Source organism: Pseudodesulfovibrio sp. JC047 (assembly GCF_010468615.1).
GTDB lineage: Bacteria > Desulfobacterota > Desulfovibrionia > Desulfovibrionales > Desulfovibrionaceae > Pseudodesulfovibrio.
In genome coordinates this window covers 1-57,671 of sequence record NZ_WUEH01000024.1, presented here as the reverse complement: position 1 = coordinate 57,671, position 57,671 = coordinate 1, and the positions used below count along the sequence as shown (strand labels likewise).

Sequence of the window (57,671 nt, the reverse complement as noted above, 5' to 3'; positions counted from 1 at the left end):
CCAGAACCGTTGGGTCCGAACAGAATAAACGTTTCCCCGGCATTTATCTGGAGATTGATCCCCTTGAGGACCTCTTTATCGCCGATGTTGACATGCAAGTCTTCTATGGTCAGCATCTGTTTCCTCACTTTAAGTCATTGTGCAACAGGCTCATTACTTAACGGAGCCTAGGAAGTCCAGTGAATCGTGTTTCAGGCACGCGACAGCACTCTTTTACTTGCCCCGGGCAAGCAATCCGATATACTCGTTTCGACCGAAGGAAGGATAAACAATGGGAAAGAAGCGTATAAACAACCTTGGCGATCTCAAGCAGATCAAATTCGAGAAGGAAAAAGACGATGTCTATTCCCTTCCGTATCATAAAAATGAGCCTCAAAAAGAAAATGTCAACCCACAAAATGAGCCACCGGACGAAGAAGTCTTTATGGCCGCCATGCGTGGGGTAAAAAAAATGAACGAAGCAAGTGGCAGACAGGTCACTCTCCAATCGGAACCCACATCATTTCAAACGGTTTCACTAGAAGATGAAGCCCAAAAAAAGCTGCAACAATTCACGCCGGGTGATATCGAATTCGAACTCGAATACACCGAAAAATTTATGTACGGATATGTTCGAGGGCTGGATATCAAAATCTTCCAGCGACTCAAGGCTGGGGCACTCAGTGTATCCTCACATCTTGACCTCCACGGCATGACTTCGGATCAGGCTCAAGACAGCCTGCTCTTCTTTATCAGGGAAAGCTACCTGCAAGGACATCGATGCGTTCTGGTGGTCACAGGCAGGGGCAAGAATTCGCCTGGTGGTCAATCCATTCTGCGGACTGGCATCGAGGCATGGCTGACCAAAGAGCCGCTCAGACGCGTGGTCCTGGCCTTCTGTACGGCCCAACCCAAGGATGGTGGGGCCGGGGCCGTGTATGTCCTGCTCCGAAAACAGAAAAAGACTGAAGGCAAGGTGCAATGGGATACCATGGTCAATTGGGATCACATCAGCTAAAAATTTAAACCAACCGACAAAAAAAGCGTCCCAAAGGCTCATGCCCCCGGGACGCTTTTTTCGTACTGAAAGACTCTACTACACCGATATGGTGGCTACAGCTTCTTCAGCCGGCATTTGATCGGCACCACTTCCGGCCAGACTCTTGGCAATGGACAATTCTTCCGCCGAGAATATCTTGTTGATATCAATGATGATGATAAACTGCCCATTCTGGCGTCCCATACCCTTGATATATTCGGCGTTGATAGCCGCCCCCATCTTGGGTGCAGGCTCGATGGTGTCCGGTGTCATCTCAAACACTTCTCGGACCGAATCAACGAGGGCACCCATAACGGTAAATTCACCTTCAAATTCGATTTCAACGATAATGATACACGTATCAACCGTATCTTCACCCTGTGACATACCGAGTTTCAAACGCATATCGACCACCGGAACCGCATGGCCACGGAGATTGATAACACCGCGCATGAATTCGGGTGTTCTCGGAATCTTGGTAATGGACGTCAACTCCAAAACTTCCCGAACAGTGCCAATATCCAATGCAAAAATCTCTTTGCCCAAAGTGAAGGTCAAAAACTGATTGATATCTTTCAATGTTTCATCAACCATGACAACCCCCTGCTGAATCGCTGTTAAATTTCATGTATTCTCCGCAATGAACCGATCATACTTTTTTCAGGAAGAGACCGCGTCCTTGTCATTTAGTCAATCAATATGTGGGGAATACCCCATATTTATACGAATAATCCATTATAAATCTGCGTGAATGGATGAGTGTATAGGGTCTCCCCCCATTCAATCAAGCGTATTCTCAAAAAAACCACCGTGTTGGCTTTTTTTTCAAAAAAAAAGATTGACACAAAGCTCGGTCACGGATAGTAACTCACTTCGCGTCGGGATGTAGCGCAGCCTGGTAGCGCACTTGACTGGGGGTCAAGGGGCCGAAGGTTCAAATCCTTTCATCCCGACCAAATGATGAATTCCCCCGTCGGGTCGAATCAATTCGATCCGACGATTCATCAAAAACAGCTCAAAAGCTGACGTAGCTCAATCGGTAGAGCGCGTCCTTGGTAAGGACGAGGTAGGCAGTTCAATCCTGCTCGTCAGCTCCATATATCGAAACCGCCATTTCTACTCGAAATGGCGGTTTTCTTTTTTGCCTCTTCCATCCAAAAAACCGTTAATTTTTCCCTGCCTGTCAAGTGTTTATTTCATCCTATACACTGTTTTTCCTCTACATTCTTTCACAAAACCAGGATTTGCCAAAAACTGGGGATACACTAGTTCGGATTCCCAAAGATACCCTTTGGAAACGAAACGAACGAGGTGGAAATGCAAACTCCTTATTTTTATCAACTGAAACACGACCCAAATGGCCGAATCATTGAAAAACAAGAAGCCGTTGAGGACAGCCACGTCATATGGGAATACTCCTACGACAAGAAAGGTCGCCTTTCAAAGGCACTCCTGAATGGCAGGCTCATCTGTCAATGCGAATACGATAAACATGGTCGCCGCATCCGCGACTTTTTGCCCGCAACTGCTGGCCCGAACTTTCGCAATTATACATACACCATGGATAACCGCCTTCTCCGTGCCGGTGACAACACATTCACACACGACGACAACGGGTTTCGTTCCATCTGGTCAAACAAGGGAACGTACTATTTGTATGGTTACGCACCGGACTACCGACTGCTTTCAATGGAAATTGAGGACAAAGACTGCGTGTACACCTACCATCACGACAAAAATGGCCAGCGAAAAGCAAAATACCTCAACGGGCATCTCGTCGAGGCATACCAATGGCTCGACTTCATTCGCCTTAAGGCCTTCCAAGATGGGCGCATGTGGTATGAATTCAAATACAACGATGACGAAAGGCTGCCTTCTACAATGGTCCGTGAAGACGGTGCCCTCTTTTCCTTGTATTACGACCAAATCGGCTCACTTCGCGTTGTTGCGAATCAACACGGCAATGTGATACAAGAAATCTTATATGAGCCTTTTGGCGGAATCATGAAAAAGACCAATCCGAATTTTCGCATCCCCATCGGCTATGCAGGTGGCCTGCACGACCAGAATTTAGATTTCGTCCGCTTCGGCTGGCGGGATTATGACACAAACACCAGCCGATGGACCGCCCCTGATCCACTTGGGGACAAAGGCGGCGATCCAGACTGGTATGGCTATTGTCTGGATGACCCGGTGAACGGTGTGGACCCTCTGGGGCTGTTCCGATTTGGGAAAAGACTTCTCTCCTTTTTACCCAAAGGTGCTCATTGGATTGGAACAAATGGGTCCACTGCTGATCAAAGAAATTATGAATTAAAACATGAACACGGTTTTTTTGAAGATGGTTCCAAAAAGAATCTCGGATTTTACAAATCAGGTGTGCAATGGGACACCGAAAACATCAAAGACTTTACACTTGAAGCCAAACATTACGACGACAAACGCATGCGCCGAACAATAAAAAGCATTGATCCCGGGAAATACAAATTAATCAAAGGCAGCACGGGCAAATCGAAGAACTGCCAAGATTATGCGGATGCATTACGCCATCAATATACTTTATTTGCCCGAGGAGATAAACAACGCTAACCCATACCCTGTCAGGCGGATAAATATCCGCCTGACAATACTGAAAATGAAAAAAATAATTTGGTTATTCTTTTTCGCGCTTCTCATTGGATGTTGGTTGATTTGGCGATCAACCTACTTTGCAGCGAATTTCAGAACAGAAACATTTTATACACCTATTTTCACATCTGATTTCAATGTACTAAAAAAAGGAACAACCATCAGAGGCGTGCTCAAAAAACAATTTGACGTGCCCCACGCTTTCTTTCTGGTTATCCCATGTGAAAATCCTGCCATCACCCCATTTATTCATCTTGATGGTCAGATACGATATTCGATCACATCCAATGGAGAATCTACAGACTCAAAAGTCGTCCCCGTCCAACTTCAACCGGGGTTTGGTTACAGCAAAGGGATCTGCAAAATCCCTATATTTTATATGAAAGTACCGAATACCTTCTTTGGAGATACAACGACTCTTGAGGTCACAATCCTCTCACCAATCACGACGCTGAAAAAATATGACGGCACCATCCGTGCTATTGTCGCTCCAGCGGTTTGGCCCAAATAAAAACAAACAACCAGCAAGAAATGAATAGCCCCCGATTATCGCATTTCCTGTTCATCAAGCATAAGAATTGAAGACATTGTCGGCCTGCCGGTTGGCCTTTTAAAAGAAATCATTCAAAAAATTAAAAAGCACTGACAACAACGATACACATGAATCAATCCGTGAAAGCAAAAAACAAAGGGACTTCCGCTCATCATTGTTGCCATATGTATGGCCGTTATCGACTGGTTAACAAGAATGGCAGAGGCTTTACTCGAGGATTAATGGTGTTCTTTTTCCCAACAATTTATTGGGGAATCCGTTTATACAACTCATCTGAGAATTAAATTCCTTGGACAAAAAACAATCTTGGCATTGAACAAGAGACACCCTTCTTTTCTTTTTCTCACGATTCTCCCCCCTTTCAACTGACCCGGATCAAAAGATTTTTTAACAAAATACAAATCAACTGTTGACACGCGGCGGCGGCGCATATAGTAACTCACCTCGCGTCGGGATGTAGCGCAGTCTGGTAGCGCACTTGACTGGGGGTCAAGGGGCCGGAGGTTCAAATCCTCTCATCCCGACCAAACGATGAATTCCCCCGTTGGATCAATATCAATTTGACCCGATGATTCATCGAAAACAGTGCAAATGCTGACGTAGCTCAATCGGTAGAGCGCGTCCTTGGTAAGGACGAGGTAGGCAGTTCAATCCTGCTCGTCAGCTCCATATATCGAAAACCGCTGATCGCACGATCAGCGGTTTTCTCACATGCGCTTCCCTTTCTCCCTCAAAAACACTGCGCTCGGTACTTTTTTAGATCGCACCACTCTCTGAAACGACATCAGTCTGTTTTCACTGACACACGAAGGCCATATCCGTACACCGCAAAAGCGGCCCCCCCCTTTTTCCCCTGAATAAATTCGCCGACTCTTCTTGTAAGCACGCAAACATTGCGGTATATCAATCAATATATATCACAATCATGAGGCTGACAAAAACACATCCTTTTATTGCTAATGGCTCAACTTCGCAATAACGGCATGAACGGTCGTCTGTATCAGCATTAAGAATGCCACACTCTCAAACTCGGGCTGTCAAACGGAGGCCCCGCAACAATGATATCGATGATGTCTCTCAAAAAAATCAGTATATTCTTCATTTGCATAGGCATTCTCGCTTCCCTGCTCTTCGGGTGTTCTGCGCCAAAAGGTGAAGCGATCAACCTCATGCCCGCCCCTGCCATCTATTCCGATCTGGTAAATCCATTTGAAAAGGAAATTCCGCCGCCAGGAAAAATCTTTTATGCCACCAACCGCGCACCAGCCAAAGACGGTGATCTTGCCTACAGCTCCGAACGGGGAGGCGTCATTCGACTCGGTGAAGCTTCAATAAAATTCGGTGAAGAAGATTTCAGTTGGGAAGAGGCAAAGCGTATATCACTCCTCAAGAACCGGACGGATCAATATCCCCTCAAGGTCCAAAAAGTGACTGAATACGGGAGTCTCGGATCAAGTCTCAACCCCTTCATCGCCAATGGGTATGATGGCATTGAGGCCGAAACAACCGGCCAGGAATTTGCTCGACAAATAGACCAGCAGTTGGCCACATCAGTACAAAAAGATATCTTCATTTATGTGCATGGGTACAAGGTCGATTTTAATAATCCCATCCTTGTCACGGCGGAACTCTGGCATTTTCTCGGATACGACGGAGCTTTCATCGCGTATTCCTGGCCAGCAACACCTCGGACGCTAGCGTATTTATCCGACCTTGAAACCGCAGAGCTTTCCTCATATCAATTCCGCGCCTTCCTCAAATACCTGGCACAGCACACCGCTGCCGAACGCATCCACATCATTGGATATAGTGCCGGTACTCGCGTCGTTGACAAGGCTCTTTTTCAACTGACACTGGAAACTCAAAATGCTCCGGAAGGGGAAAAAGCCGACTTGAAAATCGGCCATGTCATGCTTATTGGCAGCGACATGGACAGTGCGCTTTTTGCCTCGAATATCCGGAAGGTATGCTGGATATCGTTGATAATCTCTCAGTCTATGTTTCCGACTCGGACAGTGCTGTCAGTGCGGCAGAATGGATTTTCGATTGGGGACGCTTGGGACAAGTCCGACGGGAAATGTCCCCGGCAGTCCGCTATTTCCTTGAGAAGAATCCCAAGCTCAACCTCATTGACGTAACCAATGCGGCCCATGCCGATTCAGGGAATGGACACAGCTATTTTCGCGAAAGCCCATGGGTGAGCAGTGATGTGCTCATGACATTAATGTACAAACTCTCCCCAAAGGACAGAGGGCTGCAACGAAGCGGCACCATGCCCATTTGGGAATTCCCCTCGAACTATCAGGAACGACTTTTTGACAATTTGCAAAAAAAATTCAACGGTCAAAAATAATTCTATCGCTAAAAAGTAAAAAGGCCGACATCATGTCGGCCTTTTCCATAGAAACACAGTAGAACTTTTATTGAACAAATTCAGCCATCTTTGAAATAACTTCATGGCCATGATCGTGACGTTCGACCCCAAGAACGTCTTCAAGCTTGTCCACCTGCTTAATCATCTGATCCAGACGGCTGTCCGCATCGACAAGCAGCCAGATTGTACTTCTTTTCCCGCCGTTCACCGGCATACAGGCAATTCCTTCAACATTGTAGGCCCTCCGGGCAAACAGACCACAAATATGCGACATCACGCCTGGGTGGTTATTCACTGACAATTCGAGCACGGTATGTTTACACATGTTTTTCACCTCCGATCATTTCGGAATTTGCGGCCCCTGGAGGCACCATTGGGTAGACAGGATCATCAGGACTGAGCGGCACATGAATCAGAGACGGTCCCGGTTCTGACAACGCAATTTTCAAGGTCTCGGCCGGGTCTTCACTCGTTCCCAAATCGTGAGCCTTGATGCCAAAACCCTCTGCAATCTTGATAAAATCAACGCTCCGGGAATAATCGGATGCAAAATACCGCTTACCGTAAAACAAATCCTGCTGTTGCCGCACCAGACCGAGCGCATTATTGTTGGTCAAAATAATCTTGATGGGGATGTCATATTCCATGGCTGTCGCAAGATCCTGAATATTCATCATGATGGACCCATCTCCACTGAAACAAATCACCGGACGATCCGGGGCAGCCAACGCGGCCCCAATGGAGGCAGGCATTCCAAACCCCATGGTGCCAAGCCCTCCTGACGTCAGCCATTGGCGAGGATGCTTGAAAGGATAGACTTGGGCCGTCCGCATCTGGTGCTGACCGACATCTGTACAAACGATCGCTTGTTCACCGGCCAATTCAGCCGCCTTCAGCACGACACCATACGCAGACGTCGGGTCATCGGCATCGGCAATGAGCATGGGATGCTCTTTTTTCAACGTCTGAACTCGCGAAATCCACGAAGCACGCGCATTCTCATCAATGAGCGGAATCAAAGCCGTCAGGATTTCAGCAACATCGCCTGTGACGGACGCGGTTGACCGTTTGATCTTGTCCAATTCGCTGGGATCGATATCCATGTGAATGACTTTGGCATTGGGACAAAATTCAGGCACCTTGCCTGTCGCCCTGTCGTCAAATCGAACCCCAACGGCAACAAGCAGGTCACACTCTTCAAGCACCATATTCGTATATCGGGCAGCGTGCATTCCCAACATCCCCAAACACAACGGGTTGTCCGTCGGAATAACGCCCAACCCCATCAGCGTTACCACGGACGGGATGCTTGCTTTCTCAGCCAAGGCCAAAGCTTCGTCTGCCGAATCGGACTGGATAACCCCGCCCCCCAGATACAAAACAGGCTTTTTCGCCGAATTAATCATACTTGCCGCCCGTCGAATTTCAGCGGGAATCAACCCCTCGGACGGTTCCCGTTCACCGGGTTCTGGCCAGGTCTCAAATTCATGAAATGCCGCCTGTACATCCTTGGGAACATCAATCACTACAGGACCAGGACGGCCACTTGCAGCGATGCGAAATGCCGCCGGGATAATCCACAACAAATCTTCTACAGACCGAACAAGGAAGTTGTGTTTGGTGATCGGCACACTCAAACCGTAGGTATCAACTTCCTGAAACGCATCGGTCCCGATCATGGAGAGTGGCACCTGTCCAGTAATGCAAATGATGGGGATGGAATCCAATTTGGCATCCGCAATGGCCGTCAGGGTGTTTGTCGCGCCCGGGCCTGATGTGGCGAAAAAGACCGCCGGTTTTCCACTCACCCGAGCCATACCTTGGGCAATAAAACCCGCTCCCTGTTCATGCCGAGTCAAAATGTGCCGGATAGACTCACTTTTTCCCAGGGCATCGTACATTGGAAGGTTCGCCCCTCCGGGAATTCCGGCAATGGTGTCAATTCCCTGCCGTTCCAACAATTTGATAATAATTTCCGCTCCACTCAATCGCATTGAAAATCCTCCTGTGTTCCCCGAAGCCGCAACGGGAATAAAAAAACCCCCGTCGGTACGCACCGACGGGGGTTGAAAATTCGTTCAAAGATTCCCGCTATGGCGCGTCCCTATCGACACCACATACTACTACGTCTACTACGACGTATACGCTGGCTACGACTAGGCTAGCGGAGATGGCAGAAATGGTATTCAGGTCAAACGACATGTGAAGTAATCCTTTGTGTTTCTAAAAAAGACAAATAGTCCTGTCTGTTGGCAAGGTCAAGCGGTTTTTCAAAAAAGACGTGTCTCTCTATGCCAAAACGCATCCAATCCGAGATGGAAAGCGCCAAAACGCGGAGAGCTACAGTCTATCCACAACAACCCAAAAGGCCACTGCACCAACAAACAGGCGCACGACATGACCAATATGGAAATGGTATCCCCAATCAAGACTGAACATGGCAATAACAGCCGCAATGAATCCGATGAGGATACATTTTCTCCATATATTCAATCGTAACAAATTCATACGACACCATCCTCTCTCTTTGGTGGGTTCGAACCACCCATAATGCACTTACAATCGACGGAAAAGGTTTGAAACCGCCAAGATGACAAATCCGGTTGCAACGAGCCAAAATGGTCGCACCAAATTTTCCAGGGCCGGAACAGACATGACGTCAATTTGAATGAATATACCGAGAAGGCCTATGAGGACTCCGATGATCCAGGTGATCAACTGCGGGGCACTGAGGTTCATGGACACAGCTCCAATTGCTTTCTACTTTGTGAATTATTCAGAATTTTTGATAAAATTTTCGGCATCCGCTTGGCAAAGCGGCTTCGAATACAAATATCCCTGACCGTAATCGCATTGCAATGAATAAAGCAAGTCTCTTTGCCTTTCAGTTTCAATGCCCTCGGCCACAACACGAAGACGCAAACTATGCGCCATATTGACGATCGCACGAATAATCTCGATATTTTCCGGTGCTGATTCCATCCGCTGGACAAAACTCAAATCCACCTTCAATTGATCTGTCGGAAACTTCTGTAAATAGTTCATGGACGAATAGCCAGTCCCAAAATCATCAATGGACAATAATATTCCGAGTTTTTTCAAAAGATTGAGTTGATTGACCGACTTCATGGCATCCAGCATGACAACGGTTTCCGTGATTTCCAGCTTCAGGCACTCCGGCGGCAAACCGGAGCGTTCCAGAATCTGTGCCACATCAACGGCAAGAGACGACTCATTGAATTGTTTGGCCGATATATTCACGGCAATGTTCAATTCGGCGGCAATACGGTACTGCTGCCGCCACGCATTCATGGCCGTACATGCCTGCTCAAGTACCTGCTTTCCAAGATCAACGATAATGCCTGTTTCCTCGGCAACCGGAATAAACTCTCCCGGATTGACCAATCCCCGTTCCGGATGATTCCATCGGACAAGCGCTTCAAATCCATACAGACGACCATCGGCCAAATTCACAATTGGCTGATAGTACGCTTCAAACTCTCGGGCCGTGAGCGCACGCTTCAGTTCATTCTCAAGGGCCAGGATATTAATCACCCCTTCGCGCATACTCTTGTGGTACGCCACGAATCGATTCTTGCCACTTTCCTTGGCCTTGTTCATGGCGACCTGTGCATTGTGTACAAGCTCTTCCAACTCCACATATGCCCCCGACGCGATATCGTAGCCCACACTGGCGGACACATTGAATTTGACACCATCAATGACAATAGCCTGTTTAAAAGAATCATGAATTGTCTGAATCATGGACGCGACAGCGTCAATCGAATCCATCTCATGAATCAATATGCCAAATTCATCTCCACCAAATCGGGCAACCGTATCAAGAGGACGGACAAGTCCGAGCAATTTTTCACCAATGGAGACCATCAGTGTATCGCCCACCGTATGCCCGTAATGATCATTGACCGCTTGAAATCTATCCAAATTAATAAATAAAACAGCATAGAAATCATTTCCTTCGACAGATCGATCAGCAGCACGCCCGAGTCGATCCAGAAACAACACCCGATTGGGCAATCCAGTCAACATGTCATGGAGCGCACTGTGTTTGAGTTGCTCTTCCATCCGTTTTCGACTGGTCACATCCCGCATACTGATACGGATTCCGAGATCAGTCCCTTCTTCGGTCCGTATGGCGTGTTTGATAAGACTCAACCAGCGCACCTTGACGTTGGCATCATATATCCTGAAGTCCAGGTTGGCTTCACCACCAACAGCCGAATCCGTCATAAAGTTGAGCCACCGGACACGATCATCAGGATGAACGATGCGTTCAAGCAATTCGGGATCATCCGCAAACAATTCTGGAGCATACCCACTGATACGTTCACACGACGGAGAAATATACCGGATATCCCCTTCCGGCCCTATCCAACACTCCCAGTCGTAATTGTAATCCGCGACAAGACGATACCGTTGTTCCGATTTTTCCAATGCCATTCTGGAGGCTTCTAACGCCTCGACAGTGGCCTCCAGGCGTGAAGTGGTTTCCTCAAGGTACCGTTTTTTCCGATGCAGATCAGCGAAAATGTTGATCTTGCTGCGAAGAACTTCTGGCTCCACGGGCTTGAACAAATAATCAACGGCACCAAGTTCATATCCACGAAAGACATGTCGCTGATCCTTGCTGATCGCCGTAATGAAGATAATGGGAATATGATAAAAGGATTCGGTGCTGCGAAGCTGTTCGGCCAATTCAAAACCATCCATGCCCGGCATCATCACATCGAGCAAAGCCACGGCAAAATCGTATTCAGAAAGACATTCAAGCGCTTGGGAACCAGAAGAGACCATGACCAAATTCAGGTCATGACCCTTGAGTATACCCTCAACCAACTTGAGATTGATTCGTTCGTCGTCCACGACCAGTACATCAACAATTTCACTCATTTTCCCTCATTCGTCGCCAGCATTGCAACTTTGAATATCCGAAGACTGATTTTACCGTATTCAAACCAGAAAAAAAATGATGTTATAAATCAAGAGAAGTTGTATCATGTTTCAGATAAAAATTCATATCATACTGTGTCAATCCTCACTTTTTGACAGTCCGAATCAAAATAATATAAACCGCTGGCATCAAACAGTCCGAGGAGACACACATGACAAAAAGAGAACAATTCAAACAAGCGCTGGACGGGCACCATGAATGGCCCTGTCCATATATCCATAAATTCATCGTTCCAGCAGACAACTTCGAACAATTCAAGACGTTATTTTCTAAAGAAAAGCTGGAAACAAAGCAATCCAAGACCGGCAAATATATCAGCATCACCATGGTCTCCACCATGTGTTCAGCCGACCATGTCATGGATGTATACGAAAAAGCAGCCGAGGTGCCTGGACTTATCTCTCTGTGATTGACCTTTGCCGATGAATGATTATCACTGTCTGACAACAAACTTTCAGCACAAATACGGAGACGCTCATGTGGGAATATACAGACAAGGTAAAAGACCATTTTCTCAACCCTCGCAACGTCGGCATATTGGAAGACGCTGACGGTGTGGGAGAAGTCGGTTCTCTGGCCTGCGGAGATGCCCTGACACTCTATATTAAAGTTCATGACAATATTATCACGGATGCAAAATTTCAGACTTTCGGCTGTGCCAGTGCCATTGCCTCCAGTTCGGCTCTCACAGAGCTTCTGATCGGCAAACCTGTTGAAGAAGCCGAAAAACTGACCAACAAGGATATCGCCGAATACCTCGGCGGATTGCCCAGAGAAAAAATGCACTGTTCCGTCATGGGGCAGGAAGCGCTCGAACAGGCATTCAAAAACATGCGTGGAGAAGCACCACCGCAGGCTGAACACTCACACGAAGGCGAGCTGATCTGCGAATGTTTCGGCATATTCGACGAAGAAATATTACGGGCCATCAAAGAAAACAACCTTCAGACGGTCGAAGACATCACAAACTTCACCAAGGCTGGCGGCGGATGCGGCAAGTGTATCGAAGACCTGGAAAAACTCCTGGCACAGGCCAAAGGAGAATCCGTCTGTGAAACGCCCTCCTCTGAACCGGCCTTCCCGGCACAGGGCATGACGAACATCCAACGAATGCACCTTATCGAGTCTGTCATTGACAACGATGTTCGTCCGCCTCTGCAAGCCGACGGTGGCGACATCAAACTGGTGGACATCGACGGAAACGAGGTCGTGGTCCAATTTCTCGGTATGTGTTCCGGTTGTCCATCCAGCCAGGCAACACTCCACAATCTGGTGGCAACCAAGCTCAACGAAAAAGTCGATCCCGATTTGATTGTGCGGGAGGTATAAACATGAAGACCATCTATCTCGACAACAACGCCACCACGCAGGTTGACCCGGCTGTTTTCGACGCCATCAAACCGTATTTTACCGAACTGTACGGCAACCCTTCCTCCATGCATCGCTTCGGAGGCCAGGTAGGAGTGGAGATCAAAAAAGCTCGGGCCGCAGTCGCCAGCTTGCTCAACTGCCTGCCTGAAGAAATCCTGTTCACATCCTGTGGATCGGAATCCGACAACACGGCCATCCGATCCGCCCTGACCGCCTTTCCCGAAAAACGACACATCATCACCACTGCCGTTGAGCATCCGGCTGTCCTGAGTTTCTGTAAATTCCTGGAGAAAAAGGACGGATACGAAGTCACTTATCTGGGCACGGACGAACATGGAAGACTGGATATGGAGGAATACAAAGCCGCCATTCGCCCGGATACAGCCATTGTGTCCATCATGTGGGCCAACAATGAAACAGGCAATATCTACCCAATCAAGGAAATGGCGCAAATCGCCAAAGACCATGACGTGCTTTTTCATACCGATGCGGTCCAGGCTGTGGGGAAAGTCCCTATCGACTTGAAAGACGTTCCGGTGGACATGCTGGCGTTGTCCGGCCACAAATTGCATGCGCCCAAAGGGGTTGGAGCCTTGTATGTCCGCAAAAGGACCCCCTTCCGCCCATTCCTCATCGGAGGCCATCAGGAAGGAAGCCGCCGAGCCGGAACGGAAAACACCACGGGTATCATCGCTCTTGGCACGGCCTGTGAGTTGGCACAAAAAAATATGAATGAAGAAAATACCCGGGTCCGTGCTTTGCGTGACAAGTTGGAAAACGGCTTGCTTTCGGCTGTACCCAATTCGATCCTCAATGGCGACAAGGAAAATCGATTGCCCAACACGGCGAACATTTCCTTTGGCTATGTGGAAGGCGAGGCCATCCTTCTGATGATCGATCAGGTTGGCATTGCCGCCAGCTCCGGGTCAGCCTGTACTTCAGGAAGCCTGGAACCATCGCATGTTCTTCGAGCCATGGACGTCCCTTTCACGTTTGCCCACGGCTCCATCCGTTTCAGCCTGAGCCGATTCAACACGGAAGAAGAAATCGACTTCGTGCTCGAGACACTACCACCCATCATCAAGAACTTACGAAAACTTTCGCCTTTCTCCCCAGAGAAACAAGGGCTTGGTTTATAAAACCCGCAAAGGAGTCAACCATGAAAATCGCCCGGGACATGACAGAACTTGTTGGCAACACACCGCTGGTTCGGCTCAACCGCCTTACAGACGGATTGAAAGCATCAGTCCTCGCCAAACTTGAATTCAACAATCCTTGTGCGTCGATCAAAGATCGTATTGCCAAGAACATGATTGAAGCCGCCCTTGAAAATGGCACGATCTCCATGGACACCACACTCGTCGAACCAACCAGTGGCAACACCGGTGTCGGCCTTGCCTTTGTCTGCGCAGTCAAAGGGATGCGGCTGGTCCTGACCATGCCCGAAAGCATGAGTATCGAACGCCGAAAACTCCTCCGGGGGTTCGGAGCGGAACTTGTTCTGACACCAGCCAGCAAGGGAATGCAGGGCGCAATAGACCGTGCCCATGAACTGGTTCAGGAAACAGACAACGCCTTCATGCTGCAACAGTTTGAGAACGCGGACAATCCGGCCATGCATAGATGCACAACGGCAACGGAAATATGGGAAGATACTGACGGCACTGTCGATATTTTCGTTGCAGGCGTCGGAACCGGCGGAACAATCACCGGCGTCGGAGAAATGCTCAAGCAAAAAAAACCATCCGTCAAGGCCGTCGCGGTTGAACCGCAAACTTCCTCGGTTCTTTCGGGAGGCACACCCGGTCCGCATATGATTCAGGGAATCGGAGCAGGATTCATTCCAAGTATCCTGAACACGACGGTCATTGACGAAATCATTCAAATCGACAACGACACCGCACTGGAAACAGCCAAACAACTCATCATGCAGGAAGGCATACTGTGCGGAATTTCATCTGGAGCAAACTGCGCTGCGGCCATTGAGTTGGCAAAACGCCCTGAAAACGAAGGAAAAACCATTGTTTTCATTGTGTGTGACACTGGCGAACGATACCTCAGCACACCGCTTTTCGAATAGGATACTCCATGGAAATACCATCATATTCTCTCGCTGATGTTGTTGCCCTGCTTGTCGAATCCGGCAGCGATGGGTCTGCATCACATCGATACACGGAAGACGCGCCAATGCCGTCTGTCGAGGTGCTGTCCCAAATTGTCGAGGACCTTCGCTCCGTGCTCTTTCCCGGATACTACGGCCCGTCCGAAATCACACCTGACACTATGCCGTACTACATCGGTTCGACACTCGATCAACTTGTCCGAACGTTGGCCGACCAAATCAACCGAGGCTACTGTTTTGTGTGTGATTCAACCGAAAAACACACATGTGCCGATTGCGAAATCCGGGCAAAAAAAACAGCCCAGGAATTCATCACCAAACTCCCCTCTATTAGAAAAGCCCTTCTGACTGATGTGGCAGCAGCCTATGATGGAGACCCGGCAGCCAAAACGCACGGAGAAACCATCTTCTGCTATCCGTCTATCCGGGCCTTGACAAACCATCGGATTGCCCATGAACTATACCTTTTAGGTGTGGATATAATCCCTCGAATTATTGGAGAAATGGCACATTCGAACACTGGCATCGACATTCACCCCGGAGCGACCATCGGCAAAAGCTTTTTCATCGATCATGGCACAGGCACGGTAATCGGCGAAACAACGGTGATCGGCGACAATGTCCGCATTTATCAGGGAGTCACTCTCGGTGCAAAAAGTTTTCCCAAAGGGGAAGATGAACGGCTCATCAAAGGACTTCCTCGACATCCCATTGTTGAAGACGACGTGATTGTCTACGCTGGCTCCACCATCCTCGGACGGGTAACTATCGGGGCAGGCGCGGTCATTGGCGGAAACATCTGGATTACACGCGATGTCCCGCCAGGCTCACAGATCGTCCAATCCAGAGCCACCCAACAATCCTTTGAAAACGGTGGCGGCATCTGACCGCTTCCCTTCTTAAAACCACCAAAAAAGGAAGGACGATCTCTCGTCCTTCCTTTTTTTCGTTCGCAAATTCCGCGTTATTTTTCCAACTTTGCAACCATGGCGGCCAGACTCTCTCCAGAAGGCGTTTTTGCCTTCGGATTAATGACCAAGACTTCTTTCCAAATTTTAATTGCCGATGGCGCATCATTAAGATCGTGCATATACACAATCCCCATATTGAACCGGGATGTTACATGCTTCGGATCAAGAGACGCGGCATGGGCAAATGCGTCCACAGCCTCCTTGAAACGACTCGTCCGACGATACATGACGCCCAAATCAGACCAGACCCCAACTTTCATTGGTGCCAATTCCAACGCCCGCTCATAAGCGACAACCGCCTGAGCTGACAGGTTGTGGTCAAAACAAAAATTCCCAAGTGCAATCCATTTGTCCGCGTTAGTCGGATCAGCTTCAGCCGCTTTTTCCAAATCAGCCAAAGCAGCCGGGTTTGCCTCATGGTCATTGGTATTCTGAGTCTGTTGAGGCGAACTGACTCCTGTCCGGGCCTGCTGTTGTCCCATGTATAATGATGTAATAGTATTCCCAATAAATACACCAATAAGCAAGGTAACAGCCGCCAAGAATATGGCAGACGATTTCTTCATGTACTGCGTCTTCAATGTTTCCATCTCTCGTTTTTTTGTATGCACACCCATATTTTCTCCGGTTTCTCGTTTTTTATTTCATACCGATTTAGTCCATTTATCACAAAACATGTTTTTGCGATCATGTAAACAATGTGCAATCCCCCGCAAAAGCGGTGCAAGACTTGACTTACGGTCCGGCTTATACCAATCTACGCCGACTTATTTGAACACAGACTTTCATCTATAGAAATATACGGTTCCTGGAGGAAACATACCATGAGCGATTATAAAAAGACCCTGCTCCTGCCCAAAACCAAATTTCCCATGAAGGCCAATCTCAAACAGCGCGAACCTGAGATGCTGAAATTCTGGGAACAGAACAAATCATACGACCGCATGGTCGAAGCCGGTGATCCGGACAAAGAATATGTGCTGCACGATGGCCCCCCATACGCCAACGGCCATATTCACATGGGCACGGCCCTGAACAAGGTGCTCAAGGACATCGTGGTCAAATCGCGAAACATGCAGGGACAGCAAGCCCAATACGTTCCCGGCTGGGACTGTCATGGCCTGCCTATCGAACACAAGGTCGAGCAGGAACTCAAAAAAAAGAAAAAAGAACTCGACACCCTGACCATCCGCAAGATCTGCCGGAGCTACGCAGCCAAATGGCTGGACACCCAACGCAAGGAATTCAAACGCCTTGGCGTTCTCGGTGCCTGGGATGATCCCTACATGACCATGAAACCCGAATATGAAGCAGCCACGGCCAGAGAGCTTGGCAAATTCATGGAGCGCGACGGTGTTGTTCGCGGGAAAAAACCGATCTACTGGTGCTGCGACTGCCGCACCGCCCTGGCCGAGGCCGAGGTGGAATATGAGGATCACACATCCCCATCCATCTATGTCCGCTTCCCCATGGCCGATGAAAATTTCAAGAAAATTGCTGACGTCGACATCAACAAGCTGTTCATCCTGATCTGGACGACCACTCCGTGGACCATTCCCGACAACATGGGCGTGGCTGTGCATCCCAACTTTGACTACGCAGTGGTTGAAGTCGGCGGCGACTTTTATGTACTGGCCGAAGGATTGCTCGAAGAATGCACCGAAAAGTTCGGCTGGGACACTCCCAAGGTGCTCACAACCGTTCGCGGAGCCGATTTGGAAGGACTTCAGGCCAAACACCCCATTTACGACCGCCCTTCTCAGGTCGTGCTGGCCGATTATGTCACGTTGGAAACCGGCACCGGCTGTGTTCACACGGCTCCCGGTCATGGCCGGGAAGACTTCGAGACCGGCATCAAATACGGTCTTGAAGTTTACTCCCCCATGAATGATCGTGGTGAATTCCTGAGTGAAGTCGAACACTTTGCCGGGTTGAACGTGTGGGAAGCCAATCCCAAGGTCATCGAAAAACTGACCGAGCTTGGCAACCTCATGGCCAAAGAAGATATCACCCACTCCTACCCGCATTGCTGGCGGTGCAAGAAACCGGTCATCTTCCGAGCGACCACGCAATGGTTCATCGGCATGGACGAAAACAACCTGCGTACCAATGCTCTGGACGCTATCCGAAACGATGTCCAATGGGTGCCGTCCTGGGGTGAAGAACGAATTTACAACATGGTCGAAAACAGACCGGACTGGTGCATTTCCCGTCAACGCAACTGGGGTGTGCCCATCTCTGCGCTGATCTGTGAAGACTGCGATGAGACCTGGTTTGACGCTCAGTGGGTCTATGACATCTGCGACAAATATGCGCAGCACGAAACAGGCTGTGACTACTGGTTTGAAGCCCCGCTGGAAGAGATTGTTCCCGAAGGACTGACCTGTCCCAAATGTGGTGGCAAGCACTGGAAACGAGAAACCGACATCCTGGACGTCTGGTTCGACTCAGGAACCAGCTTTGCCGCGGTCGTCGAACAGCGCAAGGAAACCCGCTTCCCCGCCGACCTCTATCTTGAAGGCTCGGATCAGCACCGGGGCTGGTTCCACAGCTCCCTGCTCGCTTCCATGGGCACCCGTGAAGTCCCACCGTACAAGACCGTTCTGACCCACGGCTACGTCGTTGATTCCGAAGGTCGCAAGATGTCAAAATCCATCGGAAACGTCCTAGCTCCACAGGAAATCATCGATAAATATGGTGCGGAAATCCTGCGCATGTGGGTTTCAGCTTCCAACTATCAGGAAGACATTCGCATTTCGGATGAAACACTGAACAGACTGGTGGATGCCTATCGTCGAATTCGCAACACTTGCCGGTATCTGTTGTCCAACTTGAATGATTTTGATCCGGCTGACAAAGTGGCTCCTTCAGAGATGGTCCCCTTGGATCGATATGCTCTGGACATGGTCTCACGGCATCACGAAACCATCAAGGAAGCCTACAGAAACTTTGAATTCCACAAGGTCTACCACACTCTGCACAACCTGTGCGTCGTGGATCTGTCCGCATTCTATCTGGATATTATCAAGGACCGTCTGTACGTCGAAGAGGAACATGGCCTCAAACGCCGTTCCGCCCAGACTGTGCTCTGGCAAATCCTGCTGATGTTGCTCGAAGACATGGCCCCGGTCCTGTCATTCACGGCGGAAGAGGCCTTCCAGAACCTGCCGGAAGCAATCAAGAACAATCTGTCGCAAGACAAGACTGTCTTTGCTCTCCGATTCATCCCGGAAGACGCACAGATGACCGATGCGGAACGCACTAAATGGGAAACGCTGGTTCAGGTCCGTGCCGAAGTCAACAAGGCCATTGAACCCAAGCGCAAAGACGGTGTCATCGGCAAATCGCTTGATGCGCAGGTCACGGTCTATGCCAATGAGGATATTCGAAATTTGGTGGATTCCAAAGACATTGATCCCCGAGAATTCTTTATTGTTTCAAAATTGATACTTGCGGCCAATGACACTATCCCCGCCGACGCGTATCAAAGTGAAGAGATGGAAGGCCTTGCCGTAACGGTCGAAGCCGCCGTAGGCACCAAATGCGAACGGTGCTGGCGTATCAGTGAAGATCTGGGAACCGATGCAGCATATCCCGACGTGTGTCCCCGCTGCACCGATGTCCTGAAAAAACTCGCGTAAAAAAAGACTATGAACAGGTATACCTTGGCGGCCATATGGGCCACGACGACAGTCGTGCTTGACCAGATCACCAAATTGTGGGTGCTCAACACCATTGAACCGTGGACCGGCTTCAAGGTTATACCGGGTTTTTTCAACCTTGTTCACGTGCTGAACAAGGGCGCGGCCTGGGGTTTTTTGGACGACGAAACCATAGATTGGCAACGACCGATGTTCATCGCAATATCGGTCGTTGCCGTTTTTGCCATCGGTTTCATGCTCAAATCCACCAAAAGAACAGACACCTGGATGATATCCGGTCTTGGTATGATTGCCGGCGGAGCCATTGGCAACGCCATTGATCGACTCTGGCTCGGATCCGTCATTGATTTTCTTGATTTTTATATCGGTACCGCACATTGGCCCGCCTTCAATATCGCAGACAGTGCCTTGACTGTCGGTGCCGGCTGCATCATCGTGTCAATATTCCTTGAACGACACGCACAACAGGATTAATCCCAGCCTTCAAAGGAGACCCTCCATGCTTGCGGACTTTTCAGCACTGACAATGACACAATGGATCATTGTCTCTCTTTCTGTTTTTATCTGCTTTTCCTTCAGCATCTGGGCCATTCTGGACGTCTGGAAACACAATTTCGGCTCCTCCAATGAAAAAGCCCTCTGGATGCAAATCTGTATTTTTATTCCCATTTTGGGAGCTCTGGCGTATCTTTTCCTTGGGAAAAAAAGAGGGAGTTTGATCCAATGATAAAAATCGCAAAGAATTTCACTGTGCTCCTCTTGGTCCTCTCCATGTTTTCACTCATCGGGTGTGCCAGTAAAACCGATGTAGAGGCGTTGCAGGGCGACCGACAGCAGGACTTGAACAGAATGAGACAGTTGGAAAGCGAGCTTGAAGAATCGCGTCAACTGCTCAAGAATGAAATCGAAAAATCCAACTCTCCCATTCGGGAACGGTCCGCGGACATGTGGGCCGAAATTCAATCCCTGCGAGCCGATTTTGCCAAACTTCGTGGTGAAATGGACGAAGTCACCATCCGCATGAATCGACAGGTCGGTACTGCGGATTCCCCCACCACCATGGACGGATTGGCCGAACGGTTGGCTGAAATCGAATTCGCACTGGAAAATCAATTGCAGGTCAATCTGCCTAAAATCCGTGAGGAGCGCGCTGCGACACTCGCCGCTTCAACAGTCACTCCGAATGACGGTACACCTCCTGCGGAAGGCGGCACGACTGTTTCTCCCGAAACGCCATCAAAACAGCAGGCCAGCGCACAGAAACCGTCCAATACTGATCCGGCAAAGGCTTTGTATGACAAAGCGTATGCCCTGTACAAAGACAACAAATTCGAAAAAGCCCGTTCCTACTGGGCTGAATTTACCGATACATTCAAAAAACACGCATACACTCCAAGTGCGGTTTATTGGCAGGGCCAATGCTATTTCAAACTGAAAGACTATGCCCGGGCTGTGATCCTTTTTGAAGACGTCATTGAAAAATACAAAAAAAGCTCGAAATACAAATCCGCTTTGCTCAAAGCAGGCTACTCGTGGAATTATCTCGGTAAACCGGAACTTGCAAAGATGCGGTATGAAGAAATTGTCAAAAAATATCCGAAATCCGTTGAAGCGACACAGGCAAAACGTTCCTTGGGAAAAATGAAATAATTGCTGCCATCAATTGAGATGTGCCATATTCACACCATGCAGGATAAATCTATGAAAGAAATCATCAAAGGATTCCGAAAAATTGTCTACCTGTCCTTTCCACCGACTGTTTCCGGTCGCCCGGTGGTCTGCAATCTGCTGCGCAATTTTGATCTGAGTTTCAATATTCTCAAGGCAGACATCAGCCCTCGCCATGAAGGGACAATGACATTGGAAGTTTCAGGGATGGAAGAAGATTTCCACAAGGGCATTGGATACCTCAAGGAAAACGGCGTTCGCATCACGCCGGTTGCTCACAAAATTTTTCGCGACGAGGAATCCTGCATCCACTGTGGCGTCTGTACCGCCATGTGTCCAACTGATGCCCTGATTTTGGACAAAGCCAACAGGACCATCATCTTTGACGTCGAGAAATGTTCTGCCTGCGGTATGTGTACACGAGTCTGCCCCGTCAAGGCCATGACCCTCGATCTGGACGAGAACTCCAGACAATAACAGCTCCAGGAGGCTAGCATGGATGAAGAAAAACGCACTTTTTCGCGCATACCGGTTCGATTGAAGGGACACATTCGTCCCATGCGGTCCATTGATTCCCCTCAACGTTTTTCCGGCGATTCCGGATTTCAGGAGTCATCTGGTACAGCCTTGTTCAAAGGCAGCCAGCTCCCTGAAGAATTGACGCGCTTCCTTTCGGAGGTAGACAGGAAACTCGATCAGATTATCGGCATGTTAAGCAAGGAAACCGTGCGTTCCGACTTTCCTGTTGATATCGAAATCATGGAAATATCTGGAGCGGGAGTCAAGTTCCGTTCCAGCCATCAATTCGAACCCAATGCCCCCTTGGAAATGGTCATGGTTCTCAACCAGCTGCCAGTCCAACTCGCAAGTTCTAAAGGTCGTATACTCAAAAAGGAACCAGACACGGAACTCTATCGATTCGAATTCGTTGATATGCGGGGTTCGGATATGGAAACCATCGTTCAATTCGTCTTCAAACAGCAGCGCGAACTCATCAGAAATTCCAAAATGTAGCCTCTCTTCAGGAGTTGAACATGTCCAATAATGATGCATTGGTCAAAGACCTGATGGAGCAGATGACCGACCAGCTTGTCGATGATCTGAAAGAAACCATCAGGGCTTCCGTTGAACGGGAAATCGCAACCAGCTTTTCCAAAGCCCTTCTAGAAGGCGAATTCTACCGCCGGGTCAACAAGGACCTTCAGGAAGGCCTCAAACAAATTTACCAGGAAGTTAAAATTGCCCGTGGCGGCGATGAAATCAAATGCATCACGGCAGACATTGATCCAGAAGAGTTTTTTTCAGAGGCATCCGACCAACTGGATGCCGTCATGCAATCCACAGAAAAAGCCGCTGTCGAAATTATTGATATCGTCGAGAAGCTCCAAGAACTTCAAGGTTCTGTAGCAACGATTGTCAAAGGATTCGAGTCCGGTGGTGTGACAAAAACCAACCGTAAAAAACTGCAAACAATCAATCAAACACTGGGCACGGATTTATCAAATATCATGGTGTCGCTAAGTTTTCAGGATTTGACCGGCCAACGAATCAAGAAAATCATCAATTCAATCCGACAAATCGAACAAATTGTCAGAGAAGTCATGCTCTCAACCGGGCTGATGATTCAGCAACGGGAAAAAGAACCGAATTCGGATATCGAGTCCCTCTCTGAAACCGCCAAGAACCAGGCGACGTCCAAACTGCTTGGTCCAACCAAGGACACCAATCAGGAAGAGGTGGACGACCTTCTCGCCTCGCTCGGACTGGACTGAATGACCGCAATCAAAAAGCCCGCATTCCTCAAAGAATGCGGGCTTTTTTTATAAATATTTTGAATTATTTCTTACAACAGCATGACACCGGCCAGTCCGAGAAAGCACCAGAAACCAATGGCATCGGTAATCGTTGTCAGAAAAATGGATGATGCCTGAGCAGGATCACGTCCGATCTCTTTGAGAATCAACGGAATAGACGCACCAGACAAGGCTCCCACCAGCATATCAATAATAAGCGCAGCCCCCATACAGGCCCCAAGCATATAATCCCCTGTAAAAAGGACAATAAACACAAAGACCAAGAGAGAAATCAGGACGCTATTGACCACGCCAATCTTGAGTTCTCGAAAAACGGCGAACCATGCTTTTTTACGGTCAAATTTTTCCATGGCCAACTGCCGAATCATGACAGCCAAAGCCTGCTGGCCGGTATTTCCCGCCTGATTGGAGACAACGTGCATCAGTGCCGCAAGAATAGCCATGGCACCGATGGTCGCATCGAAAAGATGAATGACATACGCAGCAAGGGCCGAGTTCACGACATTGATGACAAGCCAAGGGAATCGTTTCTTGACTGAAAAAACCACCGGAGATTCCGTGGTTTCATCTGCGCCGGCACCAACCATGGTCTGCATGTCTTCACTGGCTTCTTCGTGGATAATGTCAATGACGTCATCGACCGTGACCACACCGAGTAACCGATTGCCAAAATCAACAACCGGCAAAGCCAAAAGATTATAGTGAGCAATGAGATGCGCGACCTCTTCCTTGTCAATATTGTACCCGACCGTAATCAGGCTCTGCGTCTTGACCAATTCCTTGAGAATCACACCGCGTTTGGCGAGTAGAAGGTCCCGCAACGAAACAACGCCTACCAAACGGTCTTTTTTATCCGTCAAATAGGCGTAATAAGGAATTTCCTTGTCTTCGACTTCTTCGCGAATCTTGGCAACAGCATCGTCCGCGTTCAAGTCCTGATCCAAAATGACTGCCTCGGTGTTCATGACACCACCGGCAGTATCCGGATCAAATGTGAGGAGGGTTTTGAGTTCCGCCCTATCCTCTGCCGTCACCATGCTCAACAAGGCTCTCCGCTGCTCCTCTTCAAGCCCCTCAAGCAGATCCGTGGCGTCATCAGGAGCCATCTGCTCCAGAATTCGAGCGGCCAACCCCTTGTTCAGATTGACAATGAGTGCCTGCTGATCCGGAGAATCCATCTCTGCAATAGAATCAGCGGCATCCTTCACAGGAAGTTGTTTGATAAACTTCACCTGATCCGTCATGTCCAGCCCTTCAATAGTATCAGCCGCATCCGCTGGATGCTGAGCCTCTATCTCGGCAGCCGTCAAAGCATCGGAATTCTCTTCCTGCACTCGTACCCTTTTCTTCTCTACACTCATGGAGAATTGAACTAGCTCAATTCACCTCCAAGGTCAAAGAAATACACCAGACTTCACCCTTCAAGAATTGTGAAATTTTTCATCAACTTTCGCTCCCCTTGACGAAACACCGTCTGTGCCTTAATTGCGTTGATCTACACTATTACATTGGATTACACATCATGCCGACCAATATTTTCGACAATTTTTTTCAAGCTGAAGCCAAAATGTTCCTGCTGGCAACGATCCGCATCGCTCTAGCCGAGGATGCCTCGGACCTGACCAGCATGGGACTTTTCACGGAAAACGACACGGCACAGGCCCTGATCGTTGCTAAACAGGATACGATTGTTGCCGGACTTCCGATCATTCCCATGGTCCTCGAATTCGGCGGTGACACCTGTCAGGCCCATCTCAATGTTGATGATGGCGACAGAGTTTCCGAAGGGACCATGGTTGCCGCCCTTCAAGGCCCAGCCCTGCATCTGCTCAAGGCGGAACGGGTCATCATGAATTTCCTGTGTCACCTGTCAGGCGTTGCCAACCTGACCGCACAGTATGTCGAAGCACTCAAGGGAACGAAAACACAACTTCTTGATACACGAAAAACACTTCCGGGGCTGCGCTTCCCCGAAAAATACGCCGTTCTTGCTGGCGGCGGCAAAAACCACCGCCTCACCCTGGCCGATATGCTCATGTTGAAAGACAACCATATTGACCGCGCCGGGTCCATTGCAGAAGCCGTCACGCAGTTGCATAATGCGCACACTCCCTGCCCCCCCATTGAAGTGGAATGTCGGACTCTTGAAGAAGTGGAAGAAGCCAGCCAGTGCGACATTAAACGAATCATGCTCGACAACATGGATAAAGAAACCGCAAAAACGGCTTTGGAAATTATTCCGAAATCCATTGAGACCGAAATCAGCGGCAATATTTCTCTAGAAAATATTCGAGAAGTCGCCGAACTCGGACCGGATTTCATCTCTGTCGGCAAACTGACCCACTCGGCACCATCATCTGATTTTAGTATGCAATTCATCCCTTTAAACTAAAGAGGAACATTGTGGAAAACCCCAAGGACACCATCAATACGATACGGGAGACCATGGGCGAATCACTGTCCATTCTCGGTCATCATTATCAATCAGATGACGTCATTGCCTTGACCGACGTTCGTGGCGATTCTCTCGAATTAGCCAGAAAGATTCAAAGCCTCAAAGCAAAGCATATTGTTTTTTGCGGTGTCTTTTTCATGGCGGAATCCGCAGCCGTCTTGTGCCGCCCCGACCAGAAGATTCACATTCCCGACCTCTCCGCGACCTGCCCCATGGCAGACATGGCTGAAGCAAATCGGGTCAGACTGGTCCTTGAAATTCTGCAAAAAAACGGACGGAAGATCACACCGTTGACCTATGTCAATTCCTCTGCCGCGGTCAAAGCGGTCGTGGGAGAATACGGTGGGTCCGTGTGTACTTCGGCCAATGCGCAAACCATGCTTGCCTGGGCCATGAAACAGGGCGACGGCGTGCTGTTCCTGCCAGACAAACATCTCGCCAATAATAGTGCCAACGCGCTGGGCATCCCGGAAGACCAACGTCTGCTCCTGCCGACCGATGTCATTGACGGCGACCCGAACCTCCATGTCACTCCGGCCATGACTGAAGACAAACAATTCATTATCTGGCCAGGATACTGTCCGATCCATGAAGAATTTTCACTTGATACCATAAAAACCATTCGAGCTGCCGAACCGAATGCCCACATCGTGGTGCATCCTGAATGTGCCCCAGCCCTTGTTGAGGCAGCCGACGGCAATGGCTCAACGACCTATCTCATTAAATACGCTGAAACCGCTCCCAAAGGAGCGACAATTTATATCGGGACCGAGGAAAACCTCGTCAACCGATTGGCCGACCAGTACAAAGGCGAAAAGACCATCAAGCCACTCATTGCAAGCCAATGTGACGACATGGCCAAGATTACTGTGCCCAAGCTGGCCCATACGCTTGTTAACCTTGAAACCGCCACGCCTGTTACTGTCAGCGACGCCGTCAAGGAACCAGCCAAACTGGCTCTTGAGCGTATGCTCGAAGTTTGCTCCTAGACCGGCAGACGTGCTAAGGCCCTCGTCATGAACAATTTCCGATTGCAAAGCGACGCTCTCATTATCGGATCTGGTATTGCCGGATCCATGGCAGCCCTCACCCTGGCCGATCAGGGGGGAGACGTCATCCTCATCACAGCCGGAGAAGATCTCAAAAGCGGGAACACTTCCCTGGCACAGGGCGGCATCGTCTACCGCAACGAAAACGACGATCCAAAGTTTTTGGAAAAGGATATCCTCACAGCCGGGTGGAAGCACAACTTTACCCGCGCCGTGCGATATCTTGCTCGCAAAGGCCCTGAAGTCCTTCAGGAAACCTTTCTCGAAAAGTACAAAATCCCTTTCAACCAACGGAAGCCCAACGACTGGTACCTGACTCGCGAAGGTGGCCACGGTTTGCCAAGAATTCTGTACTGTGACGACCATACTGGCCGAAACATCATGGAAGTTCTCAGCGAAGCGGTTGAAGCCCATGAAAACATTCGTGTCCTGACACGCCGCACCGCCATTGATCTGCTGACGACACAGCACCATGCCAAGCACTTGGATTTCAAATACAATTTGTCAAACCAGTGCATCGGCGCCTATGTCTTCAACGAGAATTTAGGCAAAGTGGAAACCATTCTGTCCAAATTCACCTTGTTGGCGACCGGCGGTATCGGACAAGTATTCTTACATACCACGAATACCACCGGATCTATCGGCTCAGGGCTGGCCATGGCCCACAGGGCCGGTGCACGGCTCATGAACTGCGAATACGTGCAGTTCCACCCCACAGCCCTCTATGGAGGGAATAAACGTGGAGAACGGCGTTTCCTGGTTTCTGAGGCGGTCCGAGGTGAAGGAGCTGTCCTTGTCAACGCACAAGGCGAGCAGTTCATGCCACGATACGACACACGCGCAGACCTCGCCCCTCGCGACATCGTAACCCGGGCTATCATGGATGAAATGCTGCATTCCGATGCTGATTGTGTCTACCTTGACACCTCCGGCATCAAATCGGATGTCAAAAAACGTTTCCCGACCATTTCGGACACTTGTCAAAAAATGGGTGTCGATATGGGCACGGATCTGGTCCCCGTGGTCCCGGCCGCACACTATTTCTGTGGCGGCATTCTGGTGGACAACAGAGGTCGTTCCACTCTGGAAAAACTTTACGCCGCCGGCGAATGTAGTTGTACTGGCGTTCATGGTGCCAACCGTCTGGCCAGCACCTCACTTCTTGAAGGAATGCTCTGGGGATACAGTGTCGGCCACGACATGGCCTCCCGCATGACCCGTTCCGCCGCACTGAGCCGCAAGCTCAACGACTCGATCCCGGACTGGGTCAGCATCGGGCACGAGCACGACGAGGACCCCGCACTGATTGCGCAGGACTGGTCAAATATTCGAAATACCATGTGGAATTATGTGGGTATTGCCCGGACAAGCAATCGATTGAACCGGGCCTTTTCCGACATGCGCAAATTGACCAAAAATTTGCAGGACTTCTATCGTCAGACAGAAATCAGCAAAAACATCATCGACCTGTTCCACGGTTCGCAAACTGCCTACATCGTGACGCTGGCTGCCCTTCGCAATACCGAAACAAAGGGCTGTCACTACCGTATCGACTAGATACAACCACCCAAAGACACTTAAAAAGGGAAATCGTTTGCATACGGTTTCCCTTTTTTGCTGCCAAATGATTCCATGTCTCTTTCCGATTCAAAACACAGGGAAACAAGGCCAATTCAACGGCATTAAACTGCCTAGAAAAAGCAACGAGACCGACAGTCTATTCCTATCGGCCTCGTTTTTTTATACTCGATATATTTGATTACTTGCGCCAGAATTCCGGGACAAAGAGAATGATAACCGTATAGATTTCAAGCCGTCCGAGGACCATGCAAAAGGTCAGCACCCATTTAGCGATATCCGGAAGCCATGCAAAATTGTCGGTCGGGCCGACGCCCCCGATACCAGGACCAATATTACCGATACAGGCAAGAGCAGCGGCAAAGGATGTGACCACATCCACACCGGTGGACGCAACGACAAACGCGGCAAGCACCAACAGGCCAAGCCACAGAATGAAGAATCCCCAGACACCGCTGATAACGTCATCCTTGACCACGGTCCGCCCCATCTTCACATGACTGACCGAACGGGGGTGAATGAGTCTGAACAATTCCTGGTAGGACTGCTTGAACAACAGCATGATCCGCATGACCTTCATCCCGCCCCCAGTGGACCCGGCACAGCCTCCCACAAACATGCAAAAAAGGAGAATGGCCTGTGTCACGCCGGGCCACAATTCATAATCCGCCGTGGCAAACCCGGTAGTGGTCAGGATGGAAGCGACTTGAAACGACGTATATCGTATTGAATCCGCGACCGTTGTATAGTTGCCTTGCGTATACACAAAGACCGTAACAATCACCACAAAAGCAAGAAACATGAACGCAAAGACACGGAATTCTGGGTCCTTCACAAAGACCTTGAATCGCCCTTTGAGCAACAGATAATGCAGGGAGAAATTCACACCGGCAATAAGCATGAACACGGTAATGACATAATCGATATATGCACTGTCAAACGCAGCAACAGAAGTATTCTTGGTTGAAAATCCTCCTGTCGCCATGGTGCCAAAGGTGTGACACAACGCGTCAAACAAATCCATGCCGCCAAACAAGAGCAAAACCGTCTCAATAGCACTGAACAACACATAGACCTTCCACAAGGTCATGGCCGTGTCTTTGATTCGAGGTTTGAGTTTGTCGGGAGACGGACCAGGGACCTCCGCCTTGTACAGCTGCATTCCACCGATGCCCAAAAACGGCAAAATAGCGAGCGAAAGAACAATGATCCCCATGCCACCAAGCCAATGTGTCAGGCTCCGCCAAAACAACAGGCCACGGGGCACGCTTTCAATGTCAACCAACACTGACGATCCGGTTGTACTAAAGCCTGACAGGGACTCGAAGACACAGTCCACCACGGAATCAAAAGTTCCGCCGAGATAAAATGGCAAACCACCAAAAACACCAGCGGCAAACCAGCCCAATGCGACAATGGCCATGCCCTCACGATGGGTCATGACCGAGGATTTCTTGAATGTCACGGGATCTCGAAAAAAGACAAAAGTCAATCCGCCGACAACCAGCGTGATACCCATGGCCAACCCGATAGGGTACGCCGTTCCATCGCCGTAATACAGTCCCCATGCCCACGGGAAAATCATGGTCAACCCGACACAGGCAACCAACGCACCGATGATGTGAAGCACATATTTCCAGCGCATTTAGAAGAACTCCACCTTGGTGGTCAGCACCTTTTCCACTTTGGGAATATTCTGTCTGGTGGAAATGATAATCAGCCGATCATTGGGCATGACAACAGTATCACCACGCGGAATCACGACCTCATCCTCCCGCTGGAAACAAAGCACGAGACACCCTCTGGGGAATCCAAGATCCTTGACCTCCTTGCCCACGATGGGGGAATCCTCCTGAGCCACGGCCTCCAAGGCCTCCGCAGCCTCCCCCTTGATGGAGACCGAAGAAATGATTTTTCCACGGCGGATGAAATGCAGCAACGTATTAATGGCCGACTGACGAGGGCAGACCACATAATCGATTCCGATCGGTTCGATCAACGGCATATACCCGAAATTATTCACACGAGTGACCGTACTTTTGGCCCCAAGGCTCTTTGCAAGCAGACAGGACAAAATATTGGTTTCTTCATCGCCAGTCACGGCAATGACCATGTCCATGTCCTGAATATTCTCCTCGCGAAGAATTTCCTGATCCGTGGAATCGCCCATGAGCACAATGGGCCGATCCAAATGTTCGGAAAGATATTCGCACCGTTTTTGCCGATTTTCGAGCAAACGGGTATGATAATATTTGTTATCCAAGGCCTTGGCGAGACGAAATCCGATGTTGCCGCCGCCAATAATCATGACCTTGCGAACAGGTTCGGCAAAAATCCCGAGCTTGCGCATGATTTCATCCTGGTCCCTGATATCACACACAAAATAGACCAGATCATCTTTTTGAATGACATCGAGTCCACTGGGAATAATCAGCTCGTCTCCCCTGACCAGAGCGGCGATGACAATGCCAAGCTCTTCACCAATTTTCTCTCGCAGGTTGAACAACTTGCTCCCAATCAGGGGATTCCCCTCGGGCAAATTGACACCGATCAAACGTATTTTCCCATTGGCGAATTCATTGATCTCCACGGCGCCGGGCACACTCATGAGCCGTAAAACCGAGTTCACAACTTCTTCGTCAGGATTGATGATCTTGGTGATCTCAGCCCCTCGCTCAGTGAGCAAGTGCTTGTAATCGGTATACATTTCACCACGAACACGAGCCAATTTGGTCACATTCGGATTCAAAAGATTGGCAAAGGAACACGCCAACAAATTGATTTCATCAGAATCCGTAACCGCCAAAAGGATATCGGCCTTGTCAACACCAGCCTCTTCAAGAATCTTCGGACTACTGCCCGATCCCTTGATCGTCTGTACATCAGACGTTTCAGCGATTTTCCGTAATGCCTCATCGCTCTTGTCAACGACAATGACTTCCTTGTTTTCCACCGCCAACCGCTGAGAGATATGAAAACCGACTTCGCCGGCCCCAATGATGATAACCCTCAAGAGACTACTCCTGTATGAATACGAGTGAAAACCCCATTCTTACTACGCCTGTTTCTCAGCCAGTGCAACATCGTGAGAAACTCGACGACCCAATAATATTCACCCATTAGAAACAACAACGGCCCTGATTACTCAGAGCCGTATTCACTGTGTATACTGAAACTATACTATGGCTTTCTTGACTGCGTCAATACCAACTTTTTGGAGTAACCGCGCGGAACGACTTCGTTTTCCGGCATTGTCCCGATAATAATCAAGAAACCTGCCCACCAATTCAACCGCATCCTGCCGCGTCAACCCTTCAGCCAAGACGTCCGCAATGCGGGGACGGCCCGAAGCATTGCCGCCAACGACCATGGTCCAGCCTTTAGGCTTGCCAATCAAACCGACATCTCGCACGTAACTTTCGGCGCAACACATGGGACACCCAGACACCCCGACCTTGAGTTTCGCAGGCAATTCTCGGCCCACAAACATCTCCTCAAGTTCCTTGCCCAATCCCAAAGAATCTCGCACTCCGAGCTTACAGACAGAGGTTCCCGGACACGCCTGTACATAATGCACGCACAGCCCCACAGCCGGACCAATGTCCATTTTCAGATCCTCCCAGACCTGATCGACTTGTTCCTCTTCCAGCCCGACAAGGGCAATACGCTGACCCGAGGTTATCTTCATGATCGGAATTTCGAACTTCCGACCGACTCGAGCCAAAGCTTCAAGCACGCCCGGCGTGACCAGGCCGACAGGCGTCCGAGGCACAATGGCATACGTCTGCTTGTCACGCTGAAGGATAGCACCTTTTGGTGTCTCTTTTTTAGCCATGGGTCTCACTCCAATTACACACGGTTATTCGCCAAAAACGGCACGTTTGATCGCATCGACTCCCACTCGTTCCACAAAACGCGCGGTCCGTTCCTTGGGCTTAGCGTTTTTCGCATAAAAATCAAGCGCCTTGCCGATGATCTCAAAGGCTTCGGCCTCGGGAATATCCTTGGCCAACACATCTCCCTGCCGCACCCGTTTGCCACCATTGCCGCCAAAAGACACGATCCAACCAGATTTTCTTCCGATCAAACCGATATCGCGAATCATGGACTCAGCACAGCACATGGAACACCCGGACACACTGGATTTCAACTTCGTCGGCAGGGAATAATTTTTCAAAAACTCTTCCAACCGTTCGGCCAAGCCCATGGAATCCTGCATGGCAAGTTTGCACCCGGTCGTCCCCAGACAGGAATGGACCTTATATGGAAACACATCTCCAACCGGACCAACCTTCTCCACGACATCCTGAAGAATTGAAGCAGAAATCCCGTCGATCATGATACGCTGCCCTGCTGTCACACGGATTCCGGACAATCCGTATTCCTCGACCACGTTTTGAATGTCGGCCAGTTGTTGAGCAGAAATCTGCCCCTGACTCATTCGGGGGACCACAGTAAACGAGCCGTCACCTCTGGGTTTGACGGCTCGCATAGGGAGTTTTTCTATATATTCTTTCATTTTCATCTTAAATTGGTGGGGCTATGGTTACAAGCACACGCATATCGGTCAACGCCTTTACCCCATGAGGTTCGGCAATCTCCGACACCAGCACGTCGCCGGTATGGGCAGGCATGGACGCGCCATCCGCTGCAAGGAATTCACCTTCACCCTCAAGAATGGTCAATGTCAACTCTCCTTCCAGTTCATGCGAATGGACCGGGAGCTGCTGACCAGCCCGAAAGTTGAAATTGATGACCTTCATGAACTCGGACTCGTGTACCAAGTAGTTGGAAAACGTCAAGTCCTTGAAACCATGCTCATCGAACAACGCTGTCTTCTTCATGCGATACACTCCTTGTTAAAATTCCAAGGGAACCGTTTCCAAAACAGTCCCGTTTCTCCCAATTGTCAGTCGGACCGTCTCAACACGCTTCCCGGCCCGCTTGACCGCTTCCCGCAAAATAGTTGACATGGACGAACAACAGGGAACCTCCATTTCCAAAACCGTGATGGACTTCAACTCGTTTTCCGTCAGAATGGCAGCCAACTTTTCGACATATTCCATCTGATTATCAAACTTAGGACATCCAAGAACAACCACACGTCCGGCAACATACCGACTGTGGTACGTTGGCATGGCCACCGGCACACAGTCTGCTGTCAACAGCAGGTCTGCCCCTTGCAAAAAAGGCGCGGTCGGTGGAACCAGTCGCAATTGCACGGGCCAATGGGACAAAGCCGACCCTCCGGCCGGAGCCGCCACCGGGATATTTGCCTGTTCACACGGTGTCATGGTCTGCAAGGCCGCTCCAGGGCACCCTCCCATCGGCTTTGAAGACCCGGCAGGGCCATCCAGACGCAAACTCTCCGGCGAGGGCATATGTGAGGGGATATCCCGGCCCTGCGTCGTCAAATGGTCTTTCACGGCTTCCGGATCAAAATCCTCAGCCTCTCGAACTTCTACCTTGAGCGCACCGGTCGGACAATCGCCCAGGCAGGCTCCCAGTCCATCACAATATATTTCCTTGACCAGCTTGGCCTTGCCGTCAACGATAGCTAAAGCACCCTCTTCACAGGACGGTACACATTCACCACACCCGTTGCAGAGCTCTTCATCAATAGTAATCATTTTTCTCGTACTTAGCATACTCATATCCTCATTTCTTTTTCATGTATTCAAATTCGTGCCACGCCAAGAAAGATGGCGTGGAGTGTGACAACCAGAACAATAAAAAGCGTTCTGGCATTTTCGCCGGACAACCCTGGGAAACTGTATCCTATCTGTTTATGAGCACAGGCCGACACACAATCACCACACAAGGTGCAGGAAAGAGCCGGACGCCCCAATGTCACCCTGCTTTCATCCAACGCATTATATCGACACCGGGTGTAACAGGCTCCACATCGGGTACAATCCGATCCGATACGAATCCGCCACGGTGAAATTTTCCCTAAAATATTGGCAACCAGCCCCATGGGACAAAAAGTCGTGCAGTGCGTCATCATCCCCATTTTCCGAGAGACAAAGGCCATGATCCCCACTCCGAGCAATCCAAAGAACATGGCAAAGACAATCGCAGATGATCCCGGTATTCCCATGGACCGCAAAACAACAGCGGTCATGATGGTCAAAACCAACGTTGCCCCCCGGCCCCACAGACTCAGCCGCCGCAAACCCTCTTTTGGAGCGGGACGCGGCCCCAGCCGACTCAGGCTGTCATCCCAGGCTCCGATATAACATAAATGACTGCACCAGGCCGGACCAACCAGAAAAATGGTGACGGAAAACAGGATGAGCATGAAAAATCCGGTTCCTCGAAAAACCGGTCCTCCAAAAATCAAGGCAGGAACAGGCAGGTGTAACGTCCCTGTCATGAGCATCTGTTCCATCCCCAACAAACCCAACGCCAATTGCAGGAAAAAGACGGCGGAAAACAACGCCCAGATCCGAGGACGCACCATACGATGTCCCCGAGGCTTCATCATGCGACCACCAATCCATTGCGCATACAGTCCAAGTGCAAAAATCTCGGCCCATCCCCAACCTGGCAAATATCTATCCGCCAACAAAATAGGAAACGGCACCTTGGCCCGCGCCAACGCCAACCCCATAATCGTCAACACGAAAATGGCCGTGCGCCCCAGCGATGAATCCCGAGCGACTGAAAAAAAGGATGAAGCTCGCTGACTCAACAAGGCCATGACGGCGAATCCGTTGAAAACGATCAACCCCGTCATAATCACGGCCAACCGTCTCCATGGCAGATCAAACGCCTGTCGGAAATGTACCAGGTGCACGGTGGTATCAGCCCAAATAAATCCGCCCCAGACAAGCGCGGCCACCATGCCCCAACGAACCCAGGCCTGCCGTGTCGTCATCAGTCCTGCCAAGGCAAGAAAGGCGGTCATCAGGCCAAAGTCGCCCTGTCTCAGCAAATGGGCTGCCAAGAAAGACATCGAAAGCAAAGGGGGTATCCAAAAAAACTTTTTCACTGTTTCATTCTCCGTGCCCCGACAGTGGACTTTTTTTTTGACGGGAACCATGACTTAGGTCAAATTACCGTATCACACAGAGAAATGGAGCAAATTATTACATGGACAAACTCGCAGCCGTCACAAAAATAGCCTTCTTCAAAGGGCTTCCCGACGAAAAATACACCAAACTTGCTGATATTGCCGTCATCAAAAAATTCAGAAAGGGAGAAACGCTGTTTCTAGGGGATACGCCAGCGCACGGTTTTTTCGCGCCGATCAATGGAAGAGTGAAAATTTTTCGGACATCCCCGGCGGGAAAAGAACAAATTCTCCATATTTTCGGCCCGGGGGAAGCCGTTGGAGAAGTGCCGGTTTTTCAAGGTGGGACATTCCCGGCGCATGGTCAGGCATTGGAAAAACTGGAAACATTGTTTTTTCCACGGCAAGATTTTGAACGGATTATTCGAGAAGACCCGGATCTGGCCATGAAAATGATGGCCATGTTGTCGCAACGGCTTCGTATTCTGGTGAATAAAATCGACGATCTGAGTCTCAAGGAAACACCCGCCCGAGTAGCGTCCTATCTACTGCTGCTCCGATCGTCACAGGATGCGGACACGTTCACACTGGATCTTCCCAAGGGCCAGATTGCCCATTACCTCGGCACCATCCAGGAAACGCTTTCCCGTATTTTCAAACGATTTGCCAAGGATGCACTCATTCAGGTCAATGGAAAAGATATTACCATCCTTGACACAAAGGCCCTTCAGGACATCGCGAACCAAAGGCGATAACCCCTGACCGCCAAACTCCAACCGCAAAAAGCCCGCTGTACAAATGTACAGCGGGCTACTTTCATAGCAGCAAATAAACGGCTATTCAGCGATCTTGTTGATTGCCACCTGAAGGCGAGCAATACGACGCTGGGCCTGACGCTGGTGGATGACCTTCTTGCGAGCAGCTCTATCCAGAAGGGACGTAGCGTCCTTCAATGCTTCCAGAGCCTTAGCAACATCCTTTTCCTCAATAGCCATACGAACAGTCTTGACGGTGTTCTTGATACGGGTTTTGGAAATGCGGTTACGGGCGCGACGCTTCAAGCTCTGACGATGCCTCTTCAAGGCGGACTTGTGATTAGCCAAGGTAATTTCTCCTGATCAATTTATTTCGAGTAAAATGCTCTTGCTTGGTATTATTCCCAAAGGGAGAGCCTTTTATATGGACTCTCACTCTGATGTCAAGTTTTTTCTTGGTGGAAACTAAACTTGCAATGCGTTAAAATCAGCCAAGCGACTCAAACGGTCAACCAATGCCTTCAACAGATTCAAACGATTCAGGCGGATGTCCGTATCATCGCACATCACCATGACATTGTCGAAAAATCCGTCCACGGCAGGACGTAACTCTCCGAGAAGGCCAAATAATCCACCAAAATCTCCATGTTCCCACAGATCATCGAAACGAGGGGCAATTGTTTCCAACTGACTCCCGAACGTTTTTTCATGTGCATCCTCAAACAGGTCGGCATCATACAGACCAGTCAAAGCCTGTCCTGCCTGATCGCCCTGCTTGCGAATAATGTTTGCCGCACGTTTAAATGTCAACACGGCCTGTTCGAAATCAGCATCCTTGCTGAATTCACTCAACGCTTTCAAACGGGCTTTCAAAGTCCGAATGTCACTGAAACCAGCTCCCAAAGCGGCATCGACCACACGGGTCTTGAAACCGTGACCGGTGAACAATGCACGAAGACGCTGGCCAAAGAATTCCTTAAGCTTGTCCAAGGCGTCAGCCGGTTCGACTTTCCATTTCACATCAACATATGCGGCCTGAGCCTCACGCAAAAGCGTATCAAGGTCCACATCCAGTTCATGTTCCATGATAATCCGTGAAATACCAAGGGCGCACCGTCGAAGCGCATACGGATCATTTGCTCCGGTCGGGACTTTGCCCAGTCCGAAACATCCGGCCATGGTATCCACTTTGTCAGCCATGGAGACCAGAGCGCCTGCCAGACTGGAAGGAACCGGAGAATCAGGACCAGCCGGGAGATATTGTTCATATATCCCCTTGGAAACGATCTCACCCTTTCCGGCGCGTTCAGCGTAAAGACCACCCATCTTGCCCTGGAGGCTGTCGAATTCAATCACCATCTCCGAAACAAGATCCGCTTTGGCCAGACGACCAGCCATGGCGTACTTTTCGATCTCACCCGGCATGATGGATTGCGACTCGCCAAGGACTTCAGCCAATTTGCCACACAACCGCTCAATTCGACGGGATTTGTCGCCAACCGAACCAAGCGGTCCAAGGAAAACGACATTTTCCAACTTGTCGAGCCATGTTTCAAATTCGACCGTACAATCGGCTTCCCAGAAGAAACGGGCGTCTTCCAACCGGGCCTTGAGCACACGCTCCCAGCCCTTTTTGACCAAAGCTACGTCCTGCGGCTCAATATTCAATGTCGTCAAGAAATGCGGCATCAGCGCACCATCAGGGCTTTGTACGCCAAAGCTCTTCTGATGGGACTGCATGGACGTCAGCAGCACCTCACGCGGCAATTCGAGATACAGGGGATCAATGTCCCCGATCAGCGGTTTGGGGAACTCCACAAGGTTGGCGACCTCTTCAAGCAATTTGTCATTCCAGACAATCTCACCACCAAGTTCACCAGCAAGGCGATTGCCTTCATCAACAATCATCTTCTTCCGCACGTCCGGGTCAATGACCACTTTGCATGCGTTTTCGATGACCGAAAAATATTCAGTTGTGGATGCCACTTCGTGCGGTCCCGGTCCCATGACCCGATGTCCACGCGTCGTGCGACCAGTGGTCAAATTCTCCAGGGAAAAATCAACAATCTGATCGTCCAACAGGGCCAACAACCACCGCAAAGGACGTCCAAAAGTGAACGAATAATCGCCCCAGTGCATTTTTTTGGGAAAAGACAAGGATTCAATACCCTTGATACACAATTCCGGCAAAATATCGATTGTCTTCCCACCGCCAACGACCTTTTTGGCAGCGAGATATTCGCCCTTGCCGGTCTCCATGGCGAAAAGCGCATCTTCGGAGACGCCTTGTGTCTTGGCAAACCCCATGCCCGCCTTGGTCAGATTGCCGTCACCGTCATACGCGATTCGCGTCGGCGGTCCGGTCACGGTTTCCTCTTCCTGGCGCTGAGTCAGGGCGATGGACGCGACATGCGCGGTGATTCGGCGAGGAGTAGCATAACATTTCACGCCCCCGTTCTCCACCATGGCCTCGTCAAGAGACGCGGCAAAAACACCTTCCAACTCGGCAGCCAATTTGGGGACGAAACGGGCTGGCATTTCCTCGGTTCCGATTTCCAGAATGAATTCGGCCATTGTACTTCTCTTTATTCTCTCGGTTCGTGTCTGTTGCATCAACTACTTGTTCAGCATGGGATAACCCATTTCTTCCCGCTGGTCCGCATACAATCTGGCAATCTTGGAAGCCAGGTTGCGGACTCGCCCGATATAGGAAGCGCGCTCCGTGATGGAAATGGCGCTTCGGGCGTCCAGCATATTGAAAGAATGCGAGCACTTGAGACAGCAATCATACGCAGGCCAAGGCAATCCCTCTTCGCATAGGGAGAGGCATTCGGCTTCAAATTTGTTAAAAAGATCAAACAGCATTTCCGTATTTGCCAATTCGAAATTGTACTTGGACATCTCGACTTCATTCTGATGGAAAATGTGACCGTATCGAATCTCATCATTCCACATGAGATCATACACGGATTCCTTTTCCTGCAAATACATGGACAGCCGCTCAAGACCGTAGGTTATTTCCACGGAAACCGGCTTCAAATCAATACCGCCAACCTGCTGGAAATAGGTAAACTGTGTCACTTCCATTCCGTTCAGCCAGACTTCCCAGCCCAGACCCCATGCGCCGAGTGTAGGGGATTCCCAGTCATCTTCGACAAAACGGATATCATGCGCTGCTGCATCAATTCCAATAGCGGCCAAACTCTCCAGATACAGCTCCTGCACGTTGTCAGGAGACGGCTTCAAAACCACCTGAAACTGATAATAGTGCTGCAACCGGTTGGGATTCTCCCCATACCGACCATCAGTAGGACGGCGAGAAGGCTCGACATATGCGGTTTTCCACGGCTCGGGACCGATGACTCGAAAGAATGTGGAAGGGTTGAACGTTCCGGCCCCACACTCTATGTCCATGGGCTGGACAACAGCACAACCATAGTCTGCCCAAAAATTTTGCAATTTCAGTATAACATCCTGAAAATTCATTGCTTACTCCAACTCATACCTTTTTATACATGCCATTATCCCAGGACAGACCCAGGTGATACGCGACGAAAAGCTCGATCAATTGGCTTGCTTGCCGCCGGACTTCGGAATCCATGGAGACAGTAAGCCAGTCCGCAGGACGGCTGTGCTGAATCCAATCAAGAGCACGAAGTACCCCGGTCGAAACAGGCCGAGCAAGTCCCTCTAACGGTTTCCCGCTCGAAAGACAAGTCCGACAGGCCACTTGGCCCCCCTCAACACCGAATTGGCATCCCTCTTCCGCAACCAGAGATCGGCCACACATTCCGCATGAAAGGAAATCAGGATGATACCCCATTTCAAAAGCGAGTTTTGCTCGAAAAAACCACGGAGTAAACGCGCTACTGCCGCCGTCTTTCTCTAACATATATAATGTTTCCAGCAACAACGTATAGACAGGACGAGCGTCCGAGGGATCAATTTCGACAGCGTCAACAAACTTCATGCAATTGACTGCCAAACCGGTTTTGGCCGAACTTTCTCGGATTGCGGGAAAATTGTGCAGCAGGGACCCTTCTTCAAGAACCGTGTATGTTCCGGTCTTGTTGGTCCCTATGGTGAATAAAACATGACTGAGTGGGTCAAGGCATCCGACAAACCGACGGCGGCTGCGAGATCCGCCAAAAGCAAAGGCATTGAAGACGCCACGAGTAGGCGTCAAGAGCTTGACCCAACAATCCGCCTCCCGAAAACCCCCAACCTTGAGTACCAGGGCTTTTTCAGAAGAACTCATTGGGCATCCTCAAAATCAACGATTAATCCATACCGACAAACAATGTCTGTATATTGCTCTTATTCGTATCAAGAGCATACGGCTTGCCATTGTATGTCACGGTCACACCAGCCACATTGCCGATACGAATCCGTCTCGGCGAATTGAACATCAAACGAAGCGGCTCACCGTTTTTCAAGACAAAATCTCGCGCCATTTTCGATTCATCACCCTTCCAGACACCGATCCAGCACCCTTTGTTTGTCGTGGCCGTGATTATCATGACGTGCGCATATTTGGTTTGACCTGGCGCCGCATCCTGTGTGGCAACAACGAGCTTTTCCCCGTCTCCAGACAAGGGAACAGCGGGTTGTGCCGCAACCGGCTGCTCAGTCTCGGACTGAGGCTCTACCGGAGCAGACTCGGGAATCTCATTCCCGGTCCCGGCCACGCCATCAGCCCCTTCCTGAAAATCCACCGTTGACTCCGCAGGTTGAGTCGCCTCTTCGCCTGAGCCGACAGACTCCATCGGCTCAGTAACAACAGGTGCCTCGGTTTGCACTCCAGGGGCCGAGCTTTCACTCATCTCTGCAGGAGCAGGCGTTTCATCCCCTTTATTCAAATACATGACAAGCGCGATCAATGAACAACTCAACACCACAACAAGCAAAATGGACGGCCAGACGGACCGTTTTTTCGCTGCGGGGGCATCCATCTCGTGGAACGCCTTTTCAGCGGATGGCGACACGTCATAATCGACTTCATCAGCATTCTGTTCATTGAGCTGATATTCCCGGTCAACGATCAGCGCGAGTTCTTCAGCATCCAGATCAAGCAGTCTGGCGTAACTTTTGACAAATCCCTTGGCATACACTGGGTGTGGCATGGAAGAGGTGTCACCTTCTTCAAGGGCCACCAAATTGATCCTGCTGATCTTTGTGGCCTCCATGACCGCCTCTATTGTCATCCCCTTGGCTTCACGCCGCTCTCGCAACGTTTCTCCGAGTTCCTGAAAATTCATTGAGACACTCCATTCTCAGGCTTGGTCGCATCGTCCATATACACGATGACCGAGCTTTGTTTCAACGTATCGAAATACTCGGTAAAAATAGTATCTCGTTTTTTCTGCATCAATTCCTTGTAAATATCGTCCCGCACCTCTTCCAAAGGCACCAGACGATCTTCCGAAATAGTCACGGGAGAAAGCAAGGCTTCCTTCCCCTGAATGGTCAAAGGTTCACTGACACCACCGGGTTGCAGCCCTCTCAAGGCCTCTTTCCAGTCCTCTGCCAGATCCGCATATCCGACTTCACCGATAGACCCACCAGCAGCAGCACCGGGACCGATGCTGTACTTGCTCGCGGCTTCAGCAAACGTCAGTTCTTCATCGTTGATCCGCTCTTTCACCTCAACCGCGGACACATCCGACGGCAAAAGGATAATGGCCAATTCGACCATCTTGTCGAGCGTATAATCATCTTTTCTGTCGGCGTACTCTTCCGCAATTTCCGTATCGGTGACAAGCACTTTCTTATTGACCATGTGTCCAATAAGTTCTTGTTTTTCAAACAACTTTTTCAACTTTGCACGAAAGTCCTGAAGAGTCAGTCCATCTTTGGCAACCAACGCCTCAAACCCGGCATCGTCTAATTCCTGTTCATCTTTGACACGCTGAATTTCCTTGTCAATACTCGCTTCGCTAATGGAAATCCCGTAGCGAGCGACTTCCTGATCCACAAGCACCTGGTTAATCAAATTGTTGAGAGCCTGTTTCCGAATTTTGCCAAGCTGCTGTTTTTCAGCAGCACTGAGCACCCTTCCCTTAAGCTTCTCCATGATCGGTTTCATCTCTTCATCAAGATCATATTCAGTGATGATGTTGTCATTGATCTTGACCAAAATCCGATTGATAACCGTCTCGGCTGCCCATGCCTGCGCTGCGGAAAGCATCAACATGGCTCCAATGATCAGAGAAAAAAATTTGACCACGCATGTACTCCTTGGACAGTGAAACACCCTGCGAGTTTCACCAATATTTTGACAAATTCTAGTCAGTTTGAACAAACTATGCAACGAATAGGCCGTTGATTTATTTTTCAGAGGCCGCACTATTGGATGTATCCGGGTTGGATTTTTCCATATTTTCCTGAATCGCCGACATGTCTGGCTCCACAGATTTGGCCACACTTTTCTCTTCAGCCTCAGCAAGCAGATGCTCACTCACGGTGATCTTTGCCGACGCAAGATTGTCCGTCAACCAAACGTCAAAGACATCCCGCAATTTACTCTCAAGCAAGGCTTCTTCCACAAGAGGATATGCCTGAGCCGGCGCCAGGACCTTGGCTTCACTGCGCTCCAAAAGGACCAACGCCTCAAAACCGAGTCGATCCGTCAGGACATCACTCGACTGTCCCGGTTTCAACCCTTCCAAGGCACTCCGCCATGCAGCGGAAATGCGGCCTTCCCGAACAACCACTTCACGGGTTTCCACCTCGCCAAAAGCCGTGGCCAGATTCATTTGGTTCCGGTCTCGGTTGAATTTCTCAACCGCCTTGACCACCAATTCCCGGCTCGGGCCTCGAACCACGAGTATGCGCATACTCTCCGGCAGATAAAAATCGGAAATATGCTCACGGTAGTAGGCTTCGGCTTCCTTGTAATCAATCTTGATCTGTGCTCTCAGCACATGTTGAAACAATTTTTTCTGCGCCAGATAATATTTCAACTGACGACGCCATGATTTCAAATCGATATATTCCTCGACCAGGACCTGTTCGAACGCGCCTTCAGGATAGTCTGCCCGAACGACGTCTTCAGCTTCCTGAACTTCTTTGTCCGTCACCGCCATATCCCGACGGACCAGATCCTGAACAACCAACTCCTGAACGATCAGATCGGCTAGAATGTCACCATATTCAGCCCTGAGCTTTTCCACACTCGGGGCATAGGATCCGATAGAATCCGCCTGAAATTGGTCATGTTGAAATTCCAATTGTGTCAAATAAATAGGAGCCTTATTCACTCGTGCGACAATTCCGATATCATCAGAATCACCGGAACAGCCCGCAAAAAGGGCAAGAATCAAGACCATACAGATCGTGCGCAACATAGCAACTCTTAGTGTGTATCGTGTGCTGTTTCAGATTTCATATCCAACATGGCCTCCAAATCAACAGCCGTTTCTTCAAGGGCCTGCCGCATGGAGTCAGTTGTTCCATAGCGGACTTCCAACTTGGCCGGAGGAATGATCCGAGCCATATCTCCGTGGGCACCAACCCACTGAATCAATTTTTCAGGACTGACCGCAATAGCGGTATCACTCCAAGTGACAACCGCCCGTCCCGGATACAATTCCGCCCGGGCCGCCTGCAAATGGGACAAGGTCTGTTTCAGACGCAATACGCCGAAAAAGGCATCCAACGTCTCTGGCAACGGGCCAAAACGATCCCGTATTTCCGCCTCGAACTCCCGAAGTCCCAACTCAGTGGACGCTGACGACAACGCCTTGTAATAACGCAGTCGTTCTTTCGAATCAGGAATATATCCACTCGGGATATGCGCTTCAAAAACGAAATTCAATTCAGGATCGCTGGCTCTGGTCTCGGCCTCGCCACGCAAGCGACGCACTTCTTCTTCCAGCATTTCCAAAAACAACTCCAGCCCAACCTTGGCCATCTGCCCGGACTGGACTTCACCTAAAATATTACCGGCTCCTCGAAGCCGTAAATCTTCCATGGCGACCTTGAATCCTGCTCCCAGATAATCCATGTCCAGAATGATACGCAAGCGTTTACGAACGATTTCCGAAATATCCTTGATGGACGGCACCACAAAATAGGCATACGCCTGCCGCTCGCTTCGTCCGACACGGCCTCGAAGCTGATACAACTGGCCAAGCCCGAAAAGCTGCGCCTGATCCACGATCAATGTATTGGCATTCGGAAAATCAAGACCGGATTCGACAATAGCGGTACACACGAGAACATCGAGTTCTCCATGCCAAAAATTTCGCATGGCCTCTTCCAACGTCTTCTCATTCATACGACCATGGGCCATGCCTACTTTGGCATCAGGCACCAATTCCCGCACATAATCCGCAACCTGAGCCAATCCATTTACCCGGTTGTACACCCAGTAGACCTGGCCCCCACGCTCAAGCTCTCGTTCAAGCACGCCCTTCAATTCAAGCTTGTCACGCTCAATGAGTGCAGTTTTAACCGGTTTGCGGTCAACTGGCGGGGTCTCGATCACGGACAACCCTCGGATACCGGACAGAGAAAGCTGCAACGTTCTGGGAATAGGCGTCGCGGTCAGGGTCAAAACATCAATATTCTGTCTGAAATGTTTCAGTTTTTCCTTATGCTTCACTCCAAAACGCTGCTCTTCATCCAAAATGAGCAATCCGAGATTCGGTAGCTCCACATCCTTGGACAACAAACGGTGTGTCCCGATAAGGATATCGATTTCTCCCCGAGCTGCGGCTTCGATGATGGTCTTCTGCCGTTTGGCCGAAACAAATCGACTAAGCATTCCCACCCGGACCGGAAATCCTTCCATCCGTTTGGTAAAAGTCTGATAATGTTGTTCGGCCAGAACGGTTGTCGGACAGAGCAAAGCGGTCTGATACCCTTCCAAAGCCGCTCGAAAAGCTGCTCGAAGGGCCACTTCGGTCTTGCCAAAGCCCACGTCACCGCACACCAGCCGATCCATTGGTTCCGATTTTTCCATATCTCGAAAGACATCGGCAACCGCCCGGTCCTGATCCGGCGTTGCCTCAAAGCCGAAGGTCGCTTCAAATTCGGCATACATCTCATCCAATGGACCGTATCCGAACCCTTTACCAACCTTGCGAAAAGCATACATTTCAACCAATTCGTGCGCAATTTTCTCAATTGCCTTGCGCACCTTGGCCGTGGTCTTGCTCCACCGCGTCCCACCAAGCTTGTCCAAAGAAGGCCGCTTGGCCCCTTCCGGCCCCTTGAACCGTTGCACCAAATTCAGTCGGTCCACCGGAAGATACAATTTATCGTCACCGGAAAAAAACAACAAAAGATAATCGTTTGACCCGGCACCAAGGTTCATGTGGTGCAATCCACCAAATTGGGCCAGCCCATAATCCCGATGGACCAGAAGATCTCCTTCTGACAAATCATCGTATTTTTCCAAGCCCTTGAAAGCTTTATCCCGTCCGACATGCACACGAGGAGCCTGAGGCTGCAAAACCTCTTCACCAAGAAGACGAGTCTGGTTCCACGTCAATTCCATGCCTTTGCGCAATGGAGAAATCAGCGCAAAAATGCCCCGTTTCCCCGAAGTGTAGTCCAGGCTCATGGGCAGGTTTTCCTGCTCTGCCAAAGCCAGAAATTTACTTCGTGAACGTTGGGTTCGAAAACTGAGAATTGTGGTTTGACCGGATGTGTTCCATTCCTTCAAACCGGTCATGAGTGCAGACCACGGCCTCCGGGACGCTTCAGGCTGCCAAAAAATATCGGTAAAATCGCTATACGGAGTTTCCCCCATATCGATCCCATTTTTTTCCCGACCAATGGTCAAATCTTCAAACACAAGCTGCCGGGCATCACGCCATACCTGACGAGCCGCTTCATGCGTCCGAACGATGAACCGCAACGGCAGACTCACCCCTTTTTCTCGTTCTTCTTCCTTGAGGAAATCACGCCATGCCTGATCACGATCTTCAAGCCGCGCACGTAATGCTCCACCAGAAGACAACAGATATGCGGCATTTTTGGGAAAATATGTCTCCAGTCCAACCGGATTCTCGTAGTATAACCCGGGCCAGACAAAACCGTTGTTCACATCAAGCCGTTCCAGCAGGGAATGTTCCTGAACTGCATTTATCTCGCCGGTTTTCCTGAGTTTTTCCCACATGACCGTGGCTTGTTCAGCATACACATCAGTGGTGATTCCTGGCGCAACCGGCAACAAAACAGCCTCATTCAGATCCGCCTTTGACCGTTGCGATGCGGGATCGAACAGTCGGATTTCCTCAAGAATATCGCCGAAAAACTCCAACCGCACAGGCAAGGCATATCCCGGCGCATGAATGTCGAGAATATCTCCGCGCATCGCCATGTCCCCAGGACCGGAAACGAGCTTACGTCGCACATATCCCCAACTGACCAGCTGCTCCAAAAGGATATCCGGCGACATTTCTTCGCCTTTTACGAGAGAAACCCAATTCTCACGCAAGACGGACTCTTCCGGCCAATGTGGCAGGAAATTGTCAGATGTCATGAGCACGCCACACGGTTTTTTCCCGTAGGTCAGGCCATACAGAGCGGCCCACCGTTCACTCCACGCCTGCGCGTCGGCTGTTTTCGAATGATATGGGGGAAGAAAAAGCCACTCGTTTTCCCAAGTCGGTCGTTCCAAGGGAGTAGCGGAAGATGAAGAAGAAAAAAGCGTGAGAAGAGCACGCATTTCCCGAAATTCGGCCACACCGGGAACAACAATAATCGCACTGTTCCCCTTGGCAAGCAAGGAACCCGCCATCAGGGCCTGACTGCCGGGACCACTCTTGAAAATACGCACAGAATCAACCGCTTTACGCATGAATTCTGCTATGGCTTGAGGATATACTGACATGGTTTGACTGATTGGTCGCTCTCAATTTTTTTGACGCAAAACGGAAAAGCCGCCTTCTCCCTATCGGGAGTGAAGCGGCTTGTCATCAACTATCTCGACGCGCTATACCGTGCCTAAGGCTTCCTTTTCCTCGTTATCCAACAAGGAGTCCAGATCCAACAAGATAAGAAGCCTGTCATCAAGGTTCCCCACGCCATCAATATAATCAGCATCCATACCGGCAACAACCGGAGGCGGCGGCTGGACGGAATTTGCAGGGATACGCAAGACTTCAGAAACCGCATCCACAACGAAACCAACGATAATCATTCCGATTTCGATGACAATAATCCGAGTATATTTATCGTGTTCCTTTGACTCAAGGCCAAAACGACGGCGCATATCCACGATGGGAATAACCTTCCCTCGCAGATTGATAACCCCTTCCACGAATTCAGGCGCACGTGGGACGTTCGTGATCTCCATGGTCCGGATGATCTCCTGAACCTGAAGTATATTCACGCCAAACTCTTCTTCACCAATGCTGAACGTGACCAGTTGAATCAACTCCTGATCGCTCTCGGCTCCCTTGACATCGCCAATTTCTTCAATTTCAAGGCTCATGATAACTCCGTCCTCAGTGGCTCGGTCCAAGTCTTTTTCATTCTCATTTTCAGTCATTGAATCTGTCAACAGCACCCTTCTTTGTCAATCAGAATCTCCATCCGCACGGAATCCTTGACAAGACGCACATCACTCGTTCCCATCATGCTGTAATTACAAACAAAGCATCTTTTTTTATCAATAAATAAAACAAGTTAACAGCATCTAGGCAAGTAAAACGCCAAAGTTCTATTGACGATAAAATAAGAAACGACTAACTTACATTTTGCATTGCACCTATTAGTTTGATTTTTTTGACTTTTTACATACAGGATGGACCTTTTACCTATGGGCCAATACGCAAATTTCAGTGACCAATACTCTCTGGAAGAACAGGTCAAAAATCTGGCTGACGAAGAACTTCTTGATTTTTGGGAAGAAACACAACAACTTGCCAAAATTCTTGACCAGCACGAACAAACCGAGTTGGAATATAATCCTGAATATGAACGCGTCATTTTACAGGAACTGCAATATCGGACCTGTTGCAAAAGCCAATTCTAATTTGAGACATCAACAAGAAACTCCCCGCTTCGTCTGTGAAGCGGGGAGTTTTTTATAGCAAAGAATACCGATTCTAAGGCTCTTATTTGACGGGCTTTCTTCCGATGCTGAAATAGGCAAATCCAGCCTGCCCCATGCGTTCCGGCAAATACAGGTTCCGACCGTCAAAGACCAACGGGGCCTTCATGTCCCGCTTGATACGTTCGAAATCCGGGTCCCGAAACTGATTCCAATCCGTGACCACCGCCAGAGCGTCCGCGCCATCCAGAACTGCATATTGATCGTCGAGAATGTCCAATCCGTCGAGGTGACCAACTTCTTCACGAGCACGCTCGTTCGCCTCGGGATCAAAAGCACGAACCGTCATGCCTAGAGCCGTCAATTCCTTGATGACTTCAATGGCTGACGCCTCTCGAATGTCATCGGTATTGGCCTTGAAGGCAATGCCCCACATGGCCAAAGTACGTCCCTTCACGCCACCTTGCGGCTCAAAATATTCTTTGATTTTATCAGACAAAACACGTTTTTGCGCGTTATTGACCTCATCCACGGACCGAATCAGCCGGGCATCATACCCGTTTTCCGCAGCCGTACCGATGAGTGCTTTCACATCCTTGGGAAAACAGGACCCACCGTATCCGACACCCGGATAAATAAAGCTGTAGCCAATGCGGCTGTCAGATCCGATTCCCGCACGAACTTCCGAGACATTCGCTCCGACTCGTTCACAAATATTGGCGACTTCATTGATGAACGAAATCTTTGTTGCAAGCATGCAGTTGGCCGCATACTTGGTCATTTCCGCAGAACGCACTCCCATGACAATGAGCTTCTCACGATTCCGGGCAAAAGGACCGTACAAGACTTGTAATGCCTGAGCCGAATCGTCATTCTCCGTTCCGACAATGACCCGGTCCGGTTTCATGAAATCGTTGACGGCATCACCCTCTTTCAGAAATTCGGGATTGGAAACCACGTCAAAATCAATGGACTCGCCTCGTTGCTCCAGGGCATCGGCGATAATACCTCGCACCCGGTCCGCCGTGCCAACTGGGACAGTCGATTTATCCACAACAATCTTCGGGCTTGTCATGCGCTGCCCAATTTCCCGGGCAACGGCATCCACATAGGAAAGATCACAAGAACCATCGTCCCCACACGGAGTTCCAACTGTAATAAAAACTATTTCCGAGACGGCCAACCCTTCTCCCAAATCCGTGGTGAAGATCAATCGACCCTGCTCAGTATTGCGTTTGACCAAATCTTCCAGACCAGGCTCAAAGATATGGACCTTGCCACTCCTCAAGGTCTCCACGACTTTTGGATTGACATCCACACAAATAATATTATTTCCCATTTCGGCAAAACAGGCTGCGGAGACAAGGCCCACATACCCAGTGCCAACGATGCATACGTTCATAGCAAGACAGCTCCCGATGATATTTCAAATCAATAATAGGCCAAGTCGATACCTCTAAGCCTTTTTTCCTGTCAAGAGAATCCTAATTTGATAGCCCATTGTCTCAACTATTGCCATTCAAATGAAGAAGGCTTAATATTTGAAGATATCACTTTATTGCTCAGTTCGGAGGAAAGAAGAATGCCGGTACTCGTTGTCAACGTCGATCATGTGGCCACACTGCGTCAGGCCAGAAGAGGTATTGAACCAGAACCCGTCACCGCCGCCTACATGGCGGAAATGGCCGGAGCAACTGGAATCATTGTCCATCTTCGTGAAGATCGTCGTCACATTCAAGATAGAGACGTGGAACTCATCAAACAAACCTGCAACACTCGGTTACACTTAGAAATGGCTGCCACCGCAGAAATGCAATCCATCGCATTGAAAATCGAACCGGAAATGGTCTGCCTTGTCCCCGAAAAACGACAGGAACTCACCACCGAAGGCGGATTGGATTGCATCGGCCGTGAACAGGAACTTAAAGAATTCCTTGAGCCTATTCATGCCAAAGGCATTCGGGCGAGCCTCTTTATTGACGCCGATCCCAAACAGATTCAAGCAGCTCAAGCCACTGGCGCAGAATTCATTGAAATTCACACTGGCCACTATGCCGATGCCAAAGAGATCAACGCACGGAACAAGGAACTTGAGAAAATCCTCAAGGGAATAGCTCTGGCCAAGGATATCGGCTTGAAAGTCAACCTCGGCCATGGCCTGAATTACCGAAACATTCTCAATTTCAAGGATGTTCCTGGAATCACGGAATATTCCATCGGCCATGCCATTATGGCCAAAGCCATCTATGTCGGACTTGATCGAGCGGTCCGTGACATGGCGCAACTTGTTCGCTCGTTCGCGGATTAACCATGATAAAAGGTATTGGTATGGACCTCGCGGAACTGGACCGCATTGAACGACTCTGGGAACGGTACGGCCTCAGATTTGCCCACCGCATCCTGACAGACCGCGAAATCGACCAATTGCCACACGCACATCCAACCAAACGCCTGGCCGCGCTGTTCGCCGGAAAAGAAGCTGCGGTCAAGGCGTTGGGAACCGGATTCGCCCAAGGCATCCATTTCAAATGTGTTGAAATCCTTCATGCACCGAGCGGCAAACCGGAAATCGCCTTTCTGGACACGGGCCTTGAAGCGTGTAAACGACAGGGTGTCACTGCGGCGCACATCACTTTGACCCATTCCCGTGACACGGCTGGTGCCACCGTGATACTGGAAGGATAAATTCACACCAATCTCTTTGGAGACGCTATGCTGTTGCCACTTCCCACACCGACTGAAATGAGTATCTGGGATCACGAAACCATCAATTCCATTGGTATTCCCGGCATCACCCTCATGGAAACCGCCAGTCATGAGGCCGTCAATGTCATTCTTGAAGAATATGGTTCCGTGGCAGCTTCAGACGTATTCTGCTTTGTCGGCTCAGGGAATAATGGCGGCGACGGACTCGCCATAGCCAGACACCTCCATGATCTGGGAGCAAATGTAACCGTCTTTCACACAAAGCCCCAAAAGGACTATACTGGCGAAACCGGCATCAACCTGTCGTGGGCAAATAAACTCGATATCCCGCTCACGCATCTTTCCGATGTCTCGCTGGACACCCTTCCGCAGCCGGACATCATCATCGACGCATTGCTGGGCACCGGATTCTCGGGAGACCTGCGGCCAGCGTATCAAACCCTGATTCAAACCATAAACCGGCTCGGCCATCAGGCCTTTGTGCTGGCCGTCGATATCCCTTCCGGCTTGAACGGCTTGAGTGGCTCGGCCCAACCGATCGCGGTCATGGCCGATGCAACAGCGACCTTCGAAGCCCCGAAGCTTGGACTGGTTATGCCCGAAGCCGATCAATATACCGGCACCATTCACGTTTGTCCCATCGGTATTCCCCTGAAAATACAAAATAAACACGGTGTGGATCATCATCTCATTACCAGAGAAATCATGCACCTGATTCCCCACGTTTCACCGACCATGCACAAAGGAAAAGCGGGCCATGTCCTGATTCTTGGAGGCAGTGCCGGATTGACAGGCGCACCTCATCTTGCGGGCCTCGGAGCACTCCGAAGTGGAGCCGGACTCGTCACCATTGGCTGTCCCGGAGGGGTAGCCGATGCCATCAAGGCAGGATCTCCTGACATCATGACGCTCCCACTGGGCGAAGGATCGACATGGAAACCGTCTCTGGCTCATCTGGTGCTCAACGAATTATCGCGTTTCGATGCGGTTATTCTAGGACCGGGAATTGGCAGAGACACGGAAACTCAGGCCTTTATTGCCGCGTTCATTCGTGAATGCACACAACCAATCATTCTGGATGCGGATGCACTGTTTGCGCTCGCCCAATCCATGGACCTGCTTGATGTCCTGCCGGAACAAACCGTACTGACGCCGCATCCGGGAGAAATGGCCCGATTGCTCACCACATCATCAGCAAAAATTCAGGCCGATCGAATGCAGGCCGTCCGAACTTTTTCACACCTTTCGGACGCCACTCTGGTTCTCAAAGGAGCCGGAACCGTGGTATCGGATAGTGATCTGACCTGCCTCAGCCCGTTTTCAGAACCCAATCTGGCCGTTGGCGGCTCGGGAGACGTCCTGTCCGGCGTCATCGGTTCACTTATGGCCCAAGGCCTTGCCCCAATTCAGGCAGCCTGTCTCGGTGTCTACTGGCATGGGCTGGCAGGCAGCGCATTGAATGAAGAATTTCCCATGCGTGGCAATCTCGCTTCAGAAATTGCCCACATGTTGCCGACCGTGGCAACGACAAAACACCCAGGAGATCAACCATGTTGACAGCTCAAGACATCATGACCACTGATTGCATTACATTGACACCGGATACCGATATCACCACCGCCGCCCAAACATTGCTGACACACAAAATCAACGGCGCACCAGTCCTCGAAGAAGAAACGGTTGTCGGCATCCTGTGTCAGGCGGACCTTGTCGTCCAACAGAAAAAAATAACCATGCCGTCCTTTTTCACCCTGCTCGATGGCGTATTCCCCATTTCTTCACATGAAGATCTCGAACGCGAAATGAGCAAAATGTCAGCGGTGACGGTCGCCGAAGCCATGACACACGACCCGACCGTAATTTCGCCAGAAACCTCCCTTGAGGATATCGCGACTGTCATGGCAAATCAGAAATTGTTCACATTGCCAGTCGTTGAGAATGAGGCTCTCGTTGGTGTGGTCGGCAAAGAAGACGTTTTGAAAACCCTCTTGAAAGCATAGTCGAAGGATTTTCATGGACGTACAACTGCACCTTCCCGACTTGGAAGCCACCCTTGCCTTGGGTCGATTTCTGGCTCACTGCGTAAAAAAAATGCCCACCCCGCCGTCATTGCTCTTGCAAGGCGACCTCGGTTCAGGCAAAACCACGCTGGTGAGAGGGTTTGTCGAATCCTTGCCAGGCTCGGAAATGGCCGAAGTGTCCAGCCCGAGCTTCAATATATTCAATCTGTACCCCACCACACCACCCGTGGCACATTTTGATTTGTACAGATTGGAAGGAATGCCTCCGGATGACGCGCTCTTTGAGCAGTTGGAGGAGACGGAAACCGTTACGATCATTGAATGGATTCAATTTCTTGACCGTGAACTCTGGCCCAGTGAAGCGCTCCTGTTGCGTTGGTCCCCTTCAGAAAAAGGACGGGATCTGACACTCCAGGCAGTCGGAGAAACGACACGAACACTTGTCGAATCCGTGGCACAGGAACACGAACAGCACTAAAGACAAAGCAGAACGCATCATGAACATCGTCGTACAAAAATTTGGCGGAACGTCAGTCCGCAACCTGGAATGTCAACGTCAAGTCATGCAAAAAGTCCTTCGCCCCTATCGGGAAGGCAACAAGGTCATCGTGGTTCTTTCGGCCATGTCCGGAGAAACCAACAGACTCCTCGCCCTTGCCAAAGAGTGGACCGACACCCCTGACCCCGCTGAAGTTGATTCGCTGGTCTCGACCGGTGAACAGGTCTCAACCTCATTGTTTGCCATGCTACTCAAGCAACAGGGCGTCAAATGTCGCTCTGTTCTGGGCTTTCAGGCTCCGGTCAAAACAAACGAAGCGCACGGCAAAGCCCGAATTGAAGCCATTGACGCCGAGGAACTCGAAGAACTGCTCCAAGAGTACGACATCCTCGTCATTGCCGGGTTCCAAGGTTGTACTGCAAACAAACGCATTACCACGCTCGGACGAGGCGGCTCGGACACCTCTGCAGTCGCGCTGGCTGCGGCTCTGGATGCTGATGTCTGCGAAATTTATACCGATGTGCCGGGTGTTTTCACTACCGACCCCAACATGTGTACGGATGCGCGAAAAATCGACAAAGTCGCCTATGATGAAATGCTGGAAATGGCCAGCATGGGTGCCAAGGTCCTTCAGATCCGTTCCGTGGAATTTGCCAAAAAATATAATGTAACCGTCCATGTCCGCTCTACTTTTTCAGACGAACCGGGCACTATAGTCACTCAGGAGGATGAAAATATGGAATCCGTTCTCGTTTCCGGGATCGCTTATGACAAAGATCAGGCCCAGATTACACTGGTCCATGTCCACGACCATCCGGGCGTGTCCGCACAAATATTCTCTCCCCTGGCAGACAAGAAAATTCTGGTTGACATGATCGTCCAGAATCCGAGTAAAGACGGCTTGACCGACATGACATTCACTGTTCCCCGTTCAGATGTGGACATGACCATAAAGACGCTGTCCAAGCTCCAATACGAAATCGGCTTCGAAGAACTCACCCACAACCTCAATGTCTCAAAAATCTCGATTATCGGCGTCGGCATGCGAAATCATTCCGGAGTGGCCTCACGGGCATTCCAAGCGCTTGCCGATGAGAACGTCAATATCCTGATGATAAGCACATCCGAGATCAAGGTCACCTGCCTGATCGACGACAAGTACACCGAACTGGCTGTACGCACACTCCACAAAGCCTTCAACCTGGAAGAAGGCAAACATACAGAGTAACACATGAGACACGTAACAATATATGACACGACTTTACGAGACGGGGCACAAGCAGAGGAACTGAATCTCACCACACAAGACAAAATCCGCATCGCTCACAAGCTGGATGAGCTGGGTATACAGTACATCGAAGGGGGTTGGCCAGGCGCCAACCCCACGGACCAGAGATTCTTTGAAAGAATCAAGGGACATACATGGGAGAACGCCAAGCTGACCGCCTTTGGTTCCACCCATTTTGCCAAGACCACCCCGGAAAAAGACCCGAATCTTTCCAACCTGCTCGCCGCAAACACCTCCGTCATCACGATCTTCGGCAAAACCTGGGACCTACACGCCACCACAGCCCTTGGTATCTCTCTCGAACGTAATCTCGAACTCATTGCCAACAGCGTCAGTTATCTGAACAAACGAGTGGATGAAGTCATCTTTGATGCCGAACACTTTTTCGATGGTTTCAAACACAATCCGGAATACGCACTTCAAGCAGTCCAAGCCGCTCATGAAGCCGGTGCCGCGCGCTTGATTCTCTGCGATACCAACGGCGGTTCCCTTCCCTCCGAAATAGCCGAAGCCATGCAGGCACTCAAAACGGTCATTCCCGAAGCGCAACTGGGCATTCATGCGCACAATGATTCAGAAGTCGCTGTTGCCAACTCGCTTGAGGCCGTCCGGCAAGGAGCCACTCAGATTCAAGGGACAGTCAATGGCTATGGCGAACGGTGCGGCAACGCCAATCTCTGTTCGGTCATCCCCAATCTCGAATTGAAAATGGGTATTGACACCATTGGTAAAGCCAATCTTCCAAGACTCTTGAATACGTCCCATTTCGTCAGCGAAACAGCAAATCTTCGGCCTTTCATGCGCCAACCTTTTGTCGGGGCTTCGGCCTTTGCGCACAAAGGGGGCATCCATGTTTCCGCCATCCTGAAAGATTCCAAAACATATGAACACATCCCTCCAAAAACCGTAGGGAATGTCCAGCGCGTTCTGCTCTCGGATCAGGCAGGGAAATCGAATATCCTCTTCAAGGCCAAAGAACTGGGCTATGATCTGGGCAAACACGACCCCACTGTCGATCGCCTGCTCAAGGAACTTAAATTGCGTGAAAGCATGGGATATGAATATTCCGTGGCGGATGCCTCCTTTGAATTACTCCTTCAGGAGGCATTGGGACAACCGCTCGATTATTTCCATTTCAAAAACTTCTTTGTGGTCGATGCCAAACGGGAAGAAGACCCAGAACCATTCACTGAAGCCACGGTCATCGTAGAAGTCAAAGGCCAGCAGGAACACACCGCTGCCACCGGCATGGGACCGGTCAACGCCCTTGACCGTGCGCTGCGAAAAGGACTGGAACGATTCTATCCGGAACTTTCAACCATTCGTCTCCTCGACTTCAAGGTCCGCGTATTATCAGGTGCAGTGCGAGACACCGGCGGCACCGCATCCTTTGTCCGAGTGCTCGTTGAAACCGGCGATCAAGATGCCCACTGGACGACAATGGGTGTCTCACACAACATCATCGAAGCCAGTTGGCAGGCCGTGGTCGATGCCATCAACTACAAGCTCTTCAAAGACGACACAAAACGAGCCAATACACTGTAACTTGTCGCCATTCAAAAATAAAAAAACCGGAATACGATGTATTCCGGTTTTTTTTACATCATTTGCAAGAGATCTCATTGCTGCATTTCACTCAATTGCTGCGATGTCCATGTGGCGGCCTTCATGTATTCCGCAGCCATTTCCACACAGTTGACGGCATACTGTTTCAAGACCTTGCTGGCCTCTGAGCAATCCCCAGCTTCAATGGACTCCATCATACGGGTTAGCGTGTTATACTCATTGGGAACACCGCATAAACCATCCATGAGATTTGTATCCAGGGAAACATTTTCAAGCGCCTGCTCCATGGGAAACGAAAGGAGTGCGTCCAATTTGGAAAATAGCCCCAACATGAACATGGAATCAGGCGACGGGGTAACCGTCGTGCTCAATTCGGCAAATCGAGAAAGGAATCGCGCCCGAAGTAATGCCGTATACGCGACCTCTTCGCCCTTGGGGGTGGAATCGATATCTGTCATGACCACCACCGTGCACCAATGCTTCAATTCTTTCAAACCAAGCAATGTCACGGCCTGCTGGATGGACTTGATCTGGGTCTGAAACCCGAAAGAGGCTGAATTGATGTACCGAAGGATTCGATAACTCAAGGAAATATCAGACGCGATAATCGAAGCAAGCTCATCCATGCCGCAGTCAGGACTATTCAAGGCCTTCAACAATTGCAATTTGGCAACAGATGTGGACTGGAGCACCTTGGCTGCCTTGACTTCGGGCATACCAAAAAACGATCCCTGAAAATATTGAAAACCAAGAGCACGGGCACCTTCGTAGGTTTCCCAATTCTCAACATTGGCGGCCATCAATTTGCCTGAGCACCCTTTGAATTTCTGACAAAGCGTCACGATTTCAGCTGGATTTTTGCCGGCCATGGAGACCTTAACCACATCACACTGTTTCAGGACCACTTCCAACACGTCCGAAGGATCATCCGCCTCAGCGGCCAACAGCCCACCGCGTTCTCGAACAAGATCGGCCAAATGAGAACATTGCCGGAGATTCACGGCCTCACCACTCATGCTTAATACACAATTTGCTAAATTCAATGGAAAAGCAGTTTGTTCGAGCGGCGTCTCATCCTTGACTGAAAGCACAAAAAAAATTTCTGTCGCCCCACTCTCTCTATAGGCAAAAATGGACGCCAGCTGTTCCGTCACCAACTCAAGATCACTGCGCTCACCAGCGATATTCCCGTCCTCCTGGACGTGATTGACGAGGAATCTATACCCCCAGACCGACTTGTTTCGGTCAAAAATCGGCTGTTTGACAATCAGCAACTGTTTTTGTTCCTGAACGTCCTCGGGAGTATCACGCATCATCACACCCTCTCCTCTCTTTCAAATATACACCATTCTGTGCACGCTGGGCATTCTTCAAAGCATCTGTACGTCATCGTGACTTAGCATATTTCCCAAGAGAAGAAACCCCCATGATTATGCCCTGTTAATGGGGCTTATCTCGTTTATCGACAAATAAGGAGACATATATGGACCCGCCCATTTGGCAAGTGCTTTTTTTGTTGGCAACGCAGAATCGAATGCTGTCATATATTCGGCCTATACTCTTGATATGGCCCTGATGG

General features: G+C 49.9%; 56 protein-coding genes and 4 tRNA genes (1 of these 60 running past the window's edge). 33 read left to right on the top strand and 27 right to left on the bottom strand.

The features are described from left to right. A protein-coding gene (locus GO013_RS14225) for an ABC transporter ATP-binding protein (protein ID WP_163812244.1) crosses the window boundary here: on the bottom strand, positions 1 to 116 show its beginning. 646 nt of this gene lie to the left of the window's left edge; only the first 116 of its 762 coding nucleotides appear in the window; the start codon lies at positions 114 to 116; its stop codon lies beyond the left edge, outside the window. A gap of 155 nt (positions 117 to 271) precedes the next feature. Here GO013_RS14225 and GO013_RS14220 point away from each other — a divergent pair, with 155 nt between their 5' ends. Continuing rightward, positions 272 to 997 carry a Smr/MutS family protein gene (locus GO013_RS14220; protein WP_163812242.1) on the top strand — a complete coding sequence of 242 codons (726 nt, stop codon included), beginning with the start codon at positions 272 to 274 and terminating at the stop codon, positions 995 to 997. 78 nt (positions 998 to 1,075) lie between these two features. Here GO013_RS14220 and GO013_RS14215 read toward each other — a convergent pair whose 3' ends face one another. Then, the gene (locus GO013_RS14215) at positions 1,076 to 1,612 is read right to left on the bottom strand and encodes a chemotaxis protein CheW (protein WP_163812241.1); all 537 of its coding nucleotides are present in this window, start codon (positions 1,610 to 1,612) and stop codon (positions 1,076 to 1,078) included. A gap of 285 nt (positions 1,613 to 1,897) precedes the next feature. Between GO013_RS14215 and GO013_RS14210 the strand changes: the two genes are divergently transcribed. The 8 genes from GO013_RS14210 to GO013_RS17445 all read left to right on the top strand — a co-directional run bounded on the left by GO013_RS14210 (position 1,898) and on the right by GO013_RS17445 (position 6,552). Then, positions 1,898 to 1,974, top strand: a tRNA-Pro gene (locus GO013_RS14210). A 65-nt stretch (positions 1,975 to 2,039) separates the two neighbouring features. Beyond that, positions 2,040 to 2,115: transfer RNA gene (locus GO013_RS14205), tRNA-Thr, on the top strand. Between the two features lie 592 nt (positions 2,116 to 2,707). Next, entirely contained in the window at positions 2,708 to 3,607 is a 900-nt protein-coding gene (locus tag GO013_RS14200; RefSeq protein WP_239057885.1) for an RHS repeat-associated core domain-containing protein, read from the top strand. Beyond that, the gene (locus GO013_RS14195; protein WP_163812236.1) at positions 3,555 to 4,157 is read left to right on the top strand and encodes a hypothetical protein; all 603 of its coding nucleotides are present in this window, start codon (positions 3,555 to 3,557) and stop codon (positions 4,155 to 4,157) included. The genes GO013_RS14200 and GO013_RS14195 overlap by 53 nt, the downstream gene beginning before the upstream one ends. A gap of 492 nt (positions 4,158 to 4,649) precedes the next feature. Continuing rightward, a tRNA-Pro gene (locus GO013_RS14190) sits at positions 4,650 to 4,726 on the top strand. Between the two features lie 66 nt (positions 4,727 to 4,792). Next, a tRNA-Thr gene (locus tag GO013_RS14185) sits at positions 4,793 to 4,868 on the top strand. Positions 4,869 to 5,257: 389 nt separating this feature from the next. Continuing rightward, positions 5,258 to 6,337, top strand: coding sequence for an alpha/beta hydrolase (locus tag GO013_RS14180; RefSeq protein ID WP_163812234.1), 1,080 nt, complete (start codon positions 5,258 to 5,260; stop codon positions 6,335 to 6,337). Next, positions 6,238 to 6,552: a hypothetical protein gene (locus tag GO013_RS17445; protein ID WP_343219575.1), complete on the top strand. Its 315-nt coding sequence runs from the start codon at positions 6,238 to 6,240 to the stop codon at positions 6,550 to 6,552. Before GO013_RS14180 ends, GO013_RS17445 begins: the two co-directional genes overlap by 100 nt. Before the next feature lie 67 nt (positions 6,553 to 6,619). On the opposite strand, the gene ilvN is transcribed toward GO013_RS17445, so the two are convergent. The 5 genes from ilvN to GO013_RS14155 form a co-directional block, all read right to left on the bottom strand. Further along, positions 6,620 to 6,898, bottom strand: a complete 279-nt coding sequence (gene ilvN / locus GO013_RS14170; protein WP_163812231.1) for an acetolactate synthase small subunit — start codon at positions 6,896 to 6,898, stop codon at positions 6,620 to 6,622. After that, entirely contained in the window at positions 6,891 to 8,567 is a 1,677-nt protein-coding gene (gene ilvB, locus GO013_RS14165) for an acetolactate synthase large subunit (RefSeq protein ID WP_163812229.1), read from the bottom strand. Before ilvB ends, ilvN begins: the two co-directional genes overlap by 8 nt. A gap of 346 nt (positions 8,568 to 8,913) precedes the next feature. Further along, the gene (locus GO013_RS17055) at positions 8,914 to 9,081 is read right to left on the bottom strand and encodes a hypothetical protein (protein WP_203529625.1); all 168 of its coding nucleotides are present in this window, start codon (positions 9,079 to 9,081) and stop codon (positions 8,914 to 8,916) included. Positions 9,082 to 9,129: 48 nt separating this feature from the next. Beyond that, positions 9,130 to 9,312, bottom strand: coding sequence for a hypothetical protein (locus tag GO013_RS14160; protein ID WP_163812227.1), 183 nt, complete (start codon positions 9,310 to 9,312; stop codon positions 9,130 to 9,132). 33 nt (positions 9,313 to 9,345) lie between these two features. Next, on the bottom strand, positions 9,346 to 11,484 hold the full coding sequence (locus GO013_RS14155; protein ID WP_163812225.1) for an EAL domain-containing protein: 2,139 nt from the start codon (positions 11,482 to 11,484) through the stop codon (positions 9,346 to 9,348). Positions 11,485 to 11,696: 212 nt separating this feature from the next. Here GO013_RS14155 and GO013_RS14150 point away from each other — a divergent pair, with 212 nt between their 5' ends. From GO013_RS14150 to epsC, 5 genes are all read left to right on the top strand, one after another. Further along, entirely contained in the window at positions 11,697 to 11,954 is a 258-nt protein-coding gene (locus GO013_RS14150; protein WP_163812223.1) for a DUF493 family protein, read from the top strand. Positions 11,955 to 12,022: 68 nt separating this feature from the next. Next, positions 12,023 to 12,874, top strand: coding sequence for a Fe-S cluster assembly protein NifU (gene nifU, locus GO013_RS14145; protein WP_163812221.1), 852 nt, complete (start codon positions 12,023 to 12,025; stop codon positions 12,872 to 12,874). Positions 12,875 to 12,876: 2 nt separating this feature from the next. After that, complete coding sequence (gene nifS, locus GO013_RS14140) at positions 12,877 to 14,055, top strand: cysteine desulfurase NifS (RefSeq protein ID WP_163812219.1); 1,179 nt, start codon at positions 12,877 to 12,879, stop codon at positions 14,053 to 14,055. A 20-nt stretch (positions 14,056 to 14,075) separates the two neighbouring features. Further along, positions 14,076 to 14,996 (top strand): cysteine synthase A, encoded by a 921-nt coding sequence (cysK, locus tag GO013_RS14135; RefSeq protein ID WP_163812217.1) that lies wholly within the window; start codon positions 14,076 to 14,078, stop codon positions 14,994 to 14,996. Between the two features lie 8 nt (positions 14,997 to 15,004). Then, on the top strand, positions 15,005 to 15,925 hold the full coding sequence (epsC, locus tag GO013_RS14130; protein ID WP_163812215.1) for a serine O-acetyltransferase EpsC: 921 nt from the start codon (positions 15,005 to 15,007) through the stop codon (positions 15,923 to 15,925). Positions 15,926 to 16,002: 77 nt separating this feature from the next. Here epsC and GO013_RS14125 read toward each other — a convergent pair whose 3' ends face one another. Further along, positions 16,003 to 16,626, bottom strand: a complete 624-nt coding sequence (locus GO013_RS14125) for a hypothetical protein (RefSeq protein WP_163812213.1) — start codon at positions 16,624 to 16,626, stop codon at positions 16,003 to 16,005. Between the two features lie 207 nt (positions 16,627 to 16,833). Here GO013_RS14125 and ileS point away from each other — a divergent pair, with 207 nt between their 5' ends. Genes ileS through GO013_RS14090 form a run of 7 tightly spaced genes read left to right on the top strand, consistent with a single transcriptional unit; the run spans position 16,834 to position 23,111 of the window. Next, the gene (gene ileS, locus GO013_RS14120) at positions 16,834 to 19,650 is read left to right on the top strand and encodes an isoleucine--tRNA ligase (protein ID WP_163812211.1); all 2,817 of its coding nucleotides are present in this window, start codon (positions 16,834 to 16,836) and stop codon (positions 19,648 to 19,650) included. A gap of 9 nt (positions 19,651 to 19,659) precedes the next feature. Further along, positions 19,660 to 20,145 carry a signal peptidase II gene (gene lspA, locus GO013_RS14115; RefSeq protein WP_163812209.1) on the top strand — a complete coding sequence of 162 codons (486 nt, stop codon included), beginning with the start codon at positions 19,660 to 19,662 and terminating at the stop codon, positions 20,143 to 20,145. A gap of 25 nt (positions 20,146 to 20,170) precedes the next feature. Then, positions 20,171 to 20,398, top strand: coding sequence for a PLD nuclease N-terminal domain-containing protein (locus GO013_RS14110; RefSeq protein ID WP_163812207.1), 228 nt, complete (start codon positions 20,171 to 20,173; stop codon positions 20,396 to 20,398). Next, the gene (locus tag GO013_RS14105) at positions 20,395 to 21,321 is read left to right on the top strand and encodes a tetratricopeptide repeat protein (protein WP_163812206.1); all 927 of its coding nucleotides are present in this window, start codon (positions 20,395 to 20,397) and stop codon (positions 21,319 to 21,321) included. Before GO013_RS14110 ends, GO013_RS14105 begins: the two co-directional genes overlap by 4 nt. A gap of 51 nt (positions 21,322 to 21,372) precedes the next feature. Continuing rightward, positions 21,373 to 21,816, top strand: coding sequence for an NIL domain-containing protein (locus GO013_RS14100; RefSeq protein ID WP_163812204.1), 444 nt, complete (start codon positions 21,373 to 21,375; stop codon positions 21,814 to 21,816). 18 nt (positions 21,817 to 21,834) lie between these two features. Further along, positions 21,835 to 22,353 carry a PilZ domain-containing protein gene (locus tag GO013_RS14095; protein WP_163812202.1) on the top strand — a complete coding sequence of 173 codons (519 nt, stop codon included), beginning with the start codon at positions 21,835 to 21,837 and terminating at the stop codon, positions 22,351 to 22,353. Between the two features lie 20 nt (positions 22,354 to 22,373). Then, positions 22,374 to 23,111 (top strand): protein phosphatase CheZ, encoded by a 738-nt coding sequence (locus tag GO013_RS14090; RefSeq protein WP_163812200.1) that lies wholly within the window; start codon positions 22,374 to 22,376, stop codon positions 23,109 to 23,111. Positions 23,112 to 23,182: 71 nt separating this feature from the next. Here GO013_RS14090 and mgtE read toward each other — a convergent pair whose 3' ends face one another. After that, the gene (gene mgtE / locus GO013_RS14085) at positions 23,183 to 24,514 is read right to left on the bottom strand and encodes a magnesium transporter (protein ID WP_163812198.1); all 1,332 of its coding nucleotides are present in this window, start codon (positions 24,512 to 24,514) and stop codon (positions 23,183 to 23,185) included. A 161-nt stretch (positions 24,515 to 24,675) separates the two neighbouring features. Between mgtE and nadC the strand changes: the two genes are divergently transcribed. From nadC to nadB, 3 genes are read left to right on the top strand one after another with little or no spacing between them, the layout of a single operon-like run. Continuing rightward, positions 24,676 to 25,545, top strand: a complete 870-nt coding sequence (gene nadC, locus GO013_RS14080) for a carboxylating nicotinate-nucleotide diphosphorylase (protein ID WP_163812196.1) — start codon at positions 24,676 to 24,678, stop codon at positions 25,543 to 25,545. An 11-nt stretch (positions 25,546 to 25,556) separates the two neighbouring features. After that, positions 25,557 to 26,597, top strand: a complete 1,041-nt coding sequence (gene nadA / locus GO013_RS14075) for a quinolinate synthase NadA (RefSeq protein ID WP_163812195.1) — start codon at positions 25,557 to 25,559, stop codon at positions 26,595 to 26,597. Between the two features lie 27 nt (positions 26,598 to 26,624). Continuing rightward, entirely contained in the window at positions 26,625 to 28,214 is a 1,590-nt protein-coding gene (gene nadB, locus GO013_RS14070) for an L-aspartate oxidase (RefSeq protein ID WP_163812193.1), read from the top strand. A gap of 202 nt (positions 28,215 to 28,416) precedes the next feature. Here nadB and GO013_RS14065 read toward each other — a convergent pair whose 3' ends face one another. The 7 genes from GO013_RS14065 to GO013_RS14035 form a co-directional block, all read right to left on the bottom strand. Next, entirely contained in the window at positions 28,417 to 29,880 is a 1,464-nt protein-coding gene (locus GO013_RS14065; protein WP_163812191.1) for a TrkH family potassium uptake protein, read from the bottom strand. Then, positions 29,881 to 31,248 carry a Trk system potassium transporter TrkA gene (gene trkA / locus GO013_RS14060; protein WP_163812189.1) on the bottom strand — a complete coding sequence of 456 codons (1,368 nt, stop codon included), beginning with the start codon at positions 31,246 to 31,248 and terminating at the stop codon, positions 29,881 to 29,883. A 162-nt stretch (positions 31,249 to 31,410) separates the two neighbouring features. Then, on the bottom strand, positions 31,411 to 32,070 hold the full coding sequence (locus GO013_RS14055) for an NAD(P)/FAD-dependent oxidoreductase (RefSeq protein WP_163812187.1): 660 nt from the start codon (positions 32,068 to 32,070) through the stop codon (positions 31,411 to 31,413). A gap of 24 nt (positions 32,071 to 32,094) precedes the next feature. Beyond that, positions 32,095 to 32,754: a nitrite reductase gene (locus tag GO013_RS14050; RefSeq protein WP_239057884.1), complete on the bottom strand. Its 660-nt coding sequence runs from the start codon at positions 32,752 to 32,754 to the stop codon at positions 32,095 to 32,097. Between the two features lie 7 nt (positions 32,755 to 32,761). Next, a complete protein-coding gene (locus GO013_RS14045; protein WP_163812183.1) occupies positions 32,762 to 33,079 on the bottom strand; it encodes a cupin domain-containing protein in 318 nt (105 codons plus the stop codon). Positions 33,080 to 33,094: 15 nt separating this feature from the next. Continuing rightward, positions 33,095 to 33,883, bottom strand: a complete 789-nt coding sequence (locus GO013_RS14040) for a 4Fe-4S binding protein (protein ID WP_163812181.1) — start codon at positions 33,881 to 33,883, stop codon at positions 33,095 to 33,097. Positions 33,884 to 33,912: 29 nt separating this feature from the next. Beyond that, a complete protein-coding gene (locus GO013_RS14035; protein WP_239057887.1) occupies positions 33,913 to 35,193 on the bottom strand; it encodes a 4Fe-4S binding protein in 1,281 nt (426 codons plus the stop codon). 137 nt (positions 35,194 to 35,330) lie between these two features. Here GO013_RS14035 and GO013_RS14030 point away from each other — a divergent pair, with 137 nt between their 5' ends. Next, positions 35,331 to 36,005 (top strand): Crp/Fnr family transcriptional regulator, encoded by a 675-nt coding sequence (locus GO013_RS14030; protein WP_163812177.1) that lies wholly within the window; start codon positions 35,331 to 35,333, stop codon positions 36,003 to 36,005. 81 nt (positions 36,006 to 36,086) lie between these two features. On the opposite strand, the gene rpsT is transcribed toward GO013_RS14030, so the two are convergent. The 9 genes from rpsT to GO013_RS13985 all read right to left on the bottom strand — a co-directional run bounded on the left by rpsT (position 36,087) and on the right by GO013_RS13985 (position 47,451). Beyond that, positions 36,087 to 36,353, bottom strand: a complete 267-nt coding sequence (rpsT, locus tag GO013_RS14025; protein ID WP_163812176.1) for a 30S ribosomal protein S20 — start codon at positions 36,351 to 36,353, stop codon at positions 36,087 to 36,089. Between the two features lie 117 nt (positions 36,354 to 36,470). After that, complete coding sequence (gene glyS, locus GO013_RS14020; protein ID WP_163812174.1) at positions 36,471 to 38,579, bottom strand: glycine--tRNA ligase subunit beta; 2,109 nt, start codon at positions 38,577 to 38,579, stop codon at positions 36,471 to 36,473. Positions 38,580 to 38,621: 42 nt separating this feature from the next. Then, positions 38,622 to 39,491: a glycine--tRNA ligase subunit alpha gene (gene glyQ / locus GO013_RS14015; RefSeq protein WP_163812171.1), complete on the bottom strand. Its 870-nt coding sequence runs from the start codon at positions 39,489 to 39,491 to the stop codon at positions 38,622 to 38,624. A 13-nt stretch (positions 39,492 to 39,504) separates the two neighbouring features. Beyond that, positions 39,505 to 40,263, bottom strand: coding sequence for a DNA repair protein RecO (recO, locus tag GO013_RS14010; protein ID WP_163812169.1), 759 nt, complete (start codon positions 40,261 to 40,263; stop codon positions 39,505 to 39,507). A gap of 22 nt (positions 40,264 to 40,285) precedes the next feature. Continuing rightward, on the bottom strand, positions 40,286 to 41,263 hold the full coding sequence (locus GO013_RS14005; RefSeq protein WP_163812168.1) for a RodZ domain-containing protein: 978 nt from the start codon (positions 41,261 to 41,263) through the stop codon (positions 40,286 to 40,288). Then, positions 41,260 to 42,231, bottom strand: a complete 972-nt coding sequence (locus GO013_RS14000; RefSeq protein ID WP_163812165.1) for a SurA N-terminal domain-containing protein — start codon at positions 42,229 to 42,231, stop codon at positions 41,260 to 41,262. The genes GO013_RS14005 and GO013_RS14000 overlap by 4 nt, the downstream gene beginning before the upstream one ends. Positions 42,232 to 42,331: 100 nt before the next feature. Next, positions 42,332 to 43,351 (bottom strand): peptidylprolyl isomerase, encoded by a 1,020-nt coding sequence (locus tag GO013_RS13995; RefSeq protein WP_163812163.1) that lies wholly within the window; start codon positions 43,349 to 43,351, stop codon positions 42,332 to 42,334. An 8-nt stretch (positions 43,352 to 43,359) separates the two neighbouring features. After that, entirely contained in the window at positions 43,360 to 46,848 is a 3,489-nt protein-coding gene (mfd, locus tag GO013_RS13990; protein WP_163812161.1) for a transcription-repair coupling factor, read from the bottom strand. A gap of 102 nt (positions 46,849 to 46,950) precedes the next feature. Next, on the bottom strand, positions 46,951 to 47,451 hold the full coding sequence (locus tag GO013_RS13985) for a chemotaxis protein CheW (protein ID WP_163812159.1): 501 nt from the start codon (positions 47,449 to 47,451) through the stop codon (positions 46,951 to 46,953). Positions 47,452 to 47,778: 327 nt separating this feature from the next. On the opposite strand from GO013_RS13985, the gene GO013_RS13980 reads away from it, so the two are divergent. Beyond that, positions 47,779 to 47,994 carry a hypothetical protein gene (locus GO013_RS13980; protein ID WP_163812157.1) on the top strand — a complete coding sequence of 72 codons (216 nt, stop codon included), beginning with the start codon at positions 47,779 to 47,781 and terminating at the stop codon, positions 47,992 to 47,994. Between the two features lie 82 nt (positions 47,995 to 48,076). Here GO013_RS13980 and GO013_RS13975 read toward each other — a convergent pair whose 3' ends face one another. Beyond that, positions 48,077 to 49,414 (bottom strand): UDP-glucose/GDP-mannose dehydrogenase family protein, encoded by a 1,338-nt coding sequence (locus tag GO013_RS13975; protein WP_163812156.1) that lies wholly within the window; start codon positions 49,412 to 49,414, stop codon positions 48,077 to 48,079. Between the two features lie 180 nt (positions 49,415 to 49,594). Here GO013_RS13975 and GO013_RS13970 point away from each other — a divergent pair, with 180 nt between their 5' ends. The 7 genes from GO013_RS13970 to cimA are packed head-to-tail and all read left to right on the top strand — an operon-like array spanning position 49,595 to position 56,071. After that, positions 49,595 to 50,320: a pyridoxine 5'-phosphate synthase gene (locus tag GO013_RS13970; protein ID WP_163812154.1), complete on the top strand. Its 726-nt coding sequence runs from the start codon at positions 49,595 to 49,597 to the stop codon at positions 50,318 to 50,320. Positions 50,321 to 50,322: 2 nt separating this feature from the next. Beyond that, a complete protein-coding gene (gene acpS / locus GO013_RS13965; protein WP_163812152.1) occupies positions 50,323 to 50,697 on the top strand; it encodes a holo-ACP synthase in 375 nt (124 codons plus the stop codon). 27 nt (positions 50,698 to 50,724) lie between these two features. Then, the gene (locus tag GO013_RS13960; RefSeq protein ID WP_163812151.1) at positions 50,725 to 52,275 is read left to right on the top strand and encodes an NAD(P)H-hydrate dehydratase; all 1,551 of its coding nucleotides are present in this window, start codon (positions 50,725 to 50,727) and stop codon (positions 52,273 to 52,275) included. Continuing rightward, positions 52,269 to 52,718, top strand: a complete 450-nt coding sequence (locus GO013_RS13955; RefSeq protein ID WP_163812149.1) for a CBS domain-containing protein — start codon at positions 52,269 to 52,271, stop codon at positions 52,716 to 52,718. Before GO013_RS13960 ends, GO013_RS13955 begins: the two co-directional genes overlap by 7 nt. 13 nt (positions 52,719 to 52,731) lie before the next feature. Continuing rightward, positions 52,732 to 53,217 (top strand): tRNA (adenosine(37)-N6)-threonylcarbamoyltransferase complex ATPase subunit type 1 TsaE, encoded by a 486-nt coding sequence (tsaE, locus tag GO013_RS13950; protein ID WP_163812147.1) that lies wholly within the window; start codon positions 52,732 to 52,734, stop codon positions 53,215 to 53,217. A 19-nt stretch (positions 53,218 to 53,236) separates the two neighbouring features. Next, the gene (locus tag GO013_RS13945; protein WP_163812145.1) at positions 53,237 to 54,466 is read left to right on the top strand and encodes an aspartate kinase; all 1,230 of its coding nucleotides are present in this window, start codon (positions 53,237 to 53,239) and stop codon (positions 54,464 to 54,466) included. A gap of 3 nt (positions 54,467 to 54,469) precedes the next feature. Continuing rightward, positions 54,470 to 56,071 (top strand): citramalate synthase, encoded by a 1,602-nt coding sequence (gene cimA / locus GO013_RS13940; protein WP_163812143.1) that lies wholly within the window; start codon positions 54,470 to 54,472, stop codon positions 56,069 to 56,071. A 74-nt stretch (positions 56,072 to 56,145) separates the two neighbouring features. Here the strand turns inward: cimA and GO013_RS13935 are convergent, their stop codons facing one another. Then, positions 56,146 to 57,408 carry an HDOD domain-containing protein gene (locus GO013_RS13935; RefSeq protein ID WP_163812141.1) on the bottom strand — a complete coding sequence of 421 codons (1,263 nt, stop codon included), beginning with the start codon at positions 57,406 to 57,408 and terminating at the stop codon, positions 56,146 to 56,148. Positions 57,409 to 57,671 lie beyond the last annotated feature (263 nt).

What these genes read in the sequence shown, in the direction of transcription:
- GO013_RS14220 (WP_163812242.1), top strand. Translation starts at nt 272, where the DNA reads ATGGGAAAGAAGCGTATAAACAACCTTGGCGATCTCAAGCAGATCAAA.
- GO013_RS14215 (WP_163812241.1), bottom strand. Translation starts at nt 1,612, where the DNA reads ATGGTTGATGAAACATTGAAAGATATCAATCAGTTTTTGACCTTCACT.
- GO013_RS14200 (WP_239057885.1), top strand. Translation starts at nt 2,708, where the DNA reads ATGGAAATTGAGGACAAAGACTGCGTGTACACCTACCATCACGACAAA.
- GO013_RS14195 (WP_163812236.1), top strand. Translation starts at nt 3,555, where the DNA reads ATGCATTACGCCATCAATATACTTTATTTGCCCGAGGAGATAAACAAC.
- GO013_RS14180 (WP_163812234.1), top strand. Translation starts at nt 5,258, where the DNA reads ATGATATCGATGATGTCTCTCAAAAAAATCAGTATATTCTTCATTTGC.
- ilvN (WP_163812231.1), bottom strand. Translation starts at nt 6,898, where the DNA reads ATGTGTAAACATACCGTGCTCGAATTGTCAGTGAATAACCACCCAGGC.
- ilvB (WP_163812229.1), bottom strand. Translation starts at nt 8,567, where the DNA reads ATGCGATTGAGTGGAGCGGAAATTATTATCAAATTGTTGGAACGGCAG.
- GO013_RS17055 (WP_203529625.1), bottom strand. Translation starts at nt 9,081, where the DNA reads ATGAATTTGTTACGATTGAATATATGGAGAAAATGTATCCTCATCGGA.
- GO013_RS14160 (WP_163812227.1), bottom strand. Translation starts at nt 9,312, where the DNA reads ATGAACCTCAGTGCCCCGCAGTTGATCACCTGGATCATCGGAGTCCTC.
- GO013_RS14155 (WP_163812225.1), bottom strand. Translation starts at nt 11,484, where the DNA reads ATGAGTGAAATTGTTGATGTACTGGTCGTGGACGACGAACGAATCAAT.
- GO013_RS14150 (WP_163812223.1), top strand. Translation starts at nt 11,697, where the DNA reads ATGACAAAAAGAGAACAATTCAAACAAGCGCTGGACGGGCACCATGAA.
- nifU (WP_163812221.1), top strand. Translation starts at nt 12,023, where the DNA reads ATGTGGGAATATACAGACAAGGTAAAAGACCATTTTCTCAACCCTCGC.
- nifS (WP_163812219.1), top strand. Translation starts at nt 12,877, where the DNA reads ATGAAGACCATCTATCTCGACAACAACGCCACCACGCAGGTTGACCCG.
- cysK (WP_163812217.1), top strand. Translation starts at nt 14,076, where the DNA reads ATGAAAATCGCCCGGGACATGACAGAACTTGTTGGCAACACACCGCTG.
- epsC (WP_163812215.1), top strand. Translation starts at nt 15,005, where the DNA reads ATGGAAATACCATCATATTCTCTCGCTGATGTTGTTGCCCTGCTTGTC.
- GO013_RS14125 (WP_163812213.1), bottom strand. Translation starts at nt 16,626, where the DNA reads ATGGGTGTGCATACAAAAAAACGAGAGATGGAAACATTGAAGACGCAG.
- ileS (WP_163812211.1), top strand. Translation starts at nt 16,834, where the DNA reads ATGAGCGATTATAAAAAGACCCTGCTCCTGCCCAAAACCAAATTTCCC.
- lspA (WP_163812209.1), top strand. Translation starts at nt 19,660, where the DNA reads ATGAACAGGTATACCTTGGCGGCCATATGGGCCACGACGACAGTCGTG.
- GO013_RS14110 (WP_163812207.1), top strand. Translation starts at nt 20,171, where the DNA reads ATGCTTGCGGACTTTTCAGCACTGACAATGACACAATGGATCATTGTC.
- GO013_RS14105 (WP_163812206.1), top strand. Translation starts at nt 20,395, where the DNA reads ATGATAAAAATCGCAAAGAATTTCACTGTGCTCCTCTTGGTCCTCTCC.
- GO013_RS14100 (WP_163812204.1), top strand. Translation starts at nt 21,373, where the DNA reads ATGAAAGAAATCATCAAAGGATTCCGAAAAATTGTCTACCTGTCCTTT.
- GO013_RS14095 (WP_163812202.1), top strand. Translation starts at nt 21,835, where the DNA reads ATGGATGAAGAAAAACGCACTTTTTCGCGCATACCGGTTCGATTGAAG.
- GO013_RS14090 (WP_163812200.1), top strand. Translation starts at nt 22,374, where the DNA reads ATGTCCAATAATGATGCATTGGTCAAAGACCTGATGGAGCAGATGACC.
- mgtE (WP_163812198.1), bottom strand. Translation starts at nt 24,514, where the DNA reads ATGAGTGTAGAGAAGAAAAGGGTACGAGTGCAGGAAGAGAATTCCGAT.
- nadC (WP_163812196.1), top strand. Translation starts at nt 24,676, where the DNA reads ATGCCGACCAATATTTTCGACAATTTTTTTCAAGCTGAAGCCAAAATG.
- nadB (WP_163812193.1), top strand. Translation starts at nt 26,625, where the DNA reads ATGAACAATTTCCGATTGCAAAGCGACGCTCTCATTATCGGATCTGGT.
- GO013_RS14065 (WP_163812191.1), bottom strand. Translation starts at nt 29,880, where the DNA reads ATGCGCTGGAAATATGTGCTTCACATCATCGGTGCGTTGGTTGCCTGT.
- GO013_RS14055 (WP_163812187.1), bottom strand. Translation starts at nt 32,070, where the DNA reads ATGGCTAAAAAAGAGACACCAAAAGGTGCTATCCTTCAGCGTGACAAG.
- GO013_RS14050 (WP_239057884.1), bottom strand. Translation starts at nt 32,754, where the DNA reads ATGAAAGAATATATAGAAAAACTCCCTATGCGAGCCGTCAAACCCAGA.
- GO013_RS14045 (WP_163812183.1), bottom strand. Translation starts at nt 33,079, where the DNA reads ATGAAGAAGACAGCGTTGTTCGATGAGCATGGTTTCAAGGACTTGACG.
- GO013_RS14040 (WP_163812181.1), bottom strand. Translation starts at nt 33,883, where the DNA reads ATGCTAAGTACGAGAAAAATGATTACTATTGATGAAGAGCTCTGCAAC.
- GO013_RS14035 (WP_239057887.1), bottom strand. Translation starts at nt 35,193, where the DNA reads ATGTCTTTCTTGGCAGCCCATTTGCTGAGACAGGGCGACTTTGGCCTG.
- GO013_RS14030 (WP_163812177.1), top strand. Translation starts at nt 35,331, where the DNA reads ATGGACAAACTCGCAGCCGTCACAAAAATAGCCTTCTTCAAAGGGCTT.
- glyS (WP_163812174.1), bottom strand. Translation starts at nt 38,579, where the DNA reads ATGGCCGAATTCATTCTGGAAATCGGAACCGAGGAAATGCCAGCCCGT.
- glyQ (WP_163812171.1), bottom strand. Translation starts at nt 39,491, where the DNA reads ATGAATTTTCAGGATGTTATACTGAAATTGCAAAATTTTTGGGCAGAC.
- recO (WP_163812169.1), bottom strand. Translation starts at nt 40,263, where the DNA reads ATGAGTTCTTCTGAAAAAGCCCTGGTACTCAAGGTTGGGGGTTTTCGG.
- GO013_RS14005 (WP_163812168.1), bottom strand. Translation starts at nt 41,263, where the DNA reads ATGAATTTTCAGGAACTCGGAGAAACGTTGCGAGAGCGGCGTGAAGCC.
- GO013_RS13995 (WP_163812163.1), bottom strand. Translation starts at nt 43,351, where the DNA reads ATGTTGCGCACGATCTGTATGGTCTTGATTCTTGCCCTTTTTGCGGGC.
- mfd (WP_163812161.1), bottom strand. Translation starts at nt 46,848, where the DNA reads ATGTCAGTATATCCTCAAGCCATAGCAGAATTCATGCGTAAAGCGGTT.
- GO013_RS13985 (WP_163812159.1), bottom strand. Translation starts at nt 47,451, where the DNA reads ATGAGCCTTGAAATTGAAGAAATTGGCGATGTCAAGGGAGCCGAGAGC.
- GO013_RS13980 (WP_163812157.1), top strand. Translation starts at nt 47,779, where the DNA reads ATGGGCCAATACGCAAATTTCAGTGACCAATACTCTCTGGAAGAACAG.
- GO013_RS13975 (WP_163812156.1), bottom strand. Translation starts at nt 49,414, where the DNA reads ATGAACGTATGCATCGTTGGCACTGGGTATGTGGGCCTTGTCTCCGCA.
- GO013_RS13970 (WP_163812154.1), top strand. Translation starts at nt 49,595, where the DNA reads ATGCCGGTACTCGTTGTCAACGTCGATCATGTGGCCACACTGCGTCAG.
- acpS (WP_163812152.1), top strand. Translation starts at nt 50,323, where the DNA reads ATGATAAAAGGTATTGGTATGGACCTCGCGGAACTGGACCGCATTGAA.
- GO013_RS13960 (WP_163812151.1), top strand. Translation starts at nt 50,725, where the DNA reads ATGCTGTTGCCACTTCCCACACCGACTGAAATGAGTATCTGGGATCAC.
- GO013_RS13955 (WP_163812149.1), top strand. Translation starts at nt 52,269, where the DNA reads ATGTTGACAGCTCAAGACATCATGACCACTGATTGCATTACATTGACA.
- tsaE (WP_163812147.1), top strand. Translation starts at nt 52,732, where the DNA reads ATGGACGTACAACTGCACCTTCCCGACTTGGAAGCCACCCTTGCCTTG.
- GO013_RS13945 (WP_163812145.1), top strand. Translation starts at nt 53,237, where the DNA reads ATGAACATCGTCGTACAAAAATTTGGCGGAACGTCAGTCCGCAACCTG.
- cimA (WP_163812143.1), top strand. Translation starts at nt 54,470, where the DNA reads ATGAGACACGTAACAATATATGACACGACTTTACGAGACGGGGCACAA.
- GO013_RS13935 (WP_163812141.1), bottom strand. Translation starts at nt 57,408, where the DNA reads ATGATGCGTGATACTCCCGAGGACGTTCAGGAACAAAAACAGTTGCTG.